The sequence below is a fragment of the Sphingomonas flavescens genome (genome assembly GCF_030866745.1).
GTDB lineage: Bacteria > Pseudomonadota > Alphaproteobacteria > Sphingomonadales > Sphingomonadaceae > Sphingomicrobium > Sphingomicrobium flavescens.
On the sequence record NZ_CP133016.1, the window covers coordinates 57672 to 112012 of the forward strand.

Here is a 54341-nt window from a genome sequence, read left to right on the forward strand (position 1 = left end):
TGGCTCTGGCCCGGGCCGAGGTTCTGCACCGTCAGGCCAGCCACGTTGCGGCTGATGTCTTCGATGGTTTGCGCATTGGCGCGCTGGATGTCGGCCTGTGTCTGCGCGTTGACCGAGAAGGGTACGTCCTGCACCGTCGACGCGCGCTTCGTCGCGGTGACGATGATCGCGCCTTGGTCCGGCTCGGACGCGGGAGCGGTCGCGGGCGGATTGACCGCCTGGGCGGTCTGTTCCGGCTGGGTTTGAGCGAGTGCCGGCGTGGCGACGGCGAGCAAAGACGTTCCGATCAGCAAAGCTGCGGTAGCGCGCATGAATTTTCCCCTTCGGCAGTTGTGTTGCCTAAGCGACACTATGCCCGAAACAGCAGTAGGCGCGGAAGGGGAGCGCGCTGGGTTGGCAACTTTCCCTGAGAGGATGTTGCATTTGAGTTACAGCCGTAACGATCTCTAGCGCTCGAACGTCAGGAGGCTCCAGGGGGGGTCGCAAGAAACCACCGCGCCGCGGTCGGCAAGGAAGCGGTGGCGGACAATCTCGGCTTGTTGCTCGATCCCGTACCGCTCGAACGGCCGGCCGGGCTGGAGTTCGTAGTTATAACGGCAGAAGGGGTGGCGCATCAGCGGCAGGTAGAAACGGCCGCGTTTCTGGGCCTGCCAGACATGGGTCATTTCGTGCATCCAGAAGGCCTGCAGTGCGAGCGGCTCGTTGCTGAAATCCTCCGACCAGCCGCCGCCGTCGGGGTGAAACCAGATGCTTCCTGTCGGGGCCATGGCCGACCGGCGCGGCTGCAACGGCCACCATTTGCCGCAGATCATCCGCACGGGTTCATATTGCATGGCATCGCCGAAAATGGAGCGGGCAAGCTCGACTTCGCCGGCGGTGAGAGGGCGTCCCTGCATGCCGCCGACCTAGTGATTTCGAGCCCCGTCCGCCACTTGCAGCGTTAGGGACGCAACGCTAGGGCAGCGCCAAAGCACAACACGGAGGAAGCCCCACATGAGCGAGACTGCCGATCGGGTAAAGAAGATCGTCGTCGAACATCTCGGCGTTGAAGCCGACAAGGTCACTGAAGACGCGAGCTTCATCGACGATCTTGGCGCCGACAGCCTCGACATCGTCGAGCTGGTCATGGCGTTCGAGGAAGAGTTCGGGGTCGAAATCCCGGACGACGCCGCGGAGAAGATCACGACCGTTCGCGACGCGATCGAATATATCGACCAGAACAAGGGCTAAGCCGGGTCAGCTGACCTGCCGCCATATACGCCGAAAGGCGGCACGAACGGCTTCCCGTATCAATCGGGAGGCCGTTTGCGTTTGAAGGGACGGATGGAGTGAACGATATGCGTCGTGTCGTGGTGACAGGTCTCGGGCTCGTGACGCCGCTTGGCGCCGACGTCGAGACGACGTGGCAGAACCTGATCGCTGGGAAGAGCGGGATTGCGCCGATCACGCGCTTCGACGTGACCGACCAGAAGGCCAAGATCGCCGGTGAGGTGAAAGCCAAGGATCACGAGTGGGGTTTCGACCCTGACAAGCGCGTCGACCACAAGGTCCAGCGCCAGGTCGATCCGTTCATCGTCTATGCGATCGACGCCGCGGGGCAGGCGCTGGAAGACGCCGGGCTGACGGAAATGGACCAGGAGACCAAGGAACGCGCGGGCGTTTCGATCGGCTCGGGCATCGGCGGGTTGCCAGGCATTGAAAGCGAGTCCCTGGTGCTGGCCGAGCGCGGGCCTGGACGCGTGTCGCCGCACTTCGTGCACGGCCGCCTGATCAACCTCACCAGCGGCCAGGTGTCGATCAAATACGGGTTGATGGGCCCCAACCATTCGGTCGTGACCGCCTGCTCGACCGGCGCGCACTCGATCGGGGACGCGGCGCGGATGATCAAGGATGGCGACGCCGACATCATGCTGGCGGGGGGTGCGGAGAGCACCATCAACCCACTCGGCGTGGCGGGCTTCGCACAGGCCAAGGCCCTCAACACCGCGTTCAACGATCGGCCGACCGAGGCTAGCCGCCCTTATGACAAGGGACGCGAAGGGTTCGTTATGGGCGAAGGCGCGGGCGTCGTCGTGCTTGAGGAATATGAGCATGCCAAGGCCCGGGGCGCGAAGATCTACGCCGAAGTGGTCGGCTACGGCCTGTCGGGCGATGCCTATCACGTGACGGCGCCGCATCCGGAAGGGCGCGGAGCGGAGCTCGCGATGCGCATGGCGCTGCGTAAGGCCGGCCTTAAGCCCGAAGATATCGACTATGTGAACGCGCACGGCACCTCGACGATGGCCGACACGATCGAGCTTGGCGCGGTGAAGCGCGTGCTAGGCGATGACCTTGGCGGTGCATCGATGAGCAGCACCAAGTCGGCGATCGGGCATCTGCTCGGCGGTGCGGGCGCAGTCGAGACAATCTTCTGCATCCTGGCCATCCGCGACCAGATCGTTCCGCCCACGCTGAACCTCGACGATCCGGATGAAGGCACGGAAGGAGTCGATCTCGTGCCGCATAAGGCGAAGAAACGACCGGTACGCGCAGCGCTGAACAATAGCTTTGGGTTTGGCGGGACGAACGCTTCGCTGATCGTGAAAGCCGTGTGAAGCGGCTCGCGCTACTGGCGGCAGGGCTGGTCCTTGCTGCCTTGATTGCCCTGTATTTCCTGTGGTGGGGCGCCGGACCCAAGCCGGGCCCGCACACCATCATCGTCAAGGAAGGGGCAAGCGTCGCGAGTGTGGCGCGCGATCTCGAAAAAGAGGGCGCGATTCCGGGCAGCACAAGGACCTATCGCGTCATGGCGCGTTTGTTCGGATCGCATGATCCCATCCAGGCTGGCGAGTTCGAAATTCCCAAGGGGATGGGCGGCGCTTCCATTCTCGACCTGTTGCAACATGGCCAGCCGCTACAGCGGCTGATCACGGTCACCGAGGGGATGCCTGCAATCGTCGTTGCCGAGAAACTGGCGGCCAACAAGTATCTCGCCGGTTCCTTGCCCGAAATCGTCGAAGGTTCGCTGCTTCCCGACAGCTACAGTTACCAGCGGGGTGAAACGCGGGGCGCGGTTGTCGCCCGCATGCAGGCCGCGATGAACCGAACGATCGCCGAGCTATGGCCGAAGCGAACGCCCGACTGTCCGGTGGCTACGCCGGAACAGGCGGTGACGATGGCCTCGATCGTTGAGAAAGAGACTGGCAAGGCGAGTGAGCGGCCGATGATCGCGGGCGTCTATTGCAACCGGCTGCGTATCGGCATGAAGCTGGATGCCGACCCGACGGTCATCTATCCGGTGACCAAGGGAAAGCCGCTCGGGCGTCGCATCCTCAAATCGGAACTCAACGCCGACAACGGATACAACACGTACAAGCGGCCGGGTTTGCCGGTCGGCCCGATCGCCAATCCGGGTAAGGCGAGCATTGCGGCAGTGCTTCACCCGGCGAAGACCAAGGCGTTGTACTTCGTCGCCGACGGAACGGGCGGACATGTGTTCGCGGATACGCTGGCGGAGCACAATGCCAATGTGGCGAAGTGGTATGCGCTGCGCCGCCAGCGGGGGCAGATGTAACGCCGTCAGGCGGTTAGCGTCGCGCTGCGAACGTAGCCGACACGGCGAGCATCGCCGGCATAGCCCCATGCCCAACCCAGGCTGTCATCGAGCAGATCGAAGGGTTCACCCGGTTGCAGCGTCCCAATCACTTCCGAACCCTCGGAAGCCGCGATACGAAGCTCGCTGGCGGAGATGACATGGCGCGGTGCCGGCTCGGCATAGTGCGACGCAATCACGCGGCCGGCGAGCGCGATGTCAGCCAGATCCTTGCGGTAGGCGTGGGTCAGGGGGTCGGGCTGGTTCGACCGGCCCGCCAAAGCGAATTGCTCAGCGCTGGTGGGCGTATGCTGGGGCTTGCCCGATGATGGGGCGGTGGGCCGCCGAGCCGTTGTCGCTCTCGCGGAGGTTGCGCTTGAACCCTTCAAGAAAATCAGCCCCGTTGTTGGTACGGACGACAAACACGTTGCGCCGGTCGTCCTGGTCTCGTTCGCGGCGCAGATAGCCGAGCGCACCCAACGTATTCAAGGCGCGGGTCACGACGGGTTTGGAAACACCGAGAATGCGGGCGAGGCCGCGTACGGTGTGGGGTCCGGGCGTAAGATAGACCATCATCAGCAGCGCCATTTGCCGATTGGTCAAGTCGGGCTCGCCCGATCGGACATAGGCGATGAGAGCCTTCATCCAGCCTGTAAGCGAGACCTCGCTCATAGTGGCTAACCTTCCCATAACTGTGTCGCGTGGCTTGGCAGGTAAACCGGTAAGGAGCCGAAATGTTGCAGGGAATTGACCTTAATATTCGCGCATTTCGGCCATTGCGGGTTTCACTGTTGTAAGTAGCGGCGTTTCAGAAGGTCGAAGGTTGCGCGCAGGCCAAGCGCGTCACCGCCCTTGGGACGCCCGGGCTTGGGCTGGTCGCGCCACGCATAAGTGTCGAAGTGCGCCCATTCTGTTCCGTCCGGAACGAAGCGCTTGAGGAACATGGCGGCGGTAATGCAGCCGGCCATCGGCGTGTTCGAGGAGTTGGCGAAATCGGCGACGTCGCTTTTCAGCATTTCCTCGTAGGGGTCCCACAACGGCATGCGCCACAGCGGGTCTTCGACGTCGCGAGCGGATTGCGCGAAACTTGAGGCCAAGTCCTCATCATTGGCAAAGAGGGCGGGCAGCTCGGGGCCGAGCGCGACGCGCGCGGCGCCGGTTAGCGTGGCGAAGTCGACGATCAGTTTCGGTTCGCCTTCACCGGCGAGGGTCAAGGCGTCGGCAAGGATCAGGCGTCCTTCCGCATCGGTGTTGTCGATTTCGACGAACAAACCCTTGCGCGATTTGATGATGTCGCCCGGGCGGAAGGCGTCGCCGCCGACCGCATTCTCGACGGCGGGGATCAGCAAGTGAAGGTGGACGGGAAGCTTGGCGCCGATGATGAGGCGGGCGAGGGCGAGGGCATGCCCTGCGCCGCCCATGTCCTTCTTCATCAAACGCATGCCGGCGGCAGGCTTGAGGTCAAGGCCGCCGCTGTCGAAGCATACGCCTTTGCCGACGATTGCGACACGCGGGTGATCGGGCTTGCCCCAGTGAAGCTCGATCAGGCGCGGCTCGCGGCCCGCGCCGGCTGCCCGGCCGACCGCGGCAATCAACGGGAAGCCCTCGTCAAGCGAGCAGCCATTAGTCACTTCGACCCGGGCGCCCGATGCCGACGCAAGATCGCGGACGGCCTGCTCGAGCTCGGCAGGGCCGAGGTCGCCAGCGGGCGTGTTGACGAGATCGCGGACGAGCGCGGTAGCCTCGGCGAGCCGGACGCCCTCGTCGATGTGCGCGGCGTCGCCGGTCAGCAACACCCGCGGTCCTCTCTCCCCATCCTCCGCCTTTGACCGATAGGTGTCGAAGCGGTGCTGGCCGAGGAGCCAGCCGAGCGCAGCCGCGCTAGGGTCGCCTTCAGCAAGCTTGTAGGTGCCCGCGGGCAGGTCTTCCGCGAGTTTGGCGAGACACCAGGGCGAGAGGTTCCGCGAGTCCTTGACGCCTGCGGCGACCTCGAACTCGCTGCCCCGGGAAAGGGTGACGAAACTGCCGGGCCTGCCGGTGAAGCGTTGCGCTTCGACGACCACGCGATCGTCGGCGGACCTGCGCTTCAGCCATTCGGCGAGGCCGTCCTTGTCGACGAGATGGATGATACGGGCTGGCTGGCCGCGGTCGGCGGCGATGAGGCTCGCGAAATCGGTCATCGCGCCCATCTAGGGCGCCAAAGCAGCCACCGCCAGCCGGGCGGACGCGGTCCTAAGCCGGCGTGTTGGCGCGCGGCGTGGATTCGGAGCTGGTCAGGGCAAGCGCGATCAGGCCGAACCATAGCGCCAGCGGGAGAACTTCGCCCGTAAGCGAGAGACCGGGAGCCGCCGCGGCGTGAGCTGGGGGCGGCGGTGGGACGTCGCCGGGCTGGGCGGCGGCATTCGCACCACCGAGGGCCGTCGCGCGAGCCGGGCCAAGAACGCTCAGCACCATCCAGGCATTCGGTGCGGGAGAGGGGGCAGCCACCGCCGCGGTCGAGCCGATCAACATCGACAGCGCTGCCGCGATTGCCAACTTTCCGCCTGTCCGCATGATCAACAACTCCACAATCGCCTGCCCGTGTATCGCAGGCTATGGCGCCAAAACACAAGAGGGGTAAGCTTAACGCCGGCGACTGACGAAAGCGTTAAGCGGGGATGCCGAACAGATCGTGCTCGTCCGCTTCCTCGACGTGAACCGCGACGATGGCACCGGGCTCCAGTCCACTTGCGTCGCGCAGGTGCACCTCACCGTCGATTTCCGGTGCGTCGGCCTTGGAGCGGCCGGTCGCGCCACCTTCGTCGTCGACGGCGTCGATGATCACATCGATTATAGAGCCGACCTTCGCTTCGAGCTTTTCCGCCGAGATGCGCGCCGAAACTTCCATCACGCGGCGGTAGCGATCTTCCTTGACGTCCTCGGGGACGTGGTCAGGCAATGCGTTTGCGGATGCACCTTCGACCGGCTCGAACCGGAAGGCGCCGACGCGGTCGAGCCGGGCTTCTTCCAGCCAGCTGATGAGATATTCGAAGTCCTCTTCAGTTTCGCCGGGGAAGCCGACGACGAAGGAGCTGCGGATCGCGATTTCGGGGCAGACCGAGCGCCAGCCGCGGATTCGTTCAAGCACCTTGGCGTCATTCGCCGGGCGGCGCATCGAACGCAGCACCTTGGGGCTGGCATGCTGGAAGGGGATATCGAGGTAGGGCAGGATCAGGCCCTCCGCCATCAGCGGAATCACCTGATCGACGTGCGGGTAGGGATAAACGTAGTGGAGCCGCACCCAAGGAGTCTGTCCGTCGGGCGTGCGCAACATGCCGAGCTCACGCGCCAGGTCCGTCATGTGAGGGCGCACTTCGCGGCCGTGCCACTGGCGGACGTCATTACGGATGTCGACGCCGTAGGCCGAGGTGTCCTGGCTGATGACCAGCAGTTCCTTCGTGCCGGCGGCGATCAGCTTCTCGGCCTCGCGAAGGACGGCGTCGGGGCGGCGGCTGACGAGATCGCCACGCAGCGATGGGATGATGCAGAAGGCGCAGCGGTGATTGCAGCCTTCCGAGATCTTCAGATAGCTGTAGTGGCGCGGCGTCAGCTTGAGTCCGGCCTCCGGCACCAGGTCAATGAACGGCGAGGGGATCGGCGGCGCGGCCTCGTGAACGGCGGCGACAACCTCTTCATATTGGTGCGCGCCGGTGATCGCGAGCACGTTGGGGAAGCGGTTGCGGATGACCTCGGCTTCCTTGCCCATGCAGCCGGTGACGACCACGCGGCCGTTCTCGGCGATGGCCTCGCCGATCGCTTCGAGGCTCTCTTCCTTGGCGCTGTCGAGGAAGCCGCAGGTGTTGACGAGCACGACGTCCGCGCCGGCGTAATCGGGCGACATGTCGTAACCTTCGGAGCGCAGCTTGGTCATGATCCGCTCGCTGTCGACCAGGTTCTTGGGACAGCCGAGCGAGACCAGGCCCACGCGCGGGGGCTTTGGAAGAGTGATTGCGTTCATCGGAAGATCGCCGCCCATATAGGAACTTTCGGGCGAAATCGAGGCCGCCTGGAGCCTAGGCCTGCGCAACGCGCTTTGAGGCTCCAGCGAGCAGCTTGGCGCTGACCGTGATCGGGTTGATCACCGTCGTCGCGCCGGCATGACTGGCAATATCTTCATTATCCTCGGCGCTGATGCTGACCGCGATCGCCAGATCATGCGCCAGTGCGCGTGCGGTGAGCACGATGAGGATCGAGGTGTCATCGCGCCCGGCGGCGGCGACGAGATTGGCGGCGCGTTCCACGTGCACAGCGCTGAGCACGTTGTTGTCGGTCGCATCGCCTTGCACGACCGCCAGCCCCATTTCGCGCGCTACGTCGCAGGCTTCCTCATTGCAGTCGATCGCGACAATCTGGTCGAGTGAAACGCCGTCGTCGAGCAACTGACGGGCAACGGTACTGCCAGTGCGGCCAAAGCCGGCCAGCACCACATGATTGCGCAATGTCCCTTGGATCTTTCGCATTCGGAAGCGCTCCCAGCTCCGTTTGAAGATGATGTCCACGGCGGTGCCGAGAAAGATGAGCCAGATGAACAGCCGGATCGGCGTCAGGAAGAACGCGTCGATAAGCCGAGCCCGCTCTGTTACTGGGACAATGTCGCCATAGCCCACCGTGGTGACCGTGATCATCGTGAAATACATGACGTCGGCGACGCTCATGTGCCCGTCGATATTGTCGCGCAGCCCCGCGCGGTCGAACCACAATGTGCAGAACGCCGCGATAAGCAGGCCAAGCGCAAGCGATGCGCGGAACGTCAGCGTGCGCCAGGGGCTGCCGCCAGCTTTCCTGCTCAGCAGAATCTTGGCCGCGCCCAGTGATGCGTGCGTGCGGTCGTTCATCGCGACCGCAACGGCTGGTGTTGCTCGAAGTTGCTGGTTAAGGCCCGCGGCTTCGGATTTGGAGGTTCTTGCATGCGTATCGCGATGATCGGCACCGGCTACGTCGGACTCGTTTCCGGCGCCTGCTTCGCCGATTTCGGGCACCGTGTCTGCTGTGTTGACAAGAATAGCAGCAAAATCGACGGACTTCATCGCGGGATCATGCCGATCTGGGAGCCTGGTCTGGACGGGCTGGTCAAATCCAATGTCGACCGTGGTCGCCTGACCTTCACCACGGACACCGTGGAGGGGGTCAAGGATGCCGAGGCGGTGTTCATCGCGGTCGGCACCCCGGCCCGTCGCGGCGACGGTCATGCCGATCTGACCTATGTGTTTGAGGCCGTCCGCGAACTGGCAAAGGTCATCAAGCCGGGCACCGTCATCGTCACGAAATCAACGGTGCCGGTGGGAACGGGCGACAAGATCGAGGCGATCCTTCGCGAAGAAGGGGCCACCGACGTCTCGGTGGCGTCGAACCCCGAGTTTTTGCGGGAAGGCGCGGCGATTGCCGACTTCAAGCATCCCGACCGCATCGTCGTGGGGGCGGAGGATGACCGGGCGCAAAACGTGTTGCGCGAAATCTACCGCCCCCTGTTTCTCAACCGCGCGCCGATCCTGATCACCGGGCGACGCACCGCCGAGCTGACGAAATATGCGGCGAACGCGTTCCTGGCGGTGAAGATCAGCTTCATCAACGAGATCGCGGACCTGTGCGAAGCCGTCGACGCCGACGTCCAGGACGTCGCGCGTGGGATTGGCCTCGACAACCGCATCGGCCCTAAATTCCTGCATGCCGGCCCGGGCTACGGCGGCAGCTGCTTCCCGAAAGATACGCTGGCGCTGCTGCAAACCGCCGACGAAGCAGGCGTGGACCAACGGATCGTGCGCACCACTGTCGGCGTGAATGACGACCGCAAGCAGCAGATGGTCGAGCGCGTCCAAAAGGCGCTCGGTGGCGATGTGTCGGGTAAGCGTGTTGCGGTGCTGGGATTGGCGTTCAAACCCAACACCGACGACATGCGCGACGCGCCGTCGATCCCGATCGTGAAAGCACTGCTGGACCGCGGGGCGACGGTCAGTGCGTTCGATCCGGTCGCGCGACACCAGGCGGAGCCGCTGCTGCCCGGGATCGAATTTGCGGACGATGCCTACGCCGCGGCCAAGGGCGCCGACGCCCTCGTCATCGTGACCGAGTGGGACGAATTCCGCGCACTCGACCTGGACCGCGTCGCGGCATCGCTGAACGGCAAGATCCTCGTCGACTTGCGCAACGTTTACGATCGCGCCGACGCGGAGCAGGCAGGGCTGACCTACTACAGCATCGGGCGCGGAAAGCCGGCGTTTCCGGGGGCTTAAGGTCAGTATCGCGGACCGCTTCGCGCGCTATACCGAGCGGTGATGAGAGTGCGCTCGCAAATCCGGAATCGTCGTCGGCCAGCGGTTCCCGCGCCGCACAACGACAACATCGCGGCGCGCCGTGAGAAAGCGTCGGGCCGAAGCTCATTGCTGATCCGCAAGCGGTTCCAATTTGCCGGGGCGCTGCTGCTGGGCGCGCTTATCCCATGGGTAGCGCGGGGACCGCTGCTCCCCGGCAGCATGTTCGAACCCGCGAGCCTTAATACGCTCGTGGGCAATCTCATCGCGGTATTGCTGGCGTTCTGGACGCGCCTGTCCATCGAAACCTATCCCGGTATCCGTCGCAGCGCGGTGATCCTGCCGGCCGCGCTCACCGGGCATGGCGTTGCCGTTGCCTGGTTCGTGCTGACGCGCTTTCCATACGACCGCGTCGGTCTCGCGGCCGGGTTCCTGCTGCACGTTAGCTGGCTCTACGTTCTGTACATTTTTGCCGAACGGAAAATTCGCCGACGGATTGCGATCGTGCCGTTCGGCAGCGTCGAAACGTTGCTTGCGATTGATGGCGTCGATTGGCGGATGCTGAAGCGGCCCAACCTCCACGATGCGCGGGCGTGCCACGCACTGGTTGCCGATTTCAGCGCCAAGCTGCCGGACGAATGGGAAGCTTTTTTGGCCGATGCCGCGCTCGCCGGTCGCATCGTCTATCAGGTCAAGCAATTGTCGGAATCGCTGACCGGCAAGGTCGAGCTTGAACATCTGTCCGAGAACAGCTTCGGATCGCTTCTGCCGGCGCGCGGATACTTTTATCTCAAGTCGTTGCTGGACGGGATATTCGCGCTCGCCGTTCTGCCGATTGTCGTTCCGCTCATGCTTGCTATCGGCCTGGTGATCAGGCTCGACAGTGCAGGACCGGCGCTTTTCCGGCAGCGGCGCATCGGTCATGCCGGTCAGCCGATCACGATCTACAAGTTCCGCACGATGCGCACGGTGGGCGTGACAGGCGACCGGCAGCAGCTGATCACCAATGCCGCGGACGATCGCATAACCCGCGTCGGCCGAGTGCTGCGCACGCTGCGGATCGACGAACTGCCGCAGATCATCAATATCCTGAAGTGGGAAATGAGCTGGATTGGGCCGCGGCCTGAGGCCGGCTTGCTCTCGGACTGGTACACGAAGGAAATTCCCTTCTACCGGTACCGGCATGTCGTGAAGCCTGGCATCAGTGGCTGGGCTCAGGTCAACCAGGGGCACGTCGACACGGTAGAGGACGTGCATCGCAAGCTGCAGTACGACTTTTACTACATCAAATACTTTTCCCCTTGGCTCGACGTGCTGATCGTTTTCCGTACGATCAAGACGATGCTGACAGGCTGGGGTGCGAAATAGGCTTCCAGTTCCACTCCCTAGGGAAGCTTTCCACGCGGCGAGTAACGATAAACCATATGGCCCAGATTGCCGCGCCGCCGATCAGATCCACAACGTAATGACCCCCGTAGAAGAGGGTGCCGGGCATCATGCAGGCAAACCACAGCAGTGCGACAGAGCGCATGACCGGCCGCGTGCGCCACATTGCGACGACCAGCAGTCCGACAATGGTGTGGAACGAGGGGAAGGAGATGACGCCGTCGATCGCGCGCATTTGCAGGACCGGCGCTGCTCCCTGGTAGAATTCGTCGAAATGCGCCCAGAAGCCGCGCATCGCGCTGTCCGGAAGCAGCGCGAAGAAGGCTTTCGTTCCCCAAAGGCCCGCGCCTTTCGCAGGAAGGAAGGTAGCTACAAGACAGACGGTGAGCAGCGTGGCGACGAAGCAGGCGCTAGCCCGCCATGCTTCGACCCGGTCGCCGAGGAAGCTGAGAGCTAGCAGGCTTCCGAAGAAAATCTGCAACGTGTAATCATAGGCCGGCCACGTGATGGTGAATACGTCCGGTCCAAGACGCGCCATCTGTGTCGCAAGGTCGATGGTGTCCACACCAATCGCATGATCCATCCGGTGGAACATGCCGTCCGCGAGGGGGAAGTGGAGCGGCAGGGTCAGCATCGCCAGGGCGCCACAGGCCATTCCGCCCAACGCTGCAATGGCAACGGTGCCGAGCGCGTCGGCGATGCGGTGATGACCCGCCTGGTTCCACCACATACGTGAGACGAGCATCAGCGCCGCTAGTATCCAGCCCAAGACGTAGGTCCCACCCGGATCCAGCGATACGTCAACCTGCGTGTAGACCAGCAGCGCGAAGATGACGCTGGCGACTACGGCGGCAACGCCGCAAGCGCGGAGGCGAGTGACGACGGCGTGGTCGTTGGAGGCGGCCGAAATGGATGCATTGGCGGCGATCGGAGCTTCCGATCGGCCTGCTCCTTCCCAAGACCCCGATGACGCCACCCGGAACACCTACGCCTCGCTTACCAGGGCTCTGCGCGGAGCCCGATACCCGGCATTGGCGATCGCCATGCCTCCGGTGGTCGTGCCTAAGGCCGAAACCTGAAGATTTAGCTGATGCTGCCTTGATGCGTTTTCGGTGCGGTCTCGCGCAGTAGGAGCATGACCGGAAGTACCGCGATCGCGACGATGGCGATCATCAGACCTGGCGCGCTGGTCCAGCCGGTTCGTTCGACGACAAGTTGCGCGACGTAGGGCGTGAGCCCGCCGAAAATTGCGGTCGCCATGGTGGCACCGAGGGCGAGGCCGGTAATTCGCCCCTCCCCCGGAAATTGCTCGGCGGTAGCGACAGCGCCGACCGCACTGACCGCTCCGGCGAGGAGAGCGAGCACCAGCGCACCGGCCAGGGCGTGATTCGCCGTGCCGCCGGCCATCAGAGTGAACATCGTCGCGGGCAAGGCGGCGCTTCCAAGGCACAAAGTAACCAGCACTGGCTTGCGGCCGATGTGGTCGCTTAGCAGGCCGATCAGCGGCGTAACCAGGATCACCGCGACGGCCGCAATGGTAGACAACCACAGACTCTCACGCTCGCCCAGGTTTCCGGCCGATGTCAGAAACGACGGGACGTAAGTGATCCCGACGTAATAGGTGATCGACCCCAGTGCCGAGATCGCAAAACCTCGGGCAATCCCGGCGCGATGATGGCGGAGGGCGTGGCGGAACGGCAATTCGGGGACGGTTCCGGCTGCCTGCTGCCGAACGAACTCGGGACTTTCGTGCATCGTGGAGCGGGCGATCCAGACCGACGCGGCGAGGGCCGCGCCGACGAGGAACGGAATGCGCCAGCCCCAGTCGTCGAGCTTCGCAGCGGGCATCAGGCTGACGGTCAGCGCGGAGATGCCGACGGCGAGCAGGGCGCCCACTTCGCTGGCGGCGGAGGCCGAAGAGGCGATCAGGCCGCGGCGGTGTCTGGGGGCGCCTTCCAAAAGGTAGGCGACGACGCCGGTATACTCACCCCCGACCGAGAAACCCATAACGCACCGCAAGAGCAGCAGCAGCCAGCCTGCGGCAGGTCCGACCATGGCGTGGGTCGGAAGCAGGGCAGTGACAAGCATCGCCGCGGTCATCAGGGCGACCGACAGCAGCATCATGTGCCGGCGTCCGTACTTGTCGCCAATGTGGCTGAAGAACAAGGCACCGATCGGGCGCATTAGATAGGCGATGGCAAAGCCGCCGAGCGTCAACAGCAGGGAGCCGCTGCCGCCGCCGTAGAAGACCCGGGAAAGGACCGTCGCGAAGTAGAGATAAAGGGTGAAGTCATACCATTCGACGATGGTCGAGAACGCCGCCACCGCCAGGGAATGGGGCGGCAGGACTGGCGTTTCGCTAGGTCGCATCGGGGCATCATCGGTGCCGTTTGCATTTCGTCAACTTCTGTAGCGGAACATTCGCATCGGTATGGAACGGTGGCAGTTGGACAATAAGGGGGTCGCCGCATGAAATATTTTGGCACCAAAGGTACCGTCGCCTCGGACGAAGATCGCGTCGCGCTCGATCGTCTCGCGGCCATCGCCAGCCGTTACCGGACGGAGCCGTCGGCCGACGCCGAACTTCCGCTCGATTTCAACGACGTGGAGGCGGAGCCCGACACCCGGCAATGAGCCGCGCCGCCGCGCTGCTCATTTTGCTCGCTGCCGGCGGTTGCAACGGGCGCACCGATCGCCATGCCCGGGGTTCAGTGACCGTACGCCTGCCGGCGGCGCGCCCGGCAGTGTCGGAACCCGGCTTCTCCTTCTCGAACTCGACCGCCAACGCGGCGGATCAGGGCGCCGTCGAGCGGCATTGAACGATCGCGCCGAGCCGCCGGGCATCCTCGACCACGGCTTCGACCGCTTCGCGCGTCCGGCTGTCCAGTTGCGGCGCATGCTGCCCGATCGCCGCTGCAATGGCCTCGAGCGCGGCGACCTGCTGCGGCAGCATCGCCGGTAGCGGGTTCGCCGCGCCGGCATCACGGGACCAGGTGATCGCGTCCGCGACATAGCCGGCGATCATGTCGATCGCGCTCAGCTCATCCTTGACCGGCCCGGTCAGCCGGCGGTGGTAGATGGCGAAGGTGCCGAGCACCTTGCCGCGGGCGTCGCGGATCGGCGTCGACCAGCAGGCCCTGAGGCCATGCGGCAGCGCGAAATCCTTATAAGCCGCCCAGCGCGGGTCGGTGGCGATATCGGCTACATAGACTGGCTGGCCCGAGTAAGCCGCGGTGCCGCAGGAGCCCGTGGACGGTCCGATCTCCAGGCCATCGATCGCCTCGCGATAGACCTGCGGCAGGCTGGGCGCCGCGCCATGCGTCAGCCGCTTGCCATCCTCGCTGAGGATCAGCACCGAGGTCAGGATCTCGCTGTCCGACATCGCCTCGACGGTCAGCAGGTGCCGGTCGAGAATATGTTCGAGGCTGTCGCCCCGCTCGAGCTCGGCGACGACATCGCTCTGGCGAAGGTCGAGCGCCTTGTGCAGTCCGGCAGCGAAAGTCATCGGCGGCTCCTGCTCTTGAAGCGCGGCAAATAGCACGAACCGCGCGCCGGCTGAATTAAGGCGGCATGACCTAAAGGACTAGCAACCCGGGCGCGGCCGACGCTGTTCAGCAACCGAGCAGATGGTGAGGCAGCCAATGACCGAAACGAAACGATGGTGGTGGGTCGCAGTGGCGGCAATCCTGGTGGTGTTCGGTTATTCGGTCTTCGCCAACGTAAAATCCGGTGACCGGAGCCACCATTCGGCAAGGCTGACCCGTTAGTCAGTGTTGCTCGCGCGCGCCTCTGTAGGACGGTGGAGATTTTTGGGGCTCGGGTTCCGGGTAAGTGACCTCCCATTCCAGTTCATCGAGGCGGGACGCGATATAATCGGCGATTTCGCGCCGAGGGTCCGGCGCCAGCATCGGGTCATGGCGCTTGAGCGCCTTCAATTGCTCGTAATTCGGGTCGGTGCCCCACAGCCGATCGGGCGTCGATCGCAGCCAGCCGCGGATGACGATGGCGAGCTGCTTACCCGCAATGGCGATTCGAGACGACATGCGCCGATAGTATGCCCACGAGAACATTTGGGGAACGGAGAATCGGCAGTGGTGTCTGCTTTCGACCCATTGCAGACAGTGGAGGAGCCTCCGCGAGGCCCGAACTCTTCTGCGCGCCTTCGATGGCCGAATGCCACAGGGGAGCCGGGCCTCTGCGTTGAATAGTCACGCAGACGCCTGATTTGCCTCGCTTTTCATAATCTTGGGAAAGATTGATCCGCCCGAAAGTGCCAGCGTGTCCGCGAAAAGGGGAGCACTAGTTATGGGCGTTATCCAAGGTACCGAAGGTCCGGACATTCTGGATTACAGCATCACGGGCGACACGACCTTCGACCTGGGCGCGGGCAACGACAATGCAACTATAGGGACTATTTCTGGCGTGGTCGCCACGGTGACCACGGGAAGCGGCAGTGACCTGATCAATGCTCGATTGCACGGCGGCGGTCTGTTCGTTTTAACCGACTTCCAGCCTGGGCCGGGCGGCGATTCCTTCGCGTTTTGGGACTTTTTCTATCGCTTTGGGCAGACTGCGCAGTGGTGGTTTCCCGTCGACCGATCGAGCGTGGTCCAAGTAACGAATCCATTTGGAGCAAATCTCGCGCGGCTTCAGGACGGTCCAAACGGGGCTGTTCTGCAGCTACGGCTAAATACTTCTTCCGACTGGATTACAGCCGCTACCTTCAACGGCACGGTCGCATCGCAATTCACCGCAAACAACTTCCTTGGCTGGGCGCCAGACGGAAGTGCAACAGCAAGCAGCGTTCTCAATCTCGTGGAACGCCAAGGCTACCAAATCGGATTGCTGACAGACACATACGGCGACGATGTGATCTACGGGACCGACCAAGGCGGCTGGATCAATTCGTCTTTCGGTAACGATACAATCTATCTCGGCGGCGGCGACGATCACATTTTCGCTGGACCAGCCGGACTTAAAACGATTTTCGGGGGTGATGGCAACGACGAGATAATGATTGGCGGCTACAATTTTATTGGCAACAATTACAATACTTTAGATCAATTCGGCGTCCGAGGCATCGTGCATGGCGGGAACGGCAACGATGAAATCGGCGCCGGCGGCACTCTCAATCCAAATGAACTCTACGGGGATGCGGGAAACGACATCATCGCCGGTGGCAATGGCGATGATTATCTCGACGGAGGTGAGGGTGACGATGACGTAAAGGGCGGTCCCGGTGCCGACCTTCTCCATGGCGGCAGCGGCAATGATGTACTTCGCGGCGCCTATGTTGACGTTCAATCACCCGAGGATGCAGGCGGTTTCGACACCGCGACCTATTTCGACAGCCCGTCAGGGATAGTGATCAACCTGAGCAACACGGCGCAGACGGTCCAGGGTCAGACAATTGCGGCATCAACTGGGCTCGACGGTTTTGGGAACACAGATACTTTCAGCCGGGTCGAAGGAATCGTCGGATCCGCCTTCAACGACGTAATCGTCGGCGGCACCGACATGGCGAATGTGCTTGAGGGTGGTGCCGGCGACGACACCCTCTACGACATGGGGGTGCCGAAAGACTCCTTGGCGCTGACGTTCAAAGCGACGAGCGGGATCGTGGATGGGCAGGCGGCGACCTTCCGGGTCGACGTCAACGGGCAGACCGTCGCCACATTCACGATCCAGCCAACGTTCGCGAACAATTACAGCAACTGGGCGGTTACCCAGTATTTCACCGTGCAGCTACCCGCCGACCTCGCGGTCAGCTCCATCAAGATCTACCACCTCAACGACGTTGAAGGCAGTCCGCAAGGTAACAAGGACCTGTGGCTGGATCTCGTCACCCTCGACGGCTTCAAGCTGGGCGGCGGGAACTCCACCTATACGCCCGATGGGCGCGCGCCGGAGCCGTTCAACGGCGGATTGTACCTCGGCGGCGTCGCGAGCCTCGACATGACTAGCTACAATTCGATCATTCCCGATCACGATCAGCTCTCGGGAGGCGACGGCAACGACAAGCTGTATGGCGCGGCTGGTGACGATCTGTTGATCGGCGGCAGCGGCATCGATTTGCTAACGGGTGGTTCTGGCCGGGACATCTTCAAGGATACCGCCGCCGGGCTGAACGGCGATACAATCACCGACTTTGGCATCGGCGACAAGATTGTCATCACCGATGCGACGCTCGCTGGTTTCAGCTTCAGCCTGTCCGGAAATACACTGTATTTTACCGGCGGTTCGATCACCTTGAGCGAAGTGCCAGCGCACGGCCTTACTGCGACTGCCTTTGCAGGAGGCGGAGTTCAGCTGGAGATCAATGAGAACACGCCCGCGGCCCACGCAGGAGACTTCAACGGCGACGGCTTCGACGATGTTCTGTTGCACAGCGATACCGGTGCGATGTCGACCTGGCTCACAGGGGCAAGTGGTTCGTTGACGCCGGCTTGGGGAACGACGGTTTCGCTCGACTGGAAGATCGCGGGGACGGGCGACTTCAACGGTGACGGTAAGAGCGACGTGCTCTGGCGCAGCGACGCTGGCGGGCTGGCGAACTGGCAAGGCGCATCGAACGGCGGCTTCACGCCGGTTTGGGGTACCACGCTGGCGACCGAATGGAAGGTGGTCGGCACTGGCGACTTCAACGGTGACGGCAAGGACGACATCCTGTGGCGGAGCACGAGCGGTGCGCTCGCCGACTGGCTTGGCTCTGCCAACGGCGGCTTCAGCCCGGGCTGGGGCACCAGCGTCGATACCTCGTGGAAGGTGGCAGGCACTGGCGACTTCAACGGTGACGGCAAGGACGACATCCTGTGGCGAAGCAGCGGTGGCGAGTTGGCGACCTGGCTTGGTGCAGCGAACGGCGGCTTCACGCCCACGTGGGGAACTACGCTCGCAACGGACTGGAACGTGGTCGGCACCGGCGACTTCGACGGCGACGGTCGCTCGGACGTACTCTGGCGCAGCGACGCTGGTGCGGTCGCTCAGTGGCTCGGAGCGCCAAATGGCGGCTTCACGCCGACCTGGGGCACCAATGTCGCCGCAAACCTGCACGCAGTCAGCATCGGCGACTTCAACAACGATGGCCGTGACGATGTCCTTTGGCAGAGCGACAGCAATCAACTGAGCCAATGGCTTGGTGCGGCTAGCGGCGGGTTTGCGAGCAGCACGACCGTTTCGAGCTCTGTGCCGGCCGGATGGCACGTGCAGCCGGAAGCTATCTTCTGAGGCGAAGGCGGTGCGGTGCGTCAGCCGTCCGGAAGCTATAGTTTTTCGACGATCGATGACCGCTTTCCATCCATTGCGGACGGCAGCGATGTTAGAGGTTTGCCGGGGCTCGCCACCGCCTCTTCTCTTGCAATGCTGGAAGCTCACGCTCGTCGTCGGACTTCGCCGCTGGACCTAAGAAGTGGGCCCCGGATCCGGGGTGACGTCAGGCGTCGATCGCATCCTCATCGACCGCAGCCGCTGAGCGCTGGATGAAATCGAACCGCTTGGCCGGATCGCGTCCCATCAGCTCGTCGACCAAGTCCTTCACCGGCTGGCGGTCTTCATAAGCGGCCGGCAGCGTCACGCGCAGCATGGACCGCGTCTTCGGGTCCATGGTGGTTTCCTTGAGCTGGTTTGGGTTCATCTCGCCGAGGCCCTTGAAGCGGCTGACCTCGACCTTCTTGCCCTTGAACTCGGTGGCTTCGAGCTCGGTGCGGTGGGCGTCGTCGCGGGCGTATAGCGTCTTCGCGTCCGCGGTCAGGCGGTAGAGCGGCGGCTGGGCGAGGAACAGGTGGCCGCGGCGGACGAGCTCGGGCATTTCCTGGAAGAAGAAAGTCATCAGCAGGGTCGCGATGTGGGCGCCGTCGACGTCGGCGTCCGTCATGATGACGATGCGTTCGTAGCGGAGCGCTTCCTCGTTGAACTTGTCCTTCGTGCCGCAGCCGAGCGCGAGGTTGAGGTCCGCGATCTCGCTGTTGGCGCGGATCTTTTCCGCGGTGGCGCTGGCGACGTTGAGGATCTTGCCGCGGATGGGGAGGATGGCCTGCGTCTTGCGGTCGCGCGCCTGCTTGGCGGAGCCGCCGGCGCTGTCGCCTTCGACGATGAAGAGCTCGGTACCTTCGGGATCGTCCGACGAGCAGTCGGTGAGCTTGCCGGGGAGGCGGAGCTTGCGGGCGCTGGTGGCGGTTTTGCGCTGGACCTCGCGCTCGGCGCGGCGGCGCAGGCGTTCTTCCATTCGCTCGACGATCGAGCCGAGCAAAGCGCGGCCGCGGTCCATGTTGTCGGCGAGATAATGGTCGAAATGGTCGCGGACGGCGGCCTCGACGAAGCGGGCGGCCTCCAGGCTGGTGAGCCGGTCCTTGGTCTGGCTCTGGAAATGCGGGTTGCGGATGAACACCGAGAGCATGAGCTCGACGCCGTTGAAGACGTCGTCGGCGGTGATGTCCTTGGCCTTCTTGTTGCCGACGAGCTCGCCGAAGCCGCGGATGCCCTTGGTCAAAGCGGCGCGCAGGCCAGCCTCGTGGGTGCCGCCGTCGGGGGTCGGGATGGTGTTGCAGTAATAGCTTTCGGAGCCGTCGGAATAGAGCGGCCACGCGACCGCCCATTCGGCGCTGCCCTGTGGCTTGCCGTCGGGGTCGGCGGGGAAATCCTGGCGGCCGGTGAAGGGCTGGTTGGTGACGGCGGGGCGGTCGCCGAGCTGCTCGGCGAGATTGTCGGCCAGGCCGCCGGGGAAGTGGAAAACGGCGGTCTCGGGAACTTTGTCGGACGCGAGGCTGGGGTCGCAGCGCCAGCGGATCTCGACGCCGGCGAAGAGGTAGGCCTTGGAGCGGGCGAGCTTGTAGAGACGCTCGGCGGAGAAGCGGGCGTCGGCGCCAAAGATCTCCGCATCGGGGGTGAAGATGACGGTGGTGCCGCGGCGGTTGGGGGCGGCGCCGACTTCCTCGAGCTTGGAGGTGGCGAGGCCGCGGGCGAAGGACTGTCGGTAGAGTTTCTTGTCGCGCGCGACTTCGATGATCGTCTCAGTCGAGAGCGCGTTGACGACGCTGACGCCGACGCCGTGGAGGCCGCCGGAGGTGCTGTACGCCTTGCCCTCGAACTTACCGCCAGAGTGGAGGGTGGTCATGATGACTTCGAGCGCGGACTTGCCGGGATATTTGGGGTGCGGGTCGACGGGAATGCCGCGGCCGTTGTCGGTGACGGTCAGGCGCCCGGCGGCGCCGGGGGCGGGATCCAGCGTGACCTCGATGCGGTTGGCGAAGCCGGCGACGGCCTCGTCCATACTATTGTCGATGACCTCGGCGGCGAGATGGTGAAGCGCGCGGTCGTCGGTGCCACCGATGTACATGCCGGGGCGGCGGCGGACGGGCTCCAGGCCTTCGAGGACTTCGATGGCGGAGGCGTCATAGCTTTCGGGCGCTGCAGCGGCGGCGTTGGAGGCGAACAGATCGGACATTTGGGTGACGGTATAGGACCGCGTTTTCCGCCGTGCCAAGCGAGTGGCGGGACGTTTTCCACAGCCTTCTTGGCGCTTGCAATGGCTGCTCGCACGTGCTGCGATCCACCATGCTCGGGGGCGAAAAAGGGGGAATTCTGTGAAATACGTAATCGCGTTATGCGCCACCATACTTTGCGCGCCGGCGGCGGCAGCGGGTATCACTTATGACTGCGATACCGCGGCAAACCATTTTTCGGAACTCGTGCTGCCTGCGCCCGGCGGATCCTTCACAGTTAGCGGCAACGTGCAATTGCTCACGATTGCAGAGGTTTCGAAGTACGCCCCGATCGCTCGTGTCCAGGTCACTTCGCCATCCCAGCCCGGACAACCCGCCGCAAATGTGGTCGGGGTATCCCTCGCAGTGCTTCCGGCTGGTGCGGAGGAGACTCGTGCCGGTGCGCCAGCGCTTCAAATGGTCAGCTTTCAAGCAAGTGGACACAAGGACGAGGCGCTCGCACAATCGATGCTCATTAAGCCGGGCACACCCCAGTCTTTCAGGCTCAGATTTGATGGAGCAAATGTAGCCGCGACAATTGGCTCTGAGACTAGGTTCTATCCGATGAAGGCGGCTGACCCAGTTGTGCGGCTCATCTGTTCCACGGGCGAGTTCCTCTTCACCAATGTCACGCTGCAGCCGATCAAGTAGGGGCGGGTGACAGGCTGTTCTCACAGGTCTTGAAACCCGCAAACCCGTTTCCAAATCAGCGGTGCCGGACGCTCAGGAGAGGTTCGGTGACGGGGTCGCGGAACTCCGGGCCCCGCCTTGCTCAACATGAGGAGGTTACCGCTATGCGTAGTGCTTTCGATTTTGCGCCGTTCCGGCGTTCCACCGTCGGGTTCGACCGGCTGTTCGACATGCTCGAAAATTCCAATGCGGCGCAGGGACAGGAAAATTACCCGCCGTTCGACCTCATCCGCCTAAGCGACAACGATTACCGGATCGAGCTGGCGGTGGCCGGCTTCAAGCCCGACGAGATCGACATCACCGCGCAGCAGAACGTGCTGCTGGTGACGGGCCGTAAGAAGGAAGAGGGCGGCGAAAAGGATAACAATTACATCTACCGCGGAATCGCGACGCGTTCGTTCGAGCGGCGGTTCGCGCTGGCCGACCATATCCAGGTCAAGGGCGCCGACATGAAGGACGGCCTGCTGGCGATCGAGCTGGTGCGCGAGATCCCCGAGGCGATGAAGCCGCGGAAGATCAACATCGGCGATCAGCAGCCGGCGATCGAGGCGGAGAAGGCGGACGCCTGAACCGCTGTTGCCTAGGTAACAGGAACCCCGGCGAGCGCTGAGCCTGCCGGGGCTTTTTCGTTGCGGGATCCGGCTGCCTACTGCATCCGGAATATGACGTGGTTGTAGTAGTAGCTGGGGACCTTCGTGCCGTCGGCAAGCTCGGCCGGCTCAAGCCGAGCCCGGCGCATGACGACGTCACACACAACCTTGTCGAACGATTTTTCCTTGAAGCGGCTGACGACGGTGCACTTGGTTGGACGGCCGGCGGCGTCGACCAATAGCCGCAGCTTGATGTCCGCCTCATCGCCCGTCCGCCGCATCGCTTCCGGATAGTCGCTCGGCGAGAACCAGCTTCGCACATTGATTGGCCAGACGGGGCGGACGATTTGATCGTCGAGATCGGGGTCGATGCCCCAATCGCGCAGGGAATCGCGGCTGCATTTGTCGAAGGCCTTCATGGCCGGGCCCAAGGACCCGGTCTGGAGGATCACAGGCCGGCTTTTCCGCGGTACGATCTGGATCGCCGACGTGCTGTCCGCGAAGGATTGCTCGGCGGCCTTGATTTGCGCGATCTCTGCAAGGTCGAGCGGTGGTGGCCGAACGCCCTTCCTCGCGCCTTTGGCCTTTTCCTCTTTCTCAAGCCGTTCGATGACGTCGTCTGGCAACAACGATATGTGCGACCACAGCACCACGGGGCCTTTGGGCGACTGCGCCGTATTGCCTTTTTGCGGTTCGCCCCGTGCCGGAAGAAAGCTTGCGGGGACTTGCTCGGATCCCGTGGACATCGGCTAGCCGAGGACGATCATGTCCATGCGGCCGGGAACTTCGCTCTCGAAGCCGAGCACGACTTTGTTATCGCCGGTCCCAAATTCTCGATTAAGGCGGCAGCTGTTTTCCGCGTAGTTAACTTCCCAGGGCGTCGACGGCGTCAGACGAAAGGGTTCCGCGGCGCCGGTTAGCAGCGGCATTGCCGCGATGACTGGAAACAAAGCGGCGGTCCGCATGGCTCAACTCCCATTTACCCGAGCAGTGGAAACTTAGCCTGATCGAAAGGTAAGGGAAGAGGCGCATTCTCCCAAGTGAAAGCCCGGCAAGCGAGCGCCTGCCGGGCGGTCCATCACCAAAGTCGAGTTGCGGCAATTTCCAATTTGCCGAGCGAAATCAGCAGCTCGTCGCCGAGATCCGCCAGCGTCTCATCGAGATTATCGTTGGCGTGATCGAAAGGCGGTGCCGCTTCGTAGAGTGTCTCAATGGCCCATTCGCCGACGATGTCGGGGAAGGCCGGATCCATCAGCAAATGTCTCATCGTCTCATTCCACGTTTATCCGGGCGCGCCTCAGGGGGAGGGGAGCGGGGCGCGCCCGGAATTTTGTCAGGCGACCCTGAGGACGCCGTTCATCCGGATTGGACGGTTGAGGTTGAAGTAGTTGGGCGAGGTTTTCATCACCGTGCGGTGGATCTCGTCGAACTGCTCAGGCGTGCCGTTGCCCGCAATCGTGACCTCGTAGTCGATCGCCTCGTAGCCGGCCGGGACCTCTTCGCTGAGACCGAGGAAACCGCGCAGGTCGAGCGTGCCCTTGGTGCGGATCTCGAGGTTGGTCAGAGTGATGCCGTTGACCGCGGCGCCGGCGACGTAGCCGACGGTCATGCAAGCGTTGACGGCGGCCATCAGCAATTCCTGCGGATTGGGCGCGCTGTCGGCACCGAGCAGCTGGCACGGCTCATCGGCGACGATCTTGTGGCTGCGGGCGATGCGCTCGCCGGCCATGGTGAAGCCGTCGACGATGGTCTCGCTGCCGGTCTGGCCGGTCCAGCGGGTGGTAACGTCGAAGCTGACCTTGGCCTTGGACGCGTCTTGTTCGATTGCTTCGACGACTTCGCCGAGGGCTTCGAGGTCGAGGCCGTTGACGCGGCTTTTCACGGTATCAAGCATGTTCATTCTCCTGTTGAAATCGAGGGTTAGGCGAAGACTGGCGCAGCTTCGGCGATGCGGTCCGCCGCGCGGCTGGAAATAGCGTTGAGGGCGTCCTTGAAGCGGTCGTGGACCATACCCGACCCGACGTAGGTCCAGCGGGCAGCCTGGTGCTGCTGGGCAATGATCGCGTCGCGGTTCTCGACCTTGCGGCCGATCGCTAGCTCGAGCGCGTCCATGTTGAAGCCGGCCTGCATCTTCAGGCCGTCGTCGAGGAAGCCGCCGATCTCGAAGAATTCGTCGATCGCCTTGTCGATCTGTTCTTCGGTGCGACCTTCGGCGAGCGCATCGACGATCAGCGTGTCGAGCTTGGCATGCTGCGCTTCCTCCATCCAGTGATGCTTCATCAGCGACTTGAAGAGCGGATCGAGATCGCCGTCGTCGCGGATCGAGCCCAGATAATGCTGCTGGGTCATCCACTCGATCATCAGGATGACCAGGCCGACGGCGAGCGGGTCGTGCCTAAGCACTTCCGCGCCGATCGCTTCCGACGGGCCGATCATCCGGCATTCCACGGGGAAACCGCGGACGAACGCCTGGTGATAGCGCTTGAACAGATGGATGTGCTTGGCTTCCTCGCTCGCGAAATTGAGGATCGCCCGCACGCGCCAGTCGTCGCCGAGCAGGTGCGGCCGCGCATGATCGAGGAGGAAGGGGAGGATGAACTCCTCGACCACTCCGAAGATGCACAGGTATTGGTGCGCGCTGATCTGGTTGAGCACGCGCTGCTCGAACGGGTTCAGGCCGTCGAGCACGGCGGTGCGGGCCAGGCTCTCGGGCATGAAGTTGCGCGAGAAATCGAGTTCCTGATCTTCGCGAAGCACGTCGTCGAGCTGCCACTGTGCGCGAAGCGACGATGAGAGCGTCGCCTGATAATTGAAGTCATGGTACATGATCATCCGCCTTGTTAATTAGATGTGGACGATGGCCGGAGCGATCGCGGCCGAAACAGCGGTCACACTGGTAATAAGAGTGAAGACGACGGTGACTAACCGCGCCGTCTTTGCTTCGTGCTTTAAATCGATCATCATGCTGCCCCTTCGCGTTTCACGGATGAGTTCGACCATCTCCGGAAGCGTGATTGCTTACGGGCCGAGAACTGTGTCCGAATTCGATGGCCAGTGTTTACGCCGAGCAGCCGTTTGCCAAAATGACCGGCTTGCCGGATAATTTGACCGAAACGCCGGATTGCATCTTCCGCGGGGGCAACGCGTGGACGTTCTCGACGAAATCCTGGGCTCGCTTCGCCTGAATGGCGGTGTGGTGATCGACGCTGATTTCACCGGCGACTTCTGCGTGCTCGCACAGTTCACGCCCGATCATTGCGCGCCCTTCTTCCCGATGCCGGAAGAGCTGATCAGCTACCATTACATCCGATCGGGCCATGCGATCGTCGAGGTCGAGGGGATGGAGCCGGTTACGCTCGGGCCAGGATCGATCGCCATCCTGCCGCGCAACGACCCGCATCTGCTGGCGAGCCGTCCTGGTCTGCCGCCGGCGGACGTCAACGACGTCGCGTGGACGACTGAAGAAGGCGTGCACAAGGTCGCCAACGGGACCGATGGACCGGAGACGATGGTGTGGTGCGGGTTCCTCGGCACCGCCAAGACAAGCACGCATCCGCTGATCGAGGCGCTGCCGCCGCTGCTTACCCTGGATGTGACCGGCGGCGAGGCGCAGTGGCTCGATAGCTCGATGCGATTCCTGGCCGAGCAACGGCCGTCGCCGGAGATGGTCGCGCGCTTGGCCGAGCTGTTCCTGGCGCAGGCGATCCGCGAATATGTGCAGCAGTTGCCGTCCAGCTCGAAGGGTTGGTTGCGCGGTTTGACCGACCCCGCGGTATCAAAGGCGCTGTCGATCATTCACAGCCGCTTCGCCGAGGAGCTGGACGTCGAAAGTCTCGCGCGCGACGCTGGCGTGTCGCGTACGGTCCTAGGCGAGCGATTTGCCGAGCTGATCGGAGTGCCGCCGATGCGCTATTGTGCGTCCTGGCGGATGCGCGTCGCGGCAAACATGCTCCGCGACGGCAAGCAGAATACGGCAAACGTCGCTTATTCGGTCGGGTTCAACAGCGAGGCGGCCTTCAACCGGGCATTCAAGCGTGAGTTCGGGGAGCCGCCTGCGACCTGGCGACGGCGAATGGAGGAGCAGGACGCGGCGCTGGCGTCACGTTCGGCCAAGCCCAAGCTACCGCCGCAAGAGGTGCGGCATTGCACGGCCTCCGACGGAACGAAGCTCGCCTTCGCGGTGACAGGCGAGGGGCCGCCGCTGGTGAAAACGGCGAACTGGCTGAATCATCTGGAGCATGACTGGGACAGTCCGCTGTGGCGGCATTGGGTCCAGGAGTTTATGCGTGGGCGATCGCTGGTCCGGTACGACGAGCGCGGCAACGGCCTCAGCGACTGGGACACGCCAGATCTGTCCTTCGAGGCGTTCGTGGACGACCTCAAATGCGTTACCGAGTGCCTGGATCTGCCGCAGTTCGACATGCTCGCGATCAGCCAGGGCGCGGCCGTTGCGGTCGCCTATGCAGTGCGCCACCCCGAGCGCGTGCGGCGGCTGGTGATCCTCAATGGATATGCCGTCGGCTGGGCCAATCGCGACGACCCGGGAGAAGTTGCGCGGCGGGAGGCGATGATCACGCTGACCGAGGAAGGTTGGGGTGCCGACCATTCGGCGTACCGTCAGCTGTTCACCAACCTCTACATTCCGGACGCGACGCCCAAGCAGATGGGCTGGTTCAACGAGATGCAGCGCATGTCGACATCGCCCGAGAATGCTGTGCGGTTGCAGCGCGAGCTATCGAAGATCGACGTGCGGCCGCTGCTGGCGCAGGTGAAGGCGCCGACCTTGGTCTTTCACGGCCGGCACGACCAGGTGGTGCCGTTCGCGCAGGGAGAGGCCATGGCTGCGGGGATCCCCGGCGCGCAGTTTGTGCCGCTGGAAAGCCGCAATCACATCCTGATCGAGAATGAGCCGGCGTGGCGGACGTTCGCGGAGATGAGCCGGGCATTCCTGAACGCGGGAAGCACGGCGGTGGCGGCTTAAGGGTCGATTGGCCGCTTGCGGCCAGCGGGCTGCCAATGCTGCTTCATCAGGCCAAGGCCGTCGAGACGGTCCACGATTTGTGTGAGCCAGCCTGCGCGGCGGAGCGCGAGGGGCTGCGGGGACAAGGGGTCCAGCCCGGCCCATGGCAGGAAGGGCGTGCGACGCGAATATGCCCACAGTTCTACGCGGACGACCGGCCGTGACGCGCTGCCGCGGGCGTGGAAGCCGCTGGTGTCGATGGCGACGAGGGTGTTGGCGGGGACCGCAAAGCGATGCGGCGGTGGCAGGTCGAGCGCCGGGAGTTCCTCCGGCGCGATGCGGAGCGAGCCGCGCTGCGACAGGCGGTCGGCCTCCCCGATTTCGACGCTGCGCTGCTGTTCCCAAGCCAGCCGCTTTGGGGTCAGCAAATGCGAGCTGGGGACGTAGGTCAGCGGGCCCTGATCGTCCGACACGTCGGTCAGGAACAGCCACGCCTTGAGCGAGGGATGGAAGGTGTCGGCGTGAAGTTCGAGCTGGGGATCGGGCGCGCCGTCGGCGTGGCCCATGACGATCGTCTGGATGTAGTAAATCGGCGGGCTGAGCGTGCTGCCGATATAGGCCATGAGTCCGCGCCAACGTGGTTTGGCAATGAGCTGGCGAAGCTCGGGGATCCGGCGCAGCATCTCCGGAGTCACGGCTACTCGGCGCGTAACGGCGTTGCCCTGCTGGTGCTCCCGGGCCTCGAATTCCCCGTTGAGGATTGCGTCGCGCAGGCGCGCGAAGACATCCGTTGGCAGGAAGTCGCGGGCTTCGACGAAGCCGTCGCGGTCGAACTGCTCGCGCCAAGTCGCGGGCACCGACGCCGCGAGGCGGCGGCGGCGTGCCCAGGCCATTCGATGGGCGAGCTTAAGCCGGGCGACGTGCAGCCCACGCCGGTTTAGCGAGGGCGAGCCGAGGATCGGGTTGTCGACAAAGCTCTTGGCGCCGGTGCCGAGCGCCAGCGTCCAAATCGGTGCACGCCACCATTTGAGGAGCGCGCGGTTGCCCAACACGCGCCCTCGTTCTTAACGGACCCTTGGGCCGCCGAACGGCAGCGGCGGCGGCGGACGGCGGTCACGGCGGGGAAGCTGTGCCTGATAGGCGACGCCGCAATGCTGCACGCAATAGGGGAAGCCCGGGTTGGCGGCTTCGCCGCAGAAATGGAAATCCGGCTCGCCGGGGTGGCCCATCGGCCATTTGCAGAGGCGATCGTTGAGATCGAGCAGGCCGGTCTTGTCGGCGACCTCTGGGCTCGGCTTGGCCGGGACCAGACGGCGCGGCGGCGCGGGCGGGATCGGCGGCTGCTGGTCGCCCGGACCCTGGCGGATGAAGCCGCCCGGGCCGATCGAGCGATACTGCATTTCCGGCGCGGAGCGGTTCGGCGTCGAGGGCGCAGCGGCCTGTGGCGCGGGGGCGGCAGGCGCTGTCGCAACGGGCTCCGCGCGCGGCGCAGGGGCAGCCGGCTTCGGCGCGGCCTTGGGCGCGGCGCCCGCGGCAGGCGCGGGCGCGGCCTTCTTCGCTTCCTTTTCCTCGCCGGCCTTCACCGGGGACGGGCGCTGCTCGAGGCCGAGGCGGTGGGCCTTGCCGATCACCGCATTGCGGCTGACGCCACCGAGCTCGTCGGCGATCTGGCTGGCGGTGGCGCCGTCGTGCCACATCTTCTTCAGGCGCTCGATGCGCTCGTCGGTCCAAGACATTTAAACTTCGCTCCAAAACTTGCCCGGCTGCATGGCAGCCGATAGGCGCCTCAACCGTGAACGACCAAGCCAATAATTGGGTGCGCTTCGCGCCGGGCAAGCCGGTGCTGAAGGGCGTCAACTGGGGAGGCCTTAAGACCCTCTATATCAAGGAGGTCAGGCGCTTCTTCAAGGTGCAGATGCAGACCGTGTGGGCGCCGGCCATCACGACGCTGCTGTATCTGGCGATCTTTACCGTGGCGTTGGGGCGCGGCGGACGGACGGTGACGGTGGCGCCGGGAGTAGAATTCCCGTTCGCCAATTTCATCGCGCCGGGCCTGATCGTCATGGCGATGCTGCAGAACGCCTTCGCCAATTCGAGCTTCTCGCTGCTGGTCGGCAAGATCCAGGGCAATATCGTCGACTATCTGATGCCGCCGCTGTCGACGGGAGAGTTGATCGCGGGACTGATCGGCGCCGCGGTGACGCGGGCGTTCCTCGTCGGTTTTGCGGTTTGGCTCGTGATGCTGCTGTGGCCTGGGGTGTCGGTGATGCCGGCCCGACCAGAGCTGATTCTGTGGTTCGGGCTCATGGGGTCGGTGCTGCTGGCGTTCCTCGGGCTGCTGACGTCCATTTGGGCCGAGAAGTTTGACCACGCGGCGGCGGTGACCAATTTTGTCGTGACGCCGTTGTCGCTGCTGAGCGGCACCTTTTACTCGGTGCACCAGCTGTCGCCGACGTTTCAAGCGGTGAGCCATGCCAATCCGTTCTTCTACGTCATCTCCGGGTTTCGCGCGGGCTTCCTTGGCCATGCGGACTCGCCGCTGCTGATCGGCGGGATCGGGCTGCTGTTGCTCAATCTCGCCATGTGGGCGCTCTGCTATTCGCTGCTGCGCCGCGGCTGGAAGATCAAGAACTAGGCTTCGTTGACGCAGGGGCTGGTCGCGCCCCGGCCGTCCGCGCCCCATTTGCGGAAGCTCGACGAGTCCACGTGGAAGCGCCGGCCGGTGTAGAAGCCGAGGCCCGTGTCGTAGGCACGCCCATCGTGCGCGTGCGCGGCGCAAACTGACCGGATCATCGCGGTGCGGTCGACGGCGGCGGTCACCGGCGTCATGTCGATCGCGAAGAACTCACGGTGCGCGCTGTGTTCGGCGCCGTTGGAACAGGCGTTGAGCTTGTCGTTGCGAAAGGCGGACAGCGCCTCGACCTGACCGACGCGGGGGATGACGTCGTCGCGAACGAACTTCAGCGTTTCGACGATATGCTGCCACTTGTCCGCGGGCGGCGCTTCGAACGGCTCCGCGCCACACTCGCTCCACGACGACGATGTGCGCGTCAGCTGCCATAGCGGGATGACAGCGCCGACACCCTGGGCATTGAGGTAATCCTGGAAAGAGGTGAGGCGCGCGACGTTGTCCGGAGCCCGACGGAGCCAAGCCCGGAAGTCGGTCGCCGACTGGCCCGCAGCGGCAAGGCCGGTTTCGTGAACGCCAGTCAACCCGAACTGCGGCTCGGGCGCCGGCGCGAGTGCGGGCCGCGCCTGAACGGTCGCGATGGCGCGGATCGGCTGAAGCGGCGTCGAGCTGTTCCCAACGCCTGCAACCGGACCGAATGACAGTGTGGCCGCGAGTGCGGCAGCCCCCATAAATCTAAGCATTTCAACAAGATAATAGACGATACGGTCGTTTCAACCCTCGTCCGGCGAGCTGCAGCTTAACGAAGTTGAACGGTTCATAACGGAGGCGTTCAGACGCGCCTCAACCGAATCGGCGCAGAAGGGCTCTCATCACGTCAGTGCTCAATGAAGGAGAGCCGATATGCGTAAGTTACTCTTTTCCCTGGCCGCGGCCGGAGCGGCTCTCGCCATCGCCAGCCCGGCGTCGGCGCAATATTATCAGGGCCAGCCCTATGGCGCGCCTTACGGCAATGCCTACGGGTACCAGAACAATTGGGGCGTCACGCGTTCGCTGCAGCAGCGGCTGAACAACATCGAACGCCAGATCAACCGGCTAGATCGCCGCGATCGCATCCGCGACCGTAGCGCTGACCGCCTGCGTTACGAGGCCGCGGACCTGCATCGACGCCTGTTCGATCGCAGCCGCAACGGGCTGAGCCCCCGCGAGGCCCAGGATATCAGCGTTCGAATCCAGCGCCTCGAACAGCGCGTCCAGTGGGCGATGAACCAGGGTGGATACGGCCGCTACGGCTACAACGGTTACCAAGGTCAGTGGAGCGACCGGGACCGTGACGGCCGCAACGATCGCTGGGAAGACGACCAGGGCTATCGCCGCGACCGCTAAGGCCGACGGCTAGTCGAAAGGAAGGCGCCTCGGGCAACCGGGGCGCCTTTCTTCGTACCCCAGCGGCCGGCTCGGCTTTGCCCTTTTGCGGGGCGCTGGCTATAGCAACGCAACTGCTTTTATCGCCGACCAGGAGCCCGATTTCATGGCCATCACGCCGCTCATGCCCGTCTACCCGCGTTCGCCCGTGCGTCCGGTGCGCGGCGAGGGGCCGTATCTCTACGGTGAGCAGGGCGAGCGTTATCTGGATTTCGCGGCGGGCATTGCGGTGAACCTGCTGGGGCACGGCCACCCGGTGCTGACCAAGGCGATCCAGGACCAGGCCGCGACCCTCATGCACGTATCAAACCTGTACGGATCACCGCAGGGCGAGGCGTTCGCGAAGCGCCTAACTGATTTGACGTTCGCGGACACAGTGTTCTTCACCAATTCGGGCGTCGAAGCTGTCGAGTGCGCGATCAAGACGGCGCGCCGCTATCACTACGTTGGAGGCAATCCGGAGAAACACACGCTGATTACCTTCCGCAACGCGTTTCATGGGCGGACGATGGCAACGATCAGCGCAACCGATCAGCCGAAAATGATCGAGGGTTTCGCGCCGCTGCTGGAGGGTTTCAAGGTCGTCGAGTTCGACAATCTGGACGCTGCGCTGGGGGCGATCGACGAGAACACCGCGGGCTTCCTGCTGGAGCCGGTGCAGGGCGAGGGCGGCATTCGCCCGGCGTCGAAGGAATTCATCCAGGGTCTCCGTAAGGCCTGCGACGAGAACGACCTGATGCTGGTGTTCGACGAGGTGCAGTGCGGCGTCGCGCGGACCGGCTATCTCTACGCTTATGAATATTATGGCGTAACGCCCGACATCATGGCGAGCGCCAAGGGTATTGGCGGGGGCTTCCCGATGGGCGCGTGCCTGGCCACCGAAAAGGCGGCGCGTGGGATGGTCATCGGCACGCACGGGTCGACCTATGGCGGCAATCCGCTGGCGATGGCTGCTGGGCAGGCGGTGTTCGACGTCGTCGCCAACGACGAGTTCCTGACGCAGGTCCGGCAGACAGGCGAGCGGCTACGCTCGGCGTTGGAGCAGATGATCCCTAATCACGATCATCTGTTCGAAGGCGTGCGGGGGCTGGGCCTTATGCTCGGAATCAAGATGAAGACCGACAGCCGCGCCTTCGTGAATTTTCTACGCACCAAGGGGCTGCTGACCGTCGCGGCCGGTGACAACGTCATGCGTATCCTGCCGCCGCTCAACATCGAGGAAGCGCACATCCGTGAATTCGTGGACACGCTGAGCGCCGCCGCGGGCGAATATGAGGTGCCGGCCGAAGCGGCGTGAACCCGGTTAACAACAGTTGACTGGCCGCAGGGGCGGCAATCTGACACTAGCGTCGAATGCGAGTCGCGTTGCGTGTCCGATAGACCCGAAAATCCCGTAGACTCCGATCAATCGGATAGCGTGAACGACGAGTGGTCGAGCGACGACGCCGCGAGCCGGTTCGAGGGCGCGACGGGCCTGCTGTTCGAGCAGGCCATGGCGCAAACGCGCATGGCCGTCTGCCTCACCGACCCCAAGCAGGCCGACAATCCGATCGTCTTCTGCAACCGCGCCTTCGAACGGCTGACGGGCTATCGCCAGCATGAGATCATCGGGCGCAACTGCCGCTTCCTGCAGGGCCCGAAAACCGACCAGCATCAGGTCACCAAAATCCGTGACGCGATCAGGACCGAAGAAGTCGCGGTCGTTGAGATCCTGAATTACCGCAAGAACGGTGAGCAATTCTGGAACGCCCTCCATCTCGGCCCGATTTATGACGAATCCGGAAGTCTGAAATATTTCTTCGGCAGCCAGTGGGACGTCACCAACATCCACCTCGCGCGTGCCGAGGAGCGCCATGCCAAGGCGCTTGCCCGCGAGATCTCCCACCGGTTGAAGAACGTCTTCTCGGTCATTGGGGGCATCGTGAACGTGACCGGCCGGGCGATGGAGGCCAAGCCAGTCGCGCGCGCCATCAACGAGCGCGTCCAGGCGCTCGGCCGGGCCTACGAGCCGACGCTGGACGATGCGCTGCTGGGAACCGTTGAAGTCGGGCAGGCAATCCGTTCGGTGCTTCGACCCTACGACCCGGAAGGCAACCGCATCCGCTACACCGGCGAAAATATCCGCACTGATCCCAACGCGGTGTCGGTAGTCGGCCTCGTCCTCCACGAACTCGCCACCAACGCAATCAAATATGGCGCGCTGTCCAATGACGACGGGTTGGTGGAGGTGGGCTGGCAGCACGATATCGACCAGTTCGAGCGGTCGTCGCTGAGAGTGGATTGGAAAGAGACCGGAGGCCCGGCTGTCGAAGGGAAGCCCGAAGGCCATGGCACCGGGCTGGGGATCGCCGACACCCTGCTCAAATTCTCGCAAGGCGTGATCAGGAACGATTGGGAACACGACGGCCTGCGCGTCTGCATCTCGATGCCGATTGCGCGGTAAGGTCATGACCGGAAACAACTTGGGAACCATCCTAATCGTCGAGGATGAATATTGGATCGCCATCGACCTGATGATGGCTTTCGACGACGCCAACGTTCCCACCGCGATCGCGCACAATTGCCGCGAGGCCTTTGCGATCTTGGACAAGGAGGTTCCAATCGGCGCCGTACTCGACGTCAATCTGGGGAAGGGCGAAACCTGCTGGCCTATCGCAGAGCGATTGTCGGCGATGGGCGTGCCCTATGTGCTGCATACCGGCGACCTCAACCGGCAAGGTGAGATCCTGGCGACCATCGACGCGCCCGTCATTACCAAGCCTTCGATGGCAGAAGACGTCGCCACGCGACTGCTACAGTTGATCGGACGGTCCGAGAAGGGCACGGAGAGCGCCAGCGTCCGCTCCTAGCTCAACCGGATAGAGCGTCGGGCTTCGAACCCGAAGGTTGGGGGTTCGAGTCCCTCGGAGCGGGCCATTGGCCTCGGTTGTGTGAGGTCCGGCGGCGCCCTATCTTTCCGCCATGCCCACAACTGAACTTTTCACGGACGTCGCGCTGGGCGTCGCAATTCCCTCGCGCAATGCTCGCGGCCGGATCGCCCGGCTCGGGCCGGTGGTCGACCAAGTGCTTTCCAACCACGGCTATCCGCCGGTCATTGAGCAGTTGCTGGCGGAGGCGCTCACCTTGACCGCGCTGCTCGGATCGCTGCTCAAGGAGCCAGAGGGCCAGCTAACGCTGCAGGCGCAAACGGAAGGCGGCCCGATCGACCTGATGGTCTGCGACTATCTGGGCGGCGAATTGCGCGGCTACGTTCGGCACGATGCCGAGCGCATCCGTGAACTCGGACCGAACCCCACCCTGCCGGAGCTTTTCGGCAAGGGGTATTTGGCAACCACATTCGACCAGCCGATGGCCAAGGAGCGCTACCAAGGTATCGTGCCGCTGGAAGGCAAGAGCCTGGCCGAGGCGGCGCAGAGCTATTTCGCACAATCGGAGCAGATCCCGAGCCTGGTCCGGCTAGCGGCTGAGAAGCGGGGCGGGCACTGGTACGCGGGCGGTCTGCTGCTGCAGCACCTGCCGGAAGGCGAGGAGGGTCGCGAGCGGCTGCATACGCGGCTCGACCATCCGGACTGGCCGCACGTGGCGATCTTGGGCGGCTCGGTGAAGCCGGCGGAACTGACCGATCCGACGCTTAGTCTAGAGGACCTGATGTGGCGTTTGTTCCATGAAGAGGACGAGGTGCGTACCTTGCCGCCGCTGTCGCTGAGCCGGGGATGCCGGTGCGATCCGGAATATGTCCGCTCGGTCATCGCGCGTTTCCCGGAGGAGGAGCGTCAGGCGATGGTCGGGGACGATGGGCTCATCCGCGTCGACTGCGCCTTTTGCTCGTCGAGCTTCCCGATCGCGCCGGGCGACGTCGAATGAAGGGTCGGGAAGCCGACGAATTCATTACCCGCGATTAACTGCCGCATGGTAATGCTGGAACCGTAATGACTCGGTTGGCGACATCCGTGACTATCGTGGCTGCTGCATTCGCGCTGGCGGCCGCGAAGGGCGTCGCGACCCTCGGCGACCTGCAACCGGGACTGTGGGAAGTAACGGGTGCCGAACATGAAAAAATGCTGGCGCGTCAGTGCGTGGCCGACGTGACTGCCCTGGCGCGCTTCGAGCATCGCGGGAAGACGTGCACTTCGAAGGTGCTCAAGTCTTCCGGCAGCGAGGCATCGATCGAATACAGCTGCGGGGCGGCCGGCTTTGGGCACAGCGACATCGACGTGCTGACGCCGCGGTCGTTGCGGATCAACACGCAGGGCATTTCAGGCGGCCTGCCCTTCAATTACGTGCTGCAGGCGCGCCGGATCGGCGACTGCCAGAAAAATCTCGCAACGACGCGCCATTAAGGCCTCGTTTAGCCATAACGTCGTAAGCATGACTCGTGCCGGATTTGGCACGCTTTCCTCCCAATCGGGCAGCGATGTCCGATCACTGGGCCGCCCCTCTCAACGATGGGCGGCCCTTCTTTTACGTGTCGCGCGCGCCTAAGTGGCGCGGCCATGTTCTATCTCTTCATCAAGGCGGCGTTGTCGGGCGCACTGGTAGCCGCGATCTCCGAGGTTGCGCGCCGCAATCCCGGCTGGGGCGGCCTGCTCGCGTCTCTGCCGCTGACGTCATTGCTGGCGATGATTTGGTTGTGGCGGGACAGCGGCGATCCGGAGCGCGTGGCGCAGCTATCGACGGGCGCGTTCTGGTTCATCCTGCCGTCGCTGCCATTGTTCATCGTCCTGCCCTGGCTGCTGCGGTCCGGTGTTGGTTTCTGGGCGGCGATGGCCGTGGTGATTGTAGGAACGCTTGCGCTCTACGCCGCCTGGTTCTGGGCCGCCCCGCGGATGGGCATCAAGCTGTGAACAGCGCCGTCGTCCTGTTGTCTGGTGGGCTCGACTCGATGGTCTGCGCCGCGATCGCGCGTGAGCAGGGCTATGCAGTCGTAGCGTTGACCGTCGACTACAACCAGCGGCACCGGGTCGAGCTGGAAGCCGCGAAGAGGATCGCGGCGCGGCTGGCCGACCGGCATGTGGTCTTGCCGCTCGACCTGCGGGCATTCGGCGGCTCGGCGCTCACCGCCGATATTGACGTGCCCAAGGATGGGGTGGGCGAGGGTATTCCCGTCACGTACGTACCCGCGCGGAACACGATCTTCCTGAGCCTTGCCCTGGGCTTGGCCGAGGCGAGCGGCGCGCGCGACCTGTTCATCGGTGTCAATGCGCTGGACTATTCGGGCTATCCGGATTGCCGGCCGGAGTTCGTCGCGGAATTTGAGCGGCTGGCGAAACTTGCGACCAAAGCGGGCGTCGAGGGCGAGCCGTTCAAGATTCACGCGCCGCTGCAGGATATGAGCAAAGCGGATATCGCGCGGGAAGCGCAGCGGCTCGGTCTCGACGCCGGCATGAGCCACAGCTGCTACGATCCGGCGGCGGACGGCGGGGCCTGCGGCCATTGCGACGCCTGCGTGCTGCGCGCGCGGGGCTTTGCCGAGGCCGGTATTGCGGATCTGACGCGCTACACATGACTTACGCGGTGAAGGAATGCTTCCTGACGCTGCAGGGCGAGGGGGTTCAGTCGGGCAGCCGCGCGGTGTTCCTGCGGTTTGCCGGCTGCAATCTGTGGAGCGGGCGCGAGCAGGATCGCGCCACCGCCCAATGCCAATTCTGCGACACGGACTTCGTCGGGACGGACGGCGAGGGCGGGGGCAAGTTCGTTTCACCTGAGGCGCTGGCGGAGCAGGTCGAGGCTCTGTGGGGCGATGGGCGCGACCAGCGGCTGGTCGTCATCACCGGTGGCGAGCCCATGTTGCAGCTCGACGAGCCGCTGATTGAGGCGTTGCACGCACGCGGATTTCGCGTGGCGATGGAAAGCAACGGGACGCTGCCGGCGGCCGACGGCATCGACTGGGTGTGCGTAAGCCCCAAGGCCGGGACGGAAGTTATCCAGCGTCGTGGAAATGAGCTGAAATTGGTTTGGCCACAGCCGGGCATCGACCCGGCCGAGCTGGAGAGCTGGCAGTTCGATCATTTCCTGGTGCAGCCGATGGATTGTGCCGACCGTGAGGAAGCGCTTCAAGCCGCGATCAAGCTGGCGATGGACCGGCCGCGCTGGCGACTGTCATTACAGGCGCACAAGGCCGTCGGATTGCCGTGACCTATTCCGCGTTGCTGGTCGCGGCAGCCGCCGTGGCCGGCGCGGCGCTGTTGCTTTCAGCGTCATCGGCTGGCTTCGATTTACGCGGAGCGGATTGGGACGGCTTTTTGGCTGACGCGTCGTCCGAGGTCGCATCGCTGCCGGAATTGCTGCTGGCGTCCAATCCGTAATTGACGTCGACATCGGCCGCCATGTTTGCGGCCGCGCCGGTGACCGCGTCGATCGCGGTCACATCGTTGGAGACAATTGCATCGGCGGTCAGATCATCGCTGGTCTGCGCGCTATTGTCGACCTGCGCTCCCTTGCTGCACGCGGACAGGGCGAGAAGGGCGGCAATCAGCAGGTGGGCGCGCATCGGGCAGAAACTCCGGAGGGATAAAAGCCAAAAAAAGAGGCTGCCGGAATTACCGGCAGCCTCTTGAAAAGCCAACGCCCCCGTGAGGAGGCGTGAGCAATTACATCGCGTTGTTGGTCGTCGTCGCGGCCGCAGCGTTCGCAGCGTCGGCAGCGTTGTTCGCCGCAACAGCCGCCGTATTGGCAGCATCCGCCGCCATGTTGGCGTCGGTCGTGGCGTTCATGTCCATCGCGTTCATGTCGGTGGTGGTGTTCATGTCCGTCGTCATCATGTTTTCGTCGACGTTCATGGTGTTGTTGGCGCTATCGTTGCTGCTGCAAGCCGAAACCGCCAGGGCCGCACCAGCGACCAGGATAAGAGCACGCATTCAAGACTCCCTATATATTGCGATCTGGACCGGTTTGCCCGGTTCGCAAATCGCGCGGACAATAGTCTGAAGCAGGACGCTCCATCAAGACTCTTTGCACTGGCCACCCAACGCATTGAGAAAAGACGGAAAACTGCGCTTCAAGGCGTCATCAACCCGCATCATCGGAATTTGTTTCCCAAGTTGCGCCAGGCTGGTGACTCCGAAGTCGGCGATTCCGCAGGGGACGATTCCGCCGAAGTGCGACAGGTCGGGCGCGACGTTGAGCGCGAAGCCGTGGAGCGTCACCCAACGCTTCACGCGTACGCCCAGAGCGCCAATTTTCGCTTCCTGGACGCCCTCGCCAACCCAGATGCCGATCCGGCCCTCCGCTCGGTGGGCCTCGACGCCGAATTCGGCCAGCGTGTGGATCATCCAGCCTTCCAGCGCATGAACGAAGCAGCGAATGTCGCGGCCACGGCGGTCGAGATCGAGCATGACGTAGCCCACGCGTTGACCGGGTCCGTGGTAGGTATAGCGGCCGCCGCGGCCCGCTTCGAAGACCGGGAAACGTTCGGGATTCATCAATTCGGACGGGTCGGCGCTGGTCCCGGCCGTGAACAGCGGCGGATGTTCGAGCAACCAGATGCATTCGCGGGCTTCGCCGGCGCGGATGGCCGCCACCCGCGCTTCCATGAAGGCTAGCGCTTCCTGATAAGGTACAGGCTCGCTGCTGACCCGCCATTCGATGTCGTTGATGTTGCTGTTCACGGGCGGGACATGGCGAGCAGCGCTGGGGAGGGCAAGCGTTGCGCGGCGCTGTCGCTCACCGCATAACGGCCGCAAGGTTCTAGAGGGGTGTTTGATGCGCAGACTGTCGATTTCGGCGGCGTGGGACGAAAGCAAGGCGATCTTCGCGCGGGATGGGCAGTTGCTGATGGCCGTCGCGCTGGCGCTGGTGGCGCTTCCCTCGGCAATCAACGGCTTGTTAAATCCCGGCGGTGTCAGCGCCAGCGAGACGCCGTGGTGGATCGACCTCATCGCAGTCATTGCGTCGCTCGTGGCGCTGGGCGGGCAATTGGCGCTGATCCGGCTCGCGCTCGGCCCATCGATCACAGTCGGCGGCGCAATCGCGCACGGCATGCGCCGACTGCCAATCTACTTTCTTGCGGTTTTGATGCTGGTGATCGCGCTGTTCCTGGCGGCCGTTCCGCTGGCATTCCTGCTGAGCGCGCTAGGCGTCCCGATCAATCAGCGGCCGGTGCCGATGAGTCCTGCATTGAGTTTCGTATCGATCGCGGTCCTGATCGCCATCATCGCGATTGGCGTCCGGCTGATCATGTCATCGTCCGTTGCCAGTGCGGAAGACGTCGGGCCGATCCAGATCATCAAGCGCAGCTGGGCGCTGACCTCGGGAAATTTCTGGCCGTTGCTCGGCTTTCTGCTGATGTTTCTGGTGGCGACGATCATCCTTCTGACGGCGATCGGCAGCGCCACTAACGTCGTAGTTCGGCTGACCCTAGGGCCCGCACAACCGTTATCGGCGGCGGCGCTGGTGGTGGCGCTCGTTTCGGCCCTAGTCAGTGCGGCGGTCACGACGGTTTTCGCCGTCATGCTGGCGCGGATCTACCTTCAGCTGGCGGGGCGCAGTGGCGCCGAGGTCGGAGTTCCGAGCAGCGGGATCTGAGGAGCGCAGTCGGGCGGCAGCACGCCAAGCAGCCGCGGGTCGGGGAAGCGTTCGAGCGCTCTTTTATAAGGTCTGAAGCCGGCACGCTCGTAAGCCGACAGGGCTGCGGGGTGATCGAGCGAGCAGGTGTGGACGTGGACGCGGGTCACGCCGGGGCGCCAGGCGCGCTTAACCGCCTCTGCCAGCAACCATTTGCCATGCCCTTGGCCGGCCAGTTCCGGCACCAAGCCGACGAAGGCGAGTTCGCACGCGCCGGCTTCGCGATAATCGAGTTCCAGGAGGCCAACCTCTTGGCCCGCGTCATCCGCCACGGCGAAGACGTGCACTGCAGGATCGTGGACAATTGCGGCGAGCGCGGCGTCGTCGCGAATCAGTCGTGAAAACCACAGCCAATGTGCGCCGACCTTGCGGAACAACGCACGATAGTTGTCCAGCATCGGCGGCTGCCAGCGGCAGAGCCGCAAGTCGCTCGTGAGGATTTCGAGATGTGGCTGTGATCGCATTTCAAGAAAGGTGACCAGCGCGACGAGTTCGCCGTCGGCCACCGGTTCGTAAGCCAAGCCTATTTCCACCGCGCGAGTGGCGGTAGGCTCATCAGGATCGCGTCGATATTGCCGCCCGTCTTGAGGCCGAACAGGGTACCGCGGTCGTAGAGCAGGTTAAACTCGACGTAGCGGCCGCGGAAGGTCAGCAGGCGATCGAGATCGGCGTCGTCGAAGGGCGTGTCCATCCGCTTGCGGACTATCTGGGGGAAGATGTCGAGGAAGGCTTCGCCGACATCTCGGGTGAAAGCGAAATGCTCGTCGAAATGACCTTCGAGATGATCGTAAAAAATGCCGCCGACCCCGCGCGCGACGTTGCGGTGCGGTAGCCAGAAATACTCCTCGGCCCACTTTGAGAAGCGCGGATAGAAGGTTGGATCGTGCGCGGCGCAGGCTGCTCGAAGCCGCGCATGAAAGGCCTCGGTGTCCTCATGGTTGGGGATGGCGGGGTTGAGGTCGGCGCCGCCGCCAAACCATCGCTTGGTCGTCGTGAGGAAGCGCGTATTCATGTGCACGGCGGGGACGTGCGGATTTGCCATGTGCGCAACGAGGCTAATGCCCGTGGCAAAGAAGCTCGGATCCTGATCGGCGCCCGGAATGCTTTTCGCGAATTCGGGGCTAAACGTGCCTCCGACGGTCGAAACGTTGACTCCGACCTTCTCGAACACCTTGCCGGCCATCTGGCCGCGCACGCCGCCTCCGCCGGGCTCGCCGCTTGCGTCGGTGCGGTCCCATGGCGTGTAGACAAAGGACGCGTCCGATCCCGCTTCGCGCTCGATCGCTTCGAATTCGGCACAGATCCGGTCGCGAAGGGATTCGAACCAGTCGCGGGAAGCCTGCTGTTGTGCGTCAAGCTCGATCATCGAGCCGCGGATGAAAGCGAAGTAATCATGCGTCAAGCCGCTGTTGAACCGGCTTGCCCCAAGCGGCTGTAGACAGGGACCTTGGCCGCGAGGACGCGCGGCGCGGAGATTAAAGATGCGGGTACTCACGACGATCCTGGGCTGTGCAGCGGGCCTCCTGACAGTTCAGGCAAGTGCGGCGCCATTGGCCGGCAGCGAGATCACGCCCCTGACTCGGCAGCAGGCCGTCCAGCGCGCCGATGCCCTGTTCGACCAGTTCGACCTAAATCGCGACGGTTTCATCAGCCGCGACGAGGCGGCTTCCGCGGGCGGCCGCCTGATGATGCAGCGCGCAATGACGGGCCGCGATGTCGCGCCGGGCATTGGCGGCCACACCCTGAAGTTCATGGAGCACACCTTTGCCGGGATGGAGCGCGTCGACCGCAAGCAGTTCGAGCAGGCGATGCTGACCCATTTCGACCAGATGGACGTCAATCACGACGGTATATTGAGCGTTGCCGAGCGGACGGGATCGTCGACCCAGCTCAGCAGCCGCTAGCGGAATTTCATGATCCGGTAAGCGGCGGTTCACGCGCCGCGCGGCAGTCCGTGCGCAGTAAGGCAAGTCGGGAAGAGATTATGAAAGTTTTGCATGTTGCAACGGCGGCCGTCGCCGTCGGCTTTTCGACCCTAGCAATGGCTCAAACATCGCCGCCGGCCGTCCAAGCGCCGAACGCGCAGCGCGACCTGACGCGTGCCGAGGCCAAGCAGCGCGCGGACCTGATGTTCAGCCGGTTCGACATGAACAAGGACGGCACGGTAACCAAAGCCGAAGCTGAGCAAGAGACGGCGCAGTATGAGGCCTCGCGCGGAGACGACGGGCGTGGTGCGGGCAGGATGGGTCGGATGATCGACCGGGCTTTCGGTACGGCGCAGTCGATGACGCTGGCTCAGTTCGAAGTGCAGGCGCTGGCGCGGTTCGACGCGATGGACCTCAATCACGACGGCACGGTGACGGCGGCCGAACGCGCGCAGCTGCGCGCCCAGCGCCAGGGTCAGTAAACGCGCCGCTGCGCGTTCACGAGCATCCGTAAGAGCATGGCGACGGGGCGGGGGACACCGACCTTGCCCTCGAGCCACAGGCTGACCGCCGAGCGTGAGACGCCGATCGCCTGGGCCAGGTCGTTCTGCGTCCGATAGCCGAGGCTGCGCATTGCGCCGCGCAGCTCGTCGGGCGACATGGACGCCAGCATTTCTCGATTGTCGGTCACGCGGGCGTCCTAGATCGCATCAGAGCCGCGGTCTCCAGTGCGGATGCGGATGGCTTCCTGGACGTCGAGGACGAAGATCTTGCCGTCGCCGATGCGGCCGGTGCGGGCGGCGTTCTCGATCGCCTCCAGCGTGTTGTCGAGCATCGAATCCTCGATCACCACCTCGATCTTCACCTTGGGCAGGAAGTCGATGACATATTCGGCGCCGCGGTAGAGCTCGGTATGCCCCTTCTGGCGGCCGAAGCCCTTCACTTCGGTGACGGTGATGCCGGATACGCCGACTTCGTGCAGCGCATCCTTCACGTCGTCGAGCTTGAAGGGCTTGATGATCGCTTCAATCTTCTTCACGCGCAGGTTCCCGTGCTGAACAGCACGCTAATGCCCAATCCCCGCCTCATTTGAAAGGCAGTCGGCGCCGATATGAAAGCCATCATTCTTTCGGCCGGACAGGGCTCGCGGCTCGGCGGGCTAGTCAGCGACCGGCCCAAGTGCCTGATCGACTTCAATGGGCGCACCTTGCTCGACCGGCAGCTGGACACGCTGGCGGCTAATGGGATCGATGAAGCGGTGGTCGTCACCGGCTTCAAGGATGACCGGATCGAGGAAGCGCTGGCGAAGCGCGGACGAGGCCCGCGCGTGCGGACGATCTTCAATCCCTTCTACAAGGTCGCGGACAATACCGGCTCGCTTTACATGGCGCGCGACGAACTCGCCGGCGACTGCCTGGTGTGGAACGGCGACACATTGGTGTCCGACGCGCTGATGAAGCGGGTGGTGGCGAACGACCAGCCCGGGATCTGCGTCACCATCGACCGCAAACCCACTTACGACGACGATGACATGAAGGTCGTCGAGGACGGCGGGCAGCTGAAGGCGATCGGCAAGCGGCTGAGCGAGGGCGTCAACGCGGAGTCGATCGGGCTGTTAGCCTTTCGGGCCGGGGGTGCGGAGCGGTTTCGGACGGCGATCGAGCAGGCGCTACGCACGCCCGAGGGCACGACGATCTGGTATCTGCGGGTCATTCATCACCTCGCCCAGTCGAGCGACGTGTGGACGCTGGACATCAACGGCGAAGAATGGGGCGAGGTCGATTTCCCACCCGACGTGGAGGCAGCGCGTTCGTTGACTGCGCGGTGGGAGGCGATGGCCTGATGGAGGCGCTGCGCATCCCGGTCGGAGATGGCAGTGTCTCGGCGCTGCTGATCCGGCCAGATGACGCAAAGGCCCTGTTCGTCTTCGCCCATGGTGCTGGCGCGGGAATATCGCATCGCTCGATGCAGTCGAACGCGCAAGGGCTGTCGGCGCGCGGGATTGCGACGTTGCGCTACCAGTTCCCATACATGGAGCGCGGGTCGAAGCGCGTCGACGCGCCCAAGGCCGCACATGCCGCGGTGCGCGCCGCGGTCACAGAAGCGGCGCGGCTGGCGCCTGACTTGCCGCTGTTCGCCGGCGGGCGGTCGTTCGGTGGACGGATGACGTCGCAGGCGCAGGCCATCGAACCGTTGCCGGGGGTGCGCGGGCTGATCTTCATCGGCTTCCCGCTTCACCCCGCGGGCAAGCCGGGCATCGAGCGCGCCGAGCATCTGGCGCACGTCGCGGTTCCGATGCTGTTCGTGTCCGGCGAACGCGATGCGCTGGCCGAGATGGAACTGCTGAAGCCGGTCGTCGAGCGCTTGGGCGAGCGGGCCACGCTGAAAGTCATCGCCGACGCCGATCACAGCTTGAAAGTACCGGCGCGCAGCGGGCGAACGAGCATTCAGTCCGAAAACGACGCACTCGACGCCGTCGAGGCGTGGATTTCCGGATTGATTTAGGCGCTGGGGGGCAGGAAGCGCGCCACGATATCTCGCGCGAGCCGCGCTGGGCGTAGGCTTGCCGCGTCGAGGCAGCACCAGGTGCTCTGAATTTCGCTCAGCACGTCGTCGCCGCGGCGCAGGACGGTGCGGAAGAAGGCGCGGGCGCCCTGGACCTTCTCGGCGATCACTTCCGCGACGACATTGTCCTGCAGGAACGTCGGCTTGAGGTACGTGATCTCGTGCTTCATCGCGACCCACAGGTGCGCCGCGACCGCGCTGGGCGGGGCAACGGTGCTCCAGTAATCGACCACCGCTTCCTGCACCCACTTGAGGTATACGGCATTGTTGACGTGACCCATGTGGTCGATGTCGGCCGGCAGGATCGCAACTGGGTGGCGGAACGTCACAAATCACCTCGAATCAAGCGTTTGCACGCTCTCATCCGCTGACATTTGTGTCAATAACGTGAAGGCTACAGGTTAACGTTGTGGCGACCGCGCGGCTCAGCCCGTCGTTACGTCTTTCACGTTATCGTCCGAGTTGCGGTCGATGTAGAAGTTGTAGGGATCGATGCCCGCGAACTTCGGCTTCACCTTGCTATGCAGGACGATCTTCTGCGTGCCGCTGACGATTGGCCGCTGCTCCATGACCACCACGTCCTTCGACGAGAATTCGCCAAGGCCCGGACGCGCTTCGAATAGGCCGACCTCGATCGGCTCAGCGAGCCGCGCCTTGGTCTCTTTGCCTTTGGCGTCGGCATAGAATTTGTCGGCCTTGACGGTGAGAATGGTGGTCCAGCCGTCACCGTCCTTCTTGGTCGAAGCGTCCACGACCTTGAGATCGTAGAGCGTGATGCGCTCAAACAGGTCGGTGATCAGTTGTTGCTGCTCGGGCGTCTTCGCTTCCTTGCGGAACTCATCGACCAGATCGACCGAGCGCTCGTAAGGCGCACCCTTGAAGCGGAAGCGGGCGAGGAAGCGCGAGAGGGCGCGATCGACTGCGGCTTCGCCGAGCCGTTCCTGCAGCAGGTACATGACCACCGCACCCTTGCGGTAATGGATGTAGGGCTGGTTCTCGACGCGTTCGAGCGGGACTTCGCCGACGACCTCCGACTGGCGGTTCCGCAGGTAACTATCGAGCTCGTACTTGAGGAAGCGGCGGATCTTATCCGGGCCGTACATGTGCTTCATCACCATCAGCGCGGAATATTGAGCCAGCGTCTCGCTGGTCATCGTGCCGCCCTGCATGTCGGCGCCGATCACCTGGTGCGCCCAATATTGGTGCGCCATCTCGTGCGCGACGACATAGGTCGTCCAGTCGATCTTGGTGGGATCGTTGGTGTTGGCGTTGAAGCCGATCGATTCCGAATAGGGCATCGTCCCAGCGAAGGCCTGGGCGAAACTGTTGTAGCCGGGGAATTCGACGATCCGGGCGTAGTTGAACTGGTACGGCCCGAAGTGCGCCCGATAATAGTCGAGCGCGTCGCCCATCGCGGTGAGCATCTTGGCGACGTTCCAGTCGTGGCCCGGGTTGTAATAGACTTGAAGCTGCAGGCCGTTGTGATCGCGCGTCGCGACCTTGTACCGCGCCGACTGGATCGAGAAGAAATTCAGGATCGGCGCGCCGCTAATGAAGTGGGCGGTCCGGCGGCCGTTGGCGGTGTTGTCGGACACGCGGTTGCCGGGGGCGATCGGCGTCTGATCCGCGTCGGTGGTCAGCGTGATGTCGGATGTCGTCCAGTCGCTGCCGATGTAGTTGCGGGCGGTCGCCGATAGGTCTTCGAGCTTGGCCATGCGCAATTCGGGCGGCAGGCCCTGGCGGCGGCGCTTGGCGCGATCGTCGAGTAGATTCTGCCGGTTCATGCCGATGATCGGCGCGAAGTCGAAATTATTGGGGAAGGTGCCGTTCTCGATGACGTCCGTGGCGGGCGCGCCCGCGCGGAAGCCGCGGCGCCATAGCTGCGAGGCGAAGGCCAGCGTGGCGTGCGCGCCGGGCTGTAGCGGCTGCTCAAAGCGGAAGATCCGATAGCCAAAGCGCTTGTCGTAGGAGACGAGCTTCGCGCCGCTCAGCTCAAGCCGGTCGTAGGTAGTGTCCTGCTCGCCCTGGCGGATGTGGACGTCGCGGATCGGCACCCGCGTATTGTTGACGAGGTCGTAGTTGCCGACCGCGATCAAGCGGCGCTGCTGCGGGAACAGTTGCACGTCGAGCTTCACATGCGCGATCGAGGGCTGCGGCAGCTTTTCGAACTTGAGATACTTCTTCTCATAGTCCGCCGCATATTTCTCGGCGTCTTCGGACGTGAAGTAGCGGTTGAGCTGCTTGATGTTGTGGTAGCCGTAAACACCCGTCGCGGCCATCGCTACCGCGGCGACGCCCGCAATGGCCAGCGGCGTACCCGTCGCGTGACGCAGCATCCGGCGAGACCGCACGCGGAGGCCAAGATCGGTGCCGCGCGGCCAGAGCAGATGCGCGATGACGATCAGGATGACTCCGAACAGCAGCCAGTAGGCGCGGAAGACCATCGCGCCGATCCAGAAGCTGCCCTGGCCGTTGAAGTCGCTGAGCGGAACACTGGGGTTGCCGCCATAGCTGTAAAGCGGGTTCGACCAGCCCATGTTCTGCAGGAAGATCCCGCCGACGAACCACACGAAGAGCAGTCCCCAGCCGACATATTTGTTGGGGCTGAGCACCTGGAAGAAGACGCCGAGAATGGCGATCTGCAGCATGTCCAGCGCGAAAGGAAAGATGAACCAGCTGAAGAATGAGCCGAGCCCGAGCGTGCGCGCGCCGCCGATCGCCATGAAGGCAATGCCCATCAACGCGGACGCCACGTTGACGATGACGAGGATAAGGAAGATCGCGATGATCTTCGGAATGGTCATCACCCAGCTTGGAACGGCGGTGGAATCGACGATCTCGTTGATCTTGCGGTCGCGCTCGCGCCAGACCAGTTCGCCGCTGTAGAAAGCGGTGATCATCAGGACGAACAACGCAGACCCGCCCATCACGCCGGTGATGGTGGCGGCGACGGTCGGGTGGTCAGCGGTGCCGTAGGTCGATTGCGCGAACCACAGCACGATGCCGGTGAAGGTCATGGCGAGAAGCGTCAGCACGATGAGCCCCGGGCTGGTCACCACCTGCTGAACTTCGATGCTAAGTCGCGAGAGAAATTGGGTTGTGCGCGAGGGTGTTGCGTCCCGAGCCACGACCCTGCCGCCGTCCAGCGCGGCCGGTGCGTCGGCGAAGCCAGTGTCGCGCGACTTCCGCTTGGCGAGACGCCGCAGCTTCCAACGCGACGGTGCGCGCTCGGTCATTGTAAAGCGCCACAGGGTCAGGCCGAGGAAGGCGAGCCCGAGCAGAATCGCGAAGATGCGGTTGAACAGCAGGTTGCCGCTGAGCTCGATGAGGCGACTATTGAGCTCGCTTTGAGTCCAATAGCGGGTGGCTTCCTCCAGAGCGCCTGTACCCATGGGCTCCCAGCGGGACAGGATCTCGCGATATTCGACTTTGGGGCCGAGCACGCTGGTGGTGATCATGTAGCCCATGACCAACACGATCGCGGAAACATAGGCCGCCATCATCGAACGGAGCGTAGTCGCGAGCGCGAACAGGACGGCGCAGATGAGGAAGATGTTCGGGATCGCGAAGATCAGGAACGGCCAGAGGTAATAGGATGCAACCTGCGGGCCGACCGTCTCGGTATCGACCCAGGGCATGATCGAGCCGGCCCACATGCCGGCGGGGATCGACAGATAGCCGAGCCAGGCAACGAACAGCCCGCCGAGGAAGCGGCCGATGACGATCTGGCGCGGCGTGACCGAGGTCGCGCGGATGATCGGCGCGAAGCCGGTCGCGTCATCGCGGACGATGGCATTCGCGACGAAGGCGGTGATGACGAACAGATAGAAGAGCGAAAAGACCGCCGTCGCGATGGCGATTGCGTTCGGCGCATTCTCATGGACGCCGCCGGGGGTGCCGATGCTGACGTTCTCGCTGGACGTGATGCCGAAGCCGAGGAGGAAGAAGATGGCGACCGCGACCCAGAAGACCGGGTTGCGAAGCTGGTAGCGGACCTCGAAGCCCGTGATGCCAAGCAGCATGGGTGTGGCTCCTCAGGCCGCGCGGCGAAGCGACGACAGGGTCGAGAAATAGACGTCCTCAAGGCCGCCTTCGACCGGGTCGAAGCCCTCGGGCCGATTGTCGGCCAAGACGTGGACGACGGTCTTGCCGGCGAACAGGCGGGTCGAGATGACGTTGTAATTGGCTTGCGTGTCTTCGAGCTGCTCGCTGTCGATCGACTTCCGCCACACCTTGCCGCGGGTGGAGGCGATGAGGTCGCCCGGCTTGCCCTGCAGCCGAACCTTGCCGTCGGCGAGCACCGCCATCAGCGGGCAGAGATCGGCGACGTCGTCGACGATGTGGGTGGAGAGGATGACGACGACATTGTCGCCGATCGCGGCGAGCAGGTTGAGGAAGCGGTTGCGCTCTTCCGGATCGAGACCGGCGGTCGGCTCATCGACGATGATCAGCTCGGGATTGCCGATCAGCGCCTGCGCGATGCCGAAGCGTTGCCGCATGCCGCCCGAAAAGCCGGCGATCGACTTGTCGCGGACAGCCCAGAGGTTGGTTTGGCTGAGCAGGGTTTCGACGACACTCTTGCGCTCGCCCTTGCCGGTGATGCCCTTGAGCACCGCCATCTGGTCGAGCATCGAATAGGCCGAAACACGCGGGTAGACGCCGAAATCCTGCGGGAGGTAACCGAGCGTCCGGCGCAGGCGGTCTGGGTCTGCGAGCACGTCGATGTCGCCGAACTTAATGCTGCCCGACGTCGGCTCCTGAAGCGTCGCCACCGTTCGCATCAGCGTCGACTTGCCGGCGCCGTTGGGGCCAAGCAGCCCGTACATGCCGCGGGGGATCGACAGACTTACGTCGTCAAGCGCGACAGTGCCGTTGGCATAGGTGTGCGAAAGGTTTGCGATTTCCAGCATTGATGCCCCCCGGGATTTGCCGCGATTAATCAGGGGGCAGGCGGAGCGGTCAAGGGACGCTGACCAAGCTTTCGACAGGCCGACGAACGGCGGCCGCGAGTTTTAGTAAGGTGGCTTGTCGAGACCGCCGGGGCTTTTCGTGAAAATCTCGCAGCCGGTGTCGGTGATGCCTATCGAATGCTCGAACTGCGCCGAGAGCGAGCGGTCGCGGGTTACCGCTGTCCAGCCGTCTTCGAGGATCTTCACGTCGGGACGGCCGATGTTGATCATCGGCTCGACGGTGAAAATCATGCCGGGGCGCAGCTCGACACCCGTGCCGGGGCGGCCGGCATGAATGACTTCGGGGCTGTCGTGGAAGACGCGACCGACGCCGTGACCGCAGAAGTCGCGGACTACGCCGTAGCGATGGGCCTCGGCGTGGCGCTGGATCGCATTGGCGATGTCGCCAAGGCGGTTGCCGGGCTTCGCCTGTTCCAGGCCTAGCATCAGGCATTCGTAGGTGACGTCGACCAGCTTGCGCGCCTTCAGGGGAACGTCACCGACGAGGAACATGCGGCTTGTGTCGCCGTGCCAGCCATCGACGATGGGCGTCACGTCGATGTTGACGATGTCGCCGTCCTTGAGCGCCTTGTCGCCGGGGATGCCGTGGCAGACGACATGGTTGATCGAGATGCAGCAGCTCTTGGTATAGCCGCGATAACCGAGCGTCGCCGGCGTTCCGCCGCCTTCGACTGTCAGCTTGTAGACGAGGTCGTCCAGCTCTTGGGTCGTGACACCCGGCACGACGTGGGGCACCAAAGCATCGAGGATTTCCGCGGCCAGGCGGCCGGCGCGGTGCATTCCGGCAAAGGCTTCCGGGCCATGCAGCTTGATCACGCCATTCTTGGCTTCGACGCGGTCGTCGGCGGCAACGGTGATGTACTGGGTCATTGGCCCCTAAGTAGGCAATCCCACGGGATTTTGCACGGGGTTGTTGCGCGAGGCTTCGGGTGGGCTAGGGACGGCGCGTGAGCGAAGAACGGATCTGGACGGCCGCGCTGGTCGTCATCGGTGATGAAATCCTGTCCGGGCGGACGCAGGACAAGAATATCGCGCAAATTGCGCTGTGGTTGAATGACCAGGGCATCCGGCTGGCGGAAGCGCGCGTCGTGCCGGACATGACCGAGCACATCGCGAGTGCGGTGAACGAACTGCGCGCGGCGCATGATTATCTGTTTACGACCGGTGGCATCGGGCCGACGCACGACGACATCACGGTCGATGCGATTGCGGAAGCCTTTGGCGTGCCGGTCGTCGAGCACCCGGATGCACGCAAGGTGCTTGAAGGATACTATCGCGAAAGGCCTGGCGGGCTAACTCCGGCGCGGCTACGCATGGCGAGGGTGCCGGAGGGGAGCGAATTGCTTGCCAACCCCAGCTCGGGCGCCCCGGGGATCAAGATCGGCAACGTCTTCATCATGGCGGGGGTGCCGGGAATCACGGCGGCGATGCTAGCCGCGATGACCGGGACGCTCGAGGGCGGACGGCCGGTGGTTTCGGTGACCGTCGGCGCACGCGCGCCGGAGAGCGATGTCGCCGATCTGCTGCGCGAGACGGAAGCGGCCAATCCTGGCGTGGCGATTGGCAGCTATCCATTTTTCAAGGAAGGCCGCTACGGGTCGAACTTCGTGATCCGGTCCGCCGATGGCAACCTGGCGCGTCAAACCGCCCAGCAGTTGGCCGAGGGCTTGCGGCAAGCCGGCTTCGACCCTGTCGAGGGCGGGCTCTAGGCGAGGTCAGCGAACCATTCGGCATAGGGCGTATTCTTCGCCATGTGCCGATTGTAGTCGGGCGCGCCGTCGGTCCACCAGGGCTCGCCGCGCTCCCCGAGCGCGCGTTTGGCGGCGTCGACCCGCGCACGATCGCGCGTGCGCCGGGCGTCCATCAATTCTCTGACGAGGGCCTGACGGCGTTCGGGAGCGAGGGCTGGGTTGCTTGTTCGCCACAGGCGTCCGCGGACGACAAAATACCTGCCGTCTGGAGTAACAGGATAGGGTGGGCGTTGAGCCATCGCCCCATCAAAGCGGTGCGCGCTTAGGCGTTCCGCTCCGAGGCCGTTGACTTGGCCAGACGGCCAATCCACATCGGCGCCAGCCCACGGGCGGGTATGATGTAATGGTAGCCTGTCAGCTTCCCAAGCTGAACGCGCGGGTTCGATTCCCGCTACCCGCTCCACGGCAGTCGAGCCAAGGCTTGCCGCGGCAGTAGTCACGCCGCGAGCAGCGCGGGTTCGTTTTGCACTTTGAATTGCACGAATTTCACCCGGAACCGCACACTTCTATCTGCGTTTGAGGTTGCTTAATATAAGCAGGCTTACTATATCGGTTGCCGATGGAAACCCTTCCTTTCGAGATTGGCGAGACGGCCCACGCGCTGCGCAAGGCCTTCGATCGCCGGGCTTGCGGGCTCGGCGTCACGCGTGCGCAGTGGAAGGTGCTCTTCCGGCTCGAAAGGCAGCCGGGCCTGCGTCAGATCGAGCTAGCCGACATGCTGGATATCGAGCCGATCACGCTCTCGCGGATTGTCGACCGGCTGGAAGAAGCCCGGCTGGTCGAGCGGGTTGCCGATCCGGCTGATCGCCGCGCCTGGCGGCTGCATGTCACGAAAACGGCCCGCCCGCTGATTGAAAAATTGCGCGGTGTGGCGAACGAGATGACGTGCCACGCGTTTGAAGGGATCCCATCCGAACAGATTGAAATTGCGCGGCGAGTGCTGGGACGCGTGCGTGAAAACGTGGCCCGAGCCGTTCCGATCGACAAGGCATCGAACCAATGAACAAGATGGCTACAGAACCGATGGCGCCTGCGGATGTCGCGGAGGAAGCGCCGAAAAAGCGTCGCCGCGTGAAAGTGCCGCAGGGTAAGGGCAGATTGAAGACGATCGTCATGCTGATCGTGCCGGCGATCCTGATCGCCATCGGCGCCTATTGGTGGCTGACCAGCGGGGGCAGCGTGTCGACTGACGACGCGCAGATCCGCCAGGACATCGTGTCCGTAAGTCCGCAGGTAAACGGCCAGGTCGTCGAGGTCCGCGTGCGCAATGGTGCGAAGGTGAAGCGCGGCGACGTGCTGTTCCGCATCGATCCGCAGCCATACCAGGTGGCGCTCGAACAGGCGCAGGCGGCGCTCGCCGCGGCGCAGCTGCAGACGCAGGTGCTGCGCACGACTGCTGCAGGGACGGGCGGCGACATCACCGGCGCTCAGGCGAACTTGGCGATCAAGCAGAACGCGCTAGGCCGTCAGTCGGCGCTGCTGAAGCGGGGCTTCACCACGAAAGCCGATTATGAAGACGCGCTCAACGAAGTGCGGGCGGCGGAAACGCAGCTTGCCGATGCTCGCGCTCGCGCGGCCAATGCCAGCGCCGCGGTCAGCAGCAATGGTGAACAGCCGCAAATCGCGCAGGCGCGGGCCGCCGTCGACAAAGCGCGGCTGGACCTGTCGCGGACTGAGGTGAAGGCGCCGATGGACGGCATCGTCGAAAATGCCGACAAGCTGCAGGTCGGCCAGATGGCCGTGACCGGCGTCGGCATGATCAGCCTCGTGCACAGCACGACCGCTTGGGTCGAAGCCAATTTCAAGGAGAAGGACGTCGGTCGCATGGTTCCTGGACAGCGCGCCTCGGTCGAGGTTGACGCCTATCCGGGGAAGAAGTTCGACGCGCATGTGCAGAGCGTCGGTGCGGGCACGGGCAGCGAATTCTCGCTGCTGCCGGCGCAGAACGCCAACGGCAACTGGGTCAAGGTGACGCAGCGCGTGCCGGTGCGGATCGCGTTCGACGGGCATCCGGCGCAGCCGTTGATTGCTGGCCTGTCGGTAACCTCAACCGTCTATTTCGACGACCAGTCGAAAAAGTAAGGCCATGGCGGAAGCCGCCACCCATCCACTGCCTACCGGCGAACGGATCATCGTCACCATCGGGGTGATGATGGCCGTTCTGCTGCAGGTGCTGGATACGACCATTGCCAACGTGGCGTTGCCGCACATGCAGGCGAGCCTCAGCGCGACGCAGGACACCATCAACTGGGTGCTGACAAGCTACATCGTCGCTTCGGCCATCGCGCTGCCAATTAGCGGCTGGCTGGCCGACAAGGTCGGGCGGAAGCGCCTGCTGTTGATTTCGGTAGTGGTCTTTACCGTTGCGTCGGTGCTGTGCGCGACCGCCACGTCGCTAGTTGAAATGGTAATGTTCCGGGCGCTGCAGGGCGTAGGCGGCGCGTTCATCGTTCCGCTGGCGCAGGCGACATTGTTCGACATCAACCCGCGCGAGAAGCATGGCCAAGCGATGGCGCTGTTCGGCGGCGGCGTGATGATCGGGCCGATCCTGGGGCCGGTGTTGGGGGGCTGGCTGACCGACAACTACAATTGGCGCTGGGTCTTCCTGGTCAACCTGCCGGTGGGCATCCTTTGCGTGCTGGTCATGGCGCGCTTCATGCCGAAAACCGAAACCCATCAGCGCAAGTTCGACATGTTCGGCTTCATCCTGCTGGCGCTCGCCTTGGCGGGGCTGCAGCTGTTCCTTGATCGCGGACAACAGGAAGACTGGCTTGATAGCTGGGAGATCCGGCTCGAGCTTGGCCTCGCCATCGGGGCTGCCTGGATGTTCGTCGTCCACATGGTCACGGCCAAGAACCCCCTATTCGATAGATCGATGTTCAAGGATCGCAATTTTGCGACCGCGCTGGTTTTCATGGCGGTGACGGGCGTGCTGCTGCTCGCCGGCCTCGCGCTGCTGCCGCCGCTGCTGCAGACCATGTACGGCTATTCGGTGCTGCAGTCGGGCTTCCTCACGGCGCCGCGCGGTATCGGTACCCTTATTTCGATGCTGATGGCCGGGCGGCTGACGGGGAAGGTCGATTCCCGTCTGCTGGTCGGCCTTGGCGTCGTCCTCATGGGCGTTTCGCTGTATATGATGACGGGCTTTGCAATCGATCAGCCGGCGCGGCCGGTGATCCTTAGCGGCGTTGTGCAGGGGCTGGGGCTCGGACTCATTTTTGTGCCGCTGCAGAGTCTGGCCTTTGAAACGCTGGCGGTAAAAGCGCGCACAACGGCGGCAGCTTTGCTAAACCTGTCGCGCAACATCGGCGGCTCAATCGGCATTTCGGTGGTTAGCACCCAGCTGGTGAGGATGTCGCAGGTTTCGCATGCGGACCTTGCGCGGAACATTACCGAGCAAACGATCCCGACAGCGGACCCGAGCATGCTCCAGACGGTGTTTCCGGTCGCGGGTCCGGCGGCGCTCGCTTACATCAATATGATCATCAACAAGCAGGCGCTTTTCATCGCCTATCTCGATGACTTCAAGCTGATGATGATCGTCACTTTCT

At 63.7% G+C, this 54341-nt stretch carries 64 protein-coding genes and 2 tRNA genes (2 of these 66 cut by a window edge); 33 read left to right on the forward strand and 33 right to left on the reverse strand.

The window, feature by feature from the left end; genetic code table 11:
- Positions 1-311: the start of a TonB-dependent receptor gene (locus tag QU596_RS00310; protein ID WP_308516276.1), read on the reverse strand. 2278 nt of this gene lie to the left of the window's left edge; only the first 311 of its 2589 coding nucleotides appear in the window; its start codon is at positions 309-311; the stop codon falls past the left edge of the window.
- Between the two features lie 135 nt (positions 312-446).
- Positions 447-896, reverse strand: a complete 450-nt coding sequence (locus tag QU596_RS00315) for a DNA adenine methylase (RefSeq protein ID WP_308516278.1) — start codon at positions 894-896, stop codon at positions 447-449.
- Positions 897-993: 97 nt separating this feature from the next.
- Between QU596_RS00315 and QU596_RS00320 the strand changes: the two genes are divergently transcribed.
- The 3 genes from QU596_RS00320 (at position 994) to mltG (ending at position 3553) form a co-directional block, all read left to right on the forward strand.
- The gene (locus tag QU596_RS00320; protein ID WP_187539954.1) at positions 994-1230 is read left to right on the forward strand and encodes an acyl carrier protein; all 237 of its coding nucleotides are present in this window, start codon (positions 994-996) and stop codon (positions 1228-1230) included.
- A gap of 107 nt (positions 1231-1337) precedes the next feature.
- Entirely contained in the window at positions 1338-2594 is a 1257-nt protein-coding gene (gene fabF / locus QU596_RS00325; protein WP_308516281.1) for a beta-ketoacyl-ACP synthase II, read from the forward strand.
- A complete protein-coding gene (gene mltG, locus QU596_RS00330) occupies positions 2591-3553 on the forward strand; it encodes an endolytic transglycosylase MltG (RefSeq protein ID WP_308516283.1) in 963 nt (320 codons plus the stop codon). Before fabF ends, mltG begins: the two co-directional genes overlap by 4 nt.
- 5 nt (positions 3554-3558) lie before the next feature.
- Here mltG and QU596_RS00335 read toward each other — a convergent pair whose 3' ends face one another.
- The 6 genes from QU596_RS00335 to QU596_RS00360 all read right to left on the reverse strand — a co-directional run bounded on the left by QU596_RS00335 (position 3559) and on the right by QU596_RS00360 (position 8445).
- Positions 3559-3852 carry an SH3 domain-containing protein gene (locus tag QU596_RS00335; RefSeq protein WP_308516285.1) on the reverse strand — a complete coding sequence of 98 codons (294 nt, stop codon included), beginning with the start codon at positions 3850-3852 and terminating at the stop codon, positions 3559-3561.
- Positions 3853-3862: 10 nt separating this feature from the next.
- Positions 3863-4216, reverse strand: coding sequence for a MarR family transcriptional regulator (locus tag QU596_RS00340; protein WP_308516287.1), 354 nt, complete (start codon positions 4214-4216; stop codon positions 3863-3865).
- Between the two features lie 140 nt (positions 4217-4356).
- Positions 4357-5751 carry a leucyl aminopeptidase family protein gene (locus QU596_RS00345; protein ID WP_308516289.1) on the reverse strand — a complete coding sequence of 465 codons (1395 nt, stop codon included), beginning with the start codon at positions 5749-5751 and terminating at the stop codon, positions 4357-4359.
- A gap of 52 nt (positions 5752-5803) precedes the next feature.
- Positions 5804-6106, reverse strand: a complete 303-nt coding sequence (locus QU596_RS00350) for a hypothetical protein (protein WP_308516291.1) — start codon at positions 6104-6106, stop codon at positions 5804-5806.
- A 112-nt stretch (positions 6107-6218) separates the two neighbouring features.
- The gene (rimO, locus tag QU596_RS00355) at positions 6219-7568 is read right to left on the reverse strand and encodes a 30S ribosomal protein S12 methylthiotransferase RimO (protein WP_308516292.1); all 1350 of its coding nucleotides are present in this window, start codon (positions 7566-7568) and stop codon (positions 6219-6221) included.
- A 55-nt stretch (positions 7569-7623) separates the two neighbouring features.
- On the reverse strand, positions 7624-8445 hold the full coding sequence (locus QU596_RS00360) for a potassium channel family protein (protein ID WP_308516293.1): 822 nt from the start codon (positions 8443-8445) through the stop codon (positions 7624-7626).
- Between the two features lie 72 nt (positions 8446-8517).
- Between QU596_RS00360 and QU596_RS00365 the strand changes: the two genes are divergently transcribed.
- Positions 8518-9840 (forward strand): UDP-glucose dehydrogenase family protein, encoded by a 1323-nt coding sequence (locus tag QU596_RS00365; protein ID WP_308516294.1) that lies wholly within the window; start codon positions 8518-8520, stop codon positions 9838-9840.
- A 42-nt stretch (positions 9841-9882) separates the two neighbouring features.
- Positions 9883-11226, forward strand: a complete 1344-nt coding sequence (locus tag QU596_RS00370) for a sugar transferase (protein ID WP_308516295.1) — start codon at positions 9883-9885, stop codon at positions 11224-11226.
- On the opposite strand, the gene QU596_RS00375 is transcribed toward QU596_RS00370, so the two are convergent.
- Both QU596_RS00375 and QU596_RS00380 read right to left on the reverse strand, forming a co-directional pair.
- A complete protein-coding gene (locus QU596_RS00375) occupies positions 11192-12220 on the reverse strand; it encodes a phosphatase PAP2 family protein (protein ID WP_308516297.1) in 1029 nt (342 codons plus the stop codon). The genes QU596_RS00370 and QU596_RS00375 overlap by 35 nt on opposite strands.
- A 107-nt stretch (positions 12221-12327) precedes the next feature.
- Entirely contained in the window at positions 12328-13614 is a 1287-nt protein-coding gene (locus QU596_RS00380; RefSeq protein ID WP_308516298.1) for an MFS transporter, read from the reverse strand.
- 99 nt (positions 13615-13713) lie between these two features.
- Here QU596_RS00380 and QU596_RS00385 point away from each other — a divergent pair, with 99 nt between their 5' ends.
- Both QU596_RS00385 and QU596_RS00390 read left to right on the forward strand, forming a co-directional pair.
- Complete coding sequence (locus QU596_RS00385) at positions 13714-13878, forward strand: hypothetical protein (RefSeq protein WP_308516299.1); 165 nt, start codon at positions 13714-13716, stop codon at positions 13876-13878.
- Positions 13875-14063, forward strand: a complete 189-nt coding sequence (locus tag QU596_RS00390) for a hypothetical protein (protein ID WP_308516300.1) — start codon at positions 13875-13877, stop codon at positions 14061-14063. Before QU596_RS00385 ends, QU596_RS00390 begins: the two co-directional genes overlap by 4 nt.
- On the opposite strand, the gene QU596_RS00395 is transcribed toward QU596_RS00390, so the two are convergent.
- Positions 14039-14749 carry a GAF domain-containing protein gene (locus QU596_RS00395; protein ID WP_308516301.1) on the reverse strand — a complete coding sequence of 237 codons (711 nt, stop codon included), beginning with the start codon at positions 14747-14749 and terminating at the stop codon, positions 14039-14041. The genes QU596_RS00390 and QU596_RS00395 overlap by 25 nt on opposite strands.
- A 136-nt stretch (positions 14750-14885) precedes the next feature.
- Here QU596_RS00395 and QU596_RS00400 point away from each other — a divergent pair, with 136 nt between their 5' ends.
- Positions 14886-15011, forward strand: a complete 126-nt coding sequence (locus tag QU596_RS00400) for a hypothetical protein (RefSeq protein ID WP_308516302.1) — start codon at positions 14886-14888, stop codon at positions 15009-15011.
- Here the strand turns inward: QU596_RS00400 and QU596_RS00405 are convergent, their stop codons facing one another.
- Positions 15012-15287, reverse strand: coding sequence for a hypothetical protein (locus tag QU596_RS00405; RefSeq protein ID WP_308516303.1), 276 nt, complete (start codon positions 15285-15287; stop codon positions 15012-15014).
- A gap of 262 nt (positions 15288-15549) precedes the next feature.
- Here QU596_RS00405 and QU596_RS00410 point away from each other — a divergent pair, with 262 nt between their 5' ends.
- Entirely contained in the window at positions 15550-18471 is a 2922-nt protein-coding gene (locus QU596_RS00410) for an FG-GAP-like repeat-containing protein (protein ID WP_308516304.1), read from the forward strand.
- 205 nt (positions 18472-18676) lie between these two features.
- On the opposite strand, the gene parE is transcribed toward QU596_RS00410, so the two are convergent.
- Positions 18677-20686: a DNA topoisomerase IV subunit B gene (gene parE / locus QU596_RS00415; RefSeq protein ID WP_308516305.1), complete on the reverse strand. Its 2010-nt coding sequence runs from the start codon at positions 20684-20686 to the stop codon at positions 18677-18679.
- Positions 20687-20825: 139 nt separating this feature from the next.
- On the opposite strand from parE, the gene QU596_RS00420 reads away from it, so the two are divergent.
- Complete coding sequence (locus QU596_RS00420) at positions 20826-21374, forward strand: hypothetical protein (protein WP_308516307.1); 549 nt, start codon at positions 20826-20828, stop codon at positions 21372-21374.
- Positions 21375-21517: 143 nt separating this feature from the next.
- Positions 21518-21982, forward strand: a complete 465-nt coding sequence (locus tag QU596_RS00425; protein WP_308516309.1) for an Hsp20 family protein — start codon at positions 21518-21520, stop codon at positions 21980-21982.
- 77 nt (positions 21983-22059) lie between these two features.
- On the opposite strand, the gene QU596_RS00430 is transcribed toward QU596_RS00425, so the two are convergent.
- The 5 genes from QU596_RS00430 to QU596_RS00450 form a co-directional block, all read right to left on the reverse strand.
- Positions 22060-22749 (reverse strand): energy transducer TonB, encoded by a 690-nt coding sequence (locus QU596_RS00430; protein ID WP_308516310.1) that lies wholly within the window; start codon positions 22747-22749, stop codon positions 22060-22062.
- A gap of 3 nt (positions 22750-22752) precedes the next feature.
- A complete protein-coding gene (locus QU596_RS00435; RefSeq protein ID WP_308516312.1) occupies positions 22753-22968 on the reverse strand; it encodes a hypothetical protein in 216 nt (71 codons plus the stop codon).
- A 113-nt stretch (positions 22969-23081) separates the two neighbouring features.
- Positions 23082-23270, reverse strand: a complete 189-nt coding sequence (locus tag QU596_RS00440; RefSeq protein WP_308516313.1) for a hypothetical protein — start codon at positions 23268-23270, stop codon at positions 23082-23084.
- 66 nt (positions 23271-23336) lie between these two features.
- Positions 23337-23897, reverse strand: a complete 561-nt coding sequence (locus tag QU596_RS00445; RefSeq protein ID WP_308516314.1) for an OsmC family protein — start codon at positions 23895-23897, stop codon at positions 23337-23339.
- 26 nt (positions 23898-23923) lie between these two features.
- On the reverse strand, positions 23924-24835 hold the full coding sequence (locus QU596_RS00450) for a diiron oxygenase (protein WP_308516315.1): 912 nt from the start codon (positions 24833-24835) through the stop codon (positions 23924-23926).
- A gap of 313 nt (positions 24836-25148) precedes the next feature.
- On the opposite strand from QU596_RS00450, the gene QU596_RS00455 reads away from it, so the two are divergent.
- On the forward strand, positions 25149-26984 hold the full coding sequence (locus QU596_RS00455; RefSeq protein WP_308516316.1) for an alpha/beta fold hydrolase: 1836 nt from the start codon (positions 25149-25151) through the stop codon (positions 26982-26984).
- Here QU596_RS00455 and QU596_RS00460 read toward each other — a convergent pair.
- Together QU596_RS00460 and QU596_RS00465 are read right to left on the reverse strand one after the other, a co-directional pair.
- A complete protein-coding gene (locus QU596_RS00460) occupies positions 26981-28015 on the reverse strand; it encodes a phytanoyl-CoA dioxygenase family protein (protein ID WP_308516318.1) in 1035 nt (344 codons plus the stop codon). The two genes, QU596_RS00455 and QU596_RS00460, sit on opposite strands and share 4 nt — an antisense overlap.
- Positions 28016-28027: 12 nt before the next feature.
- A complete protein-coding gene (locus QU596_RS00465) occupies positions 28028-28699 on the reverse strand; it encodes a GcrA family cell cycle regulator (protein WP_308516319.1) in 672 nt (223 codons plus the stop codon).
- A gap of 56 nt (positions 28700-28755) precedes the next feature.
- On the opposite strand from QU596_RS00465, the gene QU596_RS00470 reads away from it, so the two are divergent.
- Positions 28756-29598 (forward strand): ABC transporter permease, encoded by an 843-nt coding sequence (locus QU596_RS00470; protein ID WP_308516320.1) that lies wholly within the window; start codon positions 28756-28758, stop codon positions 29596-29598.
- On the opposite strand, the gene QU596_RS00475 is transcribed toward QU596_RS00470, so the two are convergent.
- The gene (locus QU596_RS00475) at positions 29595-30335 is read right to left on the reverse strand and encodes a D-Ala-D-Ala carboxypeptidase family metallohydrolase (RefSeq protein WP_308516321.1); all 741 of its coding nucleotides are present in this window, start codon (positions 30333-30335) and stop codon (positions 29595-29597) included. The two genes, QU596_RS00470 and QU596_RS00475, sit on opposite strands and share 4 nt — an antisense overlap.
- Positions 30336-30495: 160 nt before the next feature.
- Between QU596_RS00475 and QU596_RS00480 the strand changes: the two genes are divergently transcribed.
- The 10 genes from QU596_RS00480 (at position 30496) to queE (ending at position 37152) form a co-directional block, all read left to right on the forward strand.
- Positions 30496-30978 (forward strand): hypothetical protein, encoded by a 483-nt coding sequence (locus QU596_RS00480; protein ID WP_308516323.1) that lies wholly within the window; start codon positions 30496-30498, stop codon positions 30976-30978.
- Between the two features lie 145 nt (positions 30979-31123).
- Entirely contained in the window at positions 31124-32314 is a 1191-nt protein-coding gene (locus QU596_RS00485; protein ID WP_308516324.1) for an aspartate aminotransferase family protein, read from the forward strand.
- Positions 32315-32434: 120 nt separating this feature from the next.
- On the forward strand, positions 32435-33460 hold the full coding sequence (locus QU596_RS00490; RefSeq protein WP_308516325.1) for a PAS domain-containing protein: 1026 nt from the start codon (positions 32435-32437) through the stop codon (positions 33458-33460).
- Positions 33461-33464: 4 nt separating this feature from the next.
- Positions 33465-33866 (forward strand): response regulator, encoded by a 402-nt coding sequence (locus QU596_RS00495; protein WP_308516326.1) that lies wholly within the window; start codon positions 33465-33467, stop codon positions 33864-33866.
- Positions 33857-33933, forward strand: a tRNA-Arg gene (locus QU596_RS00500). The genes QU596_RS00495 and QU596_RS00500 overlap by 10 nt, the downstream gene beginning before the upstream one ends.
- Positions 33934-33978: 45 nt before the next feature.
- Positions 33979-34881 (forward strand): Hsp33 family molecular chaperone HslO, encoded by a 903-nt coding sequence (gene hslO / locus QU596_RS00505; RefSeq protein ID WP_308516328.1) that lies wholly within the window; start codon positions 33979-33981, stop codon positions 34879-34881.
- 95 nt (positions 34882-34976) lie between these two features.
- Complete coding sequence (locus tag QU596_RS00510) at positions 34977-35357, forward strand: DUF3617 domain-containing protein (RefSeq protein ID WP_308516329.1); 381 nt, start codon at positions 34977-34979, stop codon at positions 35355-35357.
- Positions 35358-35510: 153 nt separating this feature from the next.
- On the forward strand, positions 35511-35861 hold the full coding sequence (locus tag QU596_RS00515; protein ID WP_308516331.1) for a DUF3147 family protein: 351 nt from the start codon (positions 35511-35513) through the stop codon (positions 35859-35861).
- A gap of 38 nt (positions 35862-35899) precedes the next feature.
- A complete protein-coding gene (gene queC / locus QU596_RS00520) occupies positions 35900-36523 on the forward strand; it encodes a 7-cyano-7-deazaguanine synthase QueC (RefSeq protein WP_420030988.1) in 624 nt (207 codons plus the stop codon).
- Positions 36520-37152, forward strand: coding sequence for a 7-carboxy-7-deazaguanine synthase (gene queE, locus QU596_RS00525; protein WP_308516334.1), 633 nt, complete (start codon positions 36520-36522; stop codon positions 37150-37152). The genes queC and queE overlap by 4 nt, the downstream gene beginning before the upstream one ends.
- A gap of 1 nt (position 37153) precedes the next feature.
- Here queE and QU596_RS00530 read toward each other — a convergent pair whose 3' ends face one another.
- From QU596_RS00530 to lipB, 3 genes are all read right to left on the reverse strand, one after another.
- On the reverse strand, positions 37154-37507 hold the full coding sequence (locus QU596_RS00530) for a hypothetical protein (protein ID WP_308516337.1): 354 nt from the start codon (positions 37505-37507) through the stop codon (positions 37154-37156).
- Positions 37508-37607: 100 nt separating this feature from the next.
- Positions 37608-37874, reverse strand: a complete 267-nt coding sequence (locus tag QU596_RS00535; RefSeq protein ID WP_308516339.1) for a hypothetical protein — start codon at positions 37872-37874, stop codon at positions 37608-37610.
- 84 nt (positions 37875-37958) lie between these two features.
- A complete protein-coding gene (gene lipB, locus QU596_RS00540) occupies positions 37959-38624 on the reverse strand; it encodes a lipoyl(octanoyl) transferase LipB (RefSeq protein WP_308516340.1) in 666 nt (221 codons plus the stop codon).
- A gap of 94 nt (positions 38625-38718) precedes the next feature.
- Here lipB and QU596_RS00545 point away from each other — a divergent pair, with 94 nt between their 5' ends.
- Positions 38719-39540, forward strand: a complete 822-nt coding sequence (locus tag QU596_RS00545) for a DUF7847 domain-containing protein (protein ID WP_308516342.1) — start codon at positions 38719-38721, stop codon at positions 39538-39540.
- On the opposite strand, the gene QU596_RS00550 is transcribed toward QU596_RS00545, so the two are convergent.
- Both QU596_RS00550 and hemF read right to left on the reverse strand, forming a co-directional pair.
- Entirely contained in the window at positions 39486-40100 is a 615-nt protein-coding gene (locus QU596_RS00550) for a GNAT family N-acetyltransferase (RefSeq protein ID WP_308516344.1), read from the reverse strand. The genes QU596_RS00545 and QU596_RS00550 overlap by 55 nt on opposite strands.
- Before the next feature lie 2 nt (positions 40101-40102).
- Positions 40103-40945 (reverse strand): oxygen-dependent coproporphyrinogen oxidase, encoded by an 843-nt coding sequence (gene hemF / locus QU596_RS00555; RefSeq protein ID WP_308516346.1) that lies wholly within the window; start codon positions 40943-40945, stop codon positions 40103-40105.
- A 115-nt stretch (positions 40946-41060) separates the two neighbouring features.
- On the opposite strand from hemF, the gene QU596_RS00560 reads away from it, so the two are divergent.
- Entirely contained in the window at positions 41061-41483 is a 423-nt protein-coding gene (locus QU596_RS00560; protein ID WP_308516348.1) for an EF-hand domain-containing protein, read from the forward strand.
- An 80-nt stretch (positions 41484-41563) separates the two neighbouring features.
- Positions 41564-41986: an EF-hand domain-containing protein gene (locus tag QU596_RS00565; RefSeq protein WP_308516349.1), complete on the forward strand. Its 423-nt coding sequence runs from the start codon at positions 41564-41566 to the stop codon at positions 41984-41986.
- Here the strand turns inward: QU596_RS00565 and QU596_RS00570 are convergent.
- The gene (locus QU596_RS00570; protein WP_308516350.1) at positions 41980-42195 is read right to left on the reverse strand and encodes a helix-turn-helix domain-containing protein; all 216 of its coding nucleotides are present in this window, start codon (positions 42193-42195) and stop codon (positions 41980-41982) included. The two genes, QU596_RS00565 and QU596_RS00570, sit on opposite strands and share 7 nt — an antisense overlap.
- Positions 42196-42204: 9 nt before the next feature.
- A complete protein-coding gene (locus tag QU596_RS00575; protein ID WP_308516351.1) occupies positions 42205-42543 on the reverse strand; it encodes a P-II family nitrogen regulator in 339 nt (112 codons plus the stop codon).
- A gap of 72 nt (positions 42544-42615) precedes the next feature.
- Here QU596_RS00575 and QU596_RS00580 point away from each other — a divergent pair, with 72 nt between their 5' ends.
- The gene (locus tag QU596_RS00580) at positions 42616-43347 is read left to right on the forward strand and encodes a phosphocholine cytidylyltransferase family protein (protein ID WP_308516353.1); all 732 of its coding nucleotides are present in this window, start codon (positions 42616-42618) and stop codon (positions 43345-43347) included.
- Positions 43347-44009, forward strand: coding sequence for an alpha/beta hydrolase family protein (locus QU596_RS00585; RefSeq protein ID WP_308516355.1), 663 nt, complete (start codon positions 43347-43349; stop codon positions 44007-44009). Before QU596_RS00580 ends, QU596_RS00585 begins: the two co-directional genes overlap by 1 nt.
- Here the strand turns inward: QU596_RS00585 and QU596_RS00590 are convergent.
- The 4 genes from QU596_RS00590 to map form a co-directional block, all read right to left on the reverse strand.
- The gene (locus QU596_RS00590) at positions 44006-44350 is read right to left on the reverse strand and encodes an acyl-CoA thioesterase (RefSeq protein WP_420030989.1); all 345 of its coding nucleotides are present in this window, start codon (positions 44348-44350) and stop codon (positions 44006-44008) included. The two genes, QU596_RS00585 and QU596_RS00590, sit on opposite strands and share 4 nt — an antisense overlap.
- Before the next feature lie 144 nt (positions 44351-44494).
- Complete coding sequence (locus QU596_RS00595; protein ID WP_308516358.1) at positions 44495-48091, reverse strand: ABC transporter permease/M1 family aminopeptidase; 3597 nt, start codon at positions 48089-48091, stop codon at positions 44495-44497.
- Between the two features lie 12 nt (positions 48092-48103).
- The gene (locus tag QU596_RS00600; protein ID WP_308516360.1) at positions 48104-48979 is read right to left on the reverse strand and encodes an ABC transporter ATP-binding protein; all 876 of its coding nucleotides are present in this window, start codon (positions 48977-48979) and stop codon (positions 48104-48106) included.
- Positions 48980-49081: 102 nt separating this feature from the next.
- Entirely contained in the window at positions 49082-49909 is an 828-nt protein-coding gene (gene map, locus QU596_RS00605) for a type I methionyl aminopeptidase (RefSeq protein ID WP_308516362.1), read from the reverse strand.
- Positions 49910-49986: 77 nt separating this feature from the next.
- Between map and QU596_RS00610 the strand changes: the two genes are divergently transcribed.
- Positions 49987-50748: a competence/damage-inducible protein A gene (locus tag QU596_RS00610; RefSeq protein WP_308516364.1), complete on the forward strand. Its 762-nt coding sequence runs from the start codon at positions 49987-49989 to the stop codon at positions 50746-50748.
- Here the strand turns inward: QU596_RS00610 and QU596_RS00615 are convergent.
- Positions 50745-50903 (reverse strand): hypothetical protein, encoded by a 159-nt coding sequence (locus QU596_RS00615; protein ID WP_308516365.1) that lies wholly within the window; start codon positions 50901-50903, stop codon positions 50745-50747. The genes QU596_RS00610 and QU596_RS00615 overlap by 4 nt on opposite strands.
- Positions 50904-51119: 216 nt before the next feature.
- Here QU596_RS00615 and QU596_RS00620 point away from each other — a divergent pair.
- From QU596_RS00620 to QU596_RS00635, 4 genes are all read left to right on the forward strand, one after another.
- Positions 51120-51193, forward strand: a tRNA-Gly gene (locus QU596_RS00620).
- A 156-nt stretch (positions 51194-51349) separates the two neighbouring features.
- A complete protein-coding gene (locus QU596_RS00625; RefSeq protein ID WP_308516366.1) occupies positions 51350-51793 on the forward strand; it encodes a MarR family winged helix-turn-helix transcriptional regulator in 444 nt (147 codons plus the stop codon).
- A complete protein-coding gene (locus QU596_RS00630; RefSeq protein ID WP_308516368.1) occupies positions 51790-52872 on the forward strand; it encodes an HlyD family secretion protein in 1083 nt (360 codons plus the stop codon). Before QU596_RS00625 ends, QU596_RS00630 begins: the two co-directional genes overlap by 4 nt.
- A 4-nt stretch (positions 52873-52876) precedes the next feature.
- Positions 52877-54341 carry the 5' portion of a DHA2 family efflux MFS transporter permease subunit gene (locus QU596_RS00635; protein ID WP_308516369.1) on the forward strand. Its footprint extends 80 nt past the window's final position, so the window shows 1465 of its 1545 coding nt (coding positions 1-1465); its start codon is at positions 52877-52879; its stop codon lies beyond the right edge, outside the window.

What these genes read in the sequence shown, in the direction of transcription:
- QU596_RS00315 (WP_308516278.1), bottom strand. Translation starts at nt 896, where the DNA reads ATGCAGGGACGCCCTCTCACCGCCGGCGAAGTCGAGCTTGCCCGCTCC.
- QU596_RS00320 (WP_187539954.1), top strand. Translation starts at nt 994, where the DNA reads ATGAGCGAGACTGCCGATCGGGTAAAGAAGATCGTCGTCGAACATCTC.
- fabF (WP_308516281.1), top strand. Translation starts at nt 1,338, where the DNA reads ATGCGTCGTGTCGTGGTGACAGGTCTCGGGCTCGTGACGCCGCTTGGC.
- QU596_RS00340 (WP_308516287.1), bottom strand. Translation starts at nt 4,216, where the DNA reads ATGAAGGCTCTCATCGCCTATGTCCGATCGGGCGAGCCCGACTTGACC.
- QU596_RS00345 (WP_308516289.1), bottom strand. Translation starts at nt 5,751, where the DNA reads ATGACCGATTTCGCGAGCCTCATCGCCGCCGACCGCGGCCAGCCAGCC.
- rimO (WP_308516292.1), bottom strand. Translation starts at nt 7,568, where the DNA reads ATGAACGCAATCACTCTTCCAAAGCCCCCGCGCGTGGGCCTGGTCTCG.
- QU596_RS00360 (WP_308516293.1), bottom strand. Translation starts at nt 8,445, where the DNA reads ATGAACGACCGCACGCACGCATCACTGGGCGCGGCCAAGATTCTGCTG.
- QU596_RS00365 (WP_308516294.1), top strand. Translation starts at nt 8,518, where the DNA reads ATGCGTATCGCGATGATCGGCACCGGCTACGTCGGACTCGTTTCCGGC.
- QU596_RS00370 (WP_308516295.1), top strand. Translation starts at nt 9,883, where the DNA reads ATGAGAGTGCGCTCGCAAATCCGGAATCGTCGTCGGCCAGCGGTTCCC.
- QU596_RS00380 (WP_308516298.1), bottom strand. Translation starts at nt 13,614, where the DNA reads ATGCGACCTAGCGAAACGCCAGTCCTGCCGCCCCATTCCCTGGCGGTG.
- QU596_RS00385 (WP_308516299.1), top strand. Translation starts at nt 13,714, where the DNA reads ATGAAATATTTTGGCACCAAAGGTACCGTCGCCTCGGACGAAGATCGC.
- QU596_RS00390 (WP_308516300.1), top strand. Translation starts at nt 13,875, where the DNA reads ATGAGCCGCGCCGCCGCGCTGCTCATTTTGCTCGCTGCCGGCGGTTGC.
- QU596_RS00395 (WP_308516301.1), bottom strand. Translation starts at nt 14,749, where the DNA reads ATGACTTTCGCTGCCGGACTGCACAAGGCGCTCGACCTTCGCCAGAGC.
- QU596_RS00400 (WP_308516302.1), top strand. Translation starts at nt 14,886, where the DNA reads ATGACCGAAACGAAACGATGGTGGTGGGTCGCAGTGGCGGCAATCCTG.
- QU596_RS00405 (WP_308516303.1), bottom strand. Translation starts at nt 15,287, where the DNA reads ATGTCGTCTCGAATCGCCATTGCGGGTAAGCAGCTCGCCATCGTCATC.
- QU596_RS00410 (WP_308516304.1), top strand. Translation starts at nt 15,550, where the DNA reads ATGGGCGTTATCCAAGGTACCGAAGGTCCGGACATTCTGGATTACAGC.
- parE (WP_308516305.1), bottom strand. Translation starts at nt 20,686, where the DNA reads ATGTCCGATCTGTTCGCCTCCAACGCCGCCGCTGCAGCGCCCGAAAGC.
- QU596_RS00425 (WP_308516309.1), top strand. Translation starts at nt 21,518, where the DNA reads ATGCGTAGTGCTTTCGATTTTGCGCCGTTCCGGCGTTCCACCGTCGGG.
- QU596_RS00430 (WP_308516310.1), bottom strand. Translation starts at nt 22,749, where the DNA reads ATGTCCACGGGATCCGAGCAAGTCCCCGCAAGCTTTCTTCCGGCACGG.
- QU596_RS00435 (WP_308516312.1), bottom strand. Translation starts at nt 22,968, where the DNA reads ATGCGGACCGCCGCTTTGTTTCCAGTCATCGCGGCAATGCCGCTGCTA.
- QU596_RS00440 (WP_308516313.1), bottom strand. Translation starts at nt 23,270, where the DNA reads ATGAGACATTTGCTGATGGATCCGGCCTTCCCCGACATCGTCGGCGAA.
- QU596_RS00445 (WP_308516314.1), bottom strand. Translation starts at nt 23,897, where the DNA reads ATGCTTGATACCGTGAAAAGCCGCGTCAACGGCCTCGACCTCGAAGCC.
- QU596_RS00450 (WP_308516315.1), bottom strand. Translation starts at nt 24,835, where the DNA reads ATGATCATGTACCATGACTTCAATTATCAGGCGACGCTCTCATCGTCG.
- QU596_RS00465 (WP_308516319.1), bottom strand. Translation starts at nt 28,699, where the DNA reads ATGTCTTGGACCGACGAGCGCATCGAGCGCCTGAAGAAGATGTGGCAC.
- QU596_RS00475 (WP_308516321.1), bottom strand. Translation starts at nt 30,335, where the DNA reads ATGCTTAGATTTATGGGGGCTGCCGCACTCGCGGCCACACTGTCATTC.
- QU596_RS00480 (WP_308516323.1), top strand. Translation starts at nt 30,496, where the DNA reads ATGCGTAAGTTACTCTTTTCCCTGGCCGCGGCCGGAGCGGCTCTCGCC.
- QU596_RS00485 (WP_308516324.1), top strand. Translation starts at nt 31,124, where the DNA reads ATGGCCATCACGCCGCTCATGCCCGTCTACCCGCGTTCGCCCGTGCGT.
- QU596_RS00495 (WP_308516326.1), top strand. Translation starts at nt 33,465, where the DNA reads ATGACCGGAAACAACTTGGGAACCATCCTAATCGTCGAGGATGAATAT.
- hslO (WP_308516328.1), top strand. Translation starts at nt 33,979, where the DNA reads ATGCCCACAACTGAACTTTTCACGGACGTCGCGCTGGGCGTCGCAATT.
- QU596_RS00515 (WP_308516331.1), top strand. Translation starts at nt 35,511, where the DNA reads ATGTTCTATCTCTTCATCAAGGCGGCGTTGTCGGGCGCACTGGTAGCC.
- queC (WP_420030988.1), top strand. Translation starts at nt 35,900, where the DNA reads ATGGTCTGCGCCGCGATCGCGCGTGAGCAGGGCTATGCAGTCGTAGCG.
- queE (WP_308516334.1), top strand. Translation starts at nt 36,520, where the DNA reads ATGACTTACGCGGTGAAGGAATGCTTCCTGACGCTGCAGGGCGAGGGG.
- QU596_RS00530 (WP_308516337.1), bottom strand. Translation starts at nt 37,507, where the DNA reads ATGCGCGCCCACCTGCTGATTGCCGCCCTTCTCGCCCTGTCCGCGTGC.
- QU596_RS00535 (WP_308516339.1), bottom strand. Translation starts at nt 37,874, where the DNA reads ATGCGTGCTCTTATCCTGGTCGCTGGTGCGGCCCTGGCGGTTTCGGCT.
- QU596_RS00545 (WP_308516342.1), top strand. Translation starts at nt 38,719, where the DNA reads ATGCGCAGACTGTCGATTTCGGCGGCGTGGGACGAAAGCAAGGCGATC.
- hemF (WP_308516346.1), bottom strand. Translation starts at nt 40,945, where the DNA reads ATGATCGAGCTTGACGCACAACAGCAGGCTTCCCGCGACTGGTTCGAA.
- QU596_RS00560 (WP_308516348.1), top strand. Translation starts at nt 41,061, where the DNA reads ATGCGGGTACTCACGACGATCCTGGGCTGTGCAGCGGGCCTCCTGACA.
- QU596_RS00565 (WP_308516349.1), top strand. Translation starts at nt 41,564, where the DNA reads ATGAAAGTTTTGCATGTTGCAACGGCGGCCGTCGCCGTCGGCTTTTCG.
- QU596_RS00580 (WP_308516353.1), top strand. Translation starts at nt 42,616, where the DNA reads ATGAAAGCCATCATTCTTTCGGCCGGACAGGGCTCGCGGCTCGGCGGG.
- QU596_RS00585 (WP_308516355.1), top strand. Translation starts at nt 43,347, where the DNA reads ATGGAGGCGCTGCGCATCCCGGTCGGAGATGGCAGTGTCTCGGCGCTG.
- QU596_RS00590 (WP_420030989.1), bottom strand. Translation starts at nt 44,350, where the DNA reads ATGGGTCACGTCAACAATGCCGTATACCTCAAGTGGGTGCAGGAAGCG.
- QU596_RS00595 (WP_308516358.1), bottom strand. Translation starts at nt 48,091, where the DNA reads ATGCTGCTTGGCATCACGGGCTTCGAGGTCCGCTACCAGCTTCGCAAC.
- QU596_RS00600 (WP_308516360.1), bottom strand. Translation starts at nt 48,979, where the DNA reads ATGCTGGAAATCGCAAACCTTTCGCACACCTATGCCAACGGCACTGTC.
- map (WP_308516362.1), bottom strand. Translation starts at nt 49,909, where the DNA reads ATGACCCAGTACATCACCGTTGCCGCCGACGACCGCGTCGAAGCCAAG.
- QU596_RS00615 (WP_308516365.1), bottom strand. Translation starts at nt 50,903, where the DNA reads ATGGACGCCCGGCGCACGCGCGATCGTGCGCGGGTCGACGCCGCCAAA.
- QU596_RS00625 (WP_308516366.1), top strand. Translation starts at nt 51,350, where the DNA reads ATGGAAACCCTTCCTTTCGAGATTGGCGAGACGGCCCACGCGCTGCGC.
- QU596_RS00630 (WP_308516368.1), top strand. Translation starts at nt 51,790, where the DNA reads ATGAACAAGATGGCTACAGAACCGATGGCGCCTGCGGATGTCGCGGAG.